This window comes from Streptomyces jeddahensis, from assembly GCF_001642995.1.
In the GTDB taxonomy this organism is placed as follows: Bacteria; Actinomycetota; Actinomycetes; order Streptomycetales; family Streptomycetaceae; genus Streptomyces; species Streptomyces jeddahensis.
On sequence record NZ_LOHS01000076.1, the window covers coordinates 1 to 56,170 of the forward strand.

The 56,170-nt window shown below is 68.4% G+C and carries 55 protein-coding genes, 2 tRNA genes and 2 pseudogenes (1 of these 59 cut by a window edge); 25 read left to right on the forward strand and 34 right to left on the reverse strand.

Features of this window, described 5'->3' with window-relative positions; translation table 11 throughout:
- A pseudogene (locus STSP_RS15125) lies at positions 1–667 on the reverse strand (ArgS-related anticodon-binding protein NrtL); the annotation flags it as partial.
- A 254-nt stretch (positions 668–921) separates the two neighbouring features.
- Positions 922–1,431 (reverse strand): response regulator, encoded by a 510-nt coding sequence (locus STSP_RS37085; RefSeq protein ID WP_232789649.1) that lies wholly within the window; start codon positions 1,429–1,431, stop codon positions 922–924.
- Between the two features lie 275 nt (positions 1,432–1,706).
- On the opposite strand from STSP_RS37085, the gene STSP_RS15135 reads away from it, so the two are divergent.
- Both STSP_RS15135 and STSP_RS37090 read left to right on the forward strand, forming a co-directional pair.
- Positions 1,707–1,778: transfer RNA gene (locus tag STSP_RS15135), tRNA-Arg, on the forward strand.
- A 306-nt stretch (positions 1,779–2,084) separates the two neighbouring features.
- Positions 2,085–2,594: a hypothetical protein gene (locus STSP_RS37090; protein ID WP_232789650.1), complete on the forward strand. Its 510-nt coding sequence runs from the start codon at positions 2,085–2,087 to the stop codon at positions 2,592–2,594.
- A gap of 194 nt (positions 2,595–2,788) precedes the next feature.
- Here the strand turns inward: STSP_RS37090 and STSP_RS15145 are convergent, their stop codons facing one another.
- From STSP_RS15145 to STSP_RS15195, 13 genes are all read right to left on the reverse strand, one after another.
- The gene (locus STSP_RS15145) at positions 2,789–4,162 is read right to left on the reverse strand and encodes a tyrosine-type recombinase/integrase (protein ID WP_067277444.1); all 1,374 of its coding nucleotides are present in this window, start codon (positions 4,160–4,162) and stop codon (positions 2,789–2,791) included.
- Entirely contained in the window at positions 4,159–4,329 is a 171-nt protein-coding gene (locus STSP_RS15150; RefSeq protein ID WP_067277791.1) for a helix-turn-helix transcriptional regulator, read from the reverse strand. The genes STSP_RS15145 and STSP_RS15150 overlap by 4 nt, the downstream gene beginning before the upstream one ends.
- Before the next feature lie 16 nt (positions 4,330–4,345).
- Complete coding sequence (gene repSA / locus STSP_RS15155) at positions 4,346–5,722, reverse strand: replication initiator protein RepSA (RefSeq protein WP_067277446.1); 1,377 nt, start codon at positions 5,720–5,722, stop codon at positions 4,346–4,348.
- Complete coding sequence (locus STSP_RS15160) at positions 5,719–5,964, reverse strand: hypothetical protein (RefSeq protein WP_067277448.1); 246 nt, start codon at positions 5,962–5,964, stop codon at positions 5,719–5,721. Before STSP_RS15160 ends, repSA begins: the two co-directional genes overlap by 4 nt.
- Positions 5,961–6,149, reverse strand: coding sequence for a hypothetical protein (locus STSP_RS15165; protein ID WP_067277451.1), 189 nt, complete (start codon positions 6,147–6,149; stop codon positions 5,961–5,963). Before STSP_RS15165 ends, STSP_RS15160 begins: the two co-directional genes overlap by 4 nt.
- Before the next feature lie 91 nt (positions 6,150–6,240).
- Positions 6,241–6,558 carry a SpdD-like protein gene (locus STSP_RS15170; RefSeq protein WP_067277453.1) on the reverse strand — a complete coding sequence of 106 codons (318 nt, stop codon included), beginning with the start codon at positions 6,556–6,558 and terminating at the stop codon, positions 6,241–6,243.
- A 23-nt stretch (positions 6,559–6,581) separates the two neighbouring features.
- Positions 6,582–6,737, reverse strand: a complete 156-nt coding sequence (locus STSP_RS38420; protein WP_107441302.1) for a hypothetical protein — start codon at positions 6,735–6,737, stop codon at positions 6,582–6,584.
- Positions 6,738–6,749: 12 nt separating this feature from the next.
- Positions 6,750–6,941, reverse strand: a complete 192-nt coding sequence (locus STSP_RS15175; protein WP_067277455.1) for a mobile element transfer protein — start codon at positions 6,939–6,941, stop codon at positions 6,750–6,752.
- Between the two features lie 21 nt (positions 6,942–6,962).
- Positions 6,963–7,619: a DUF2637 domain-containing protein gene (locus STSP_RS15180; protein ID WP_067277458.1), complete on the reverse strand. Its 657-nt coding sequence runs from the start codon at positions 7,617–7,619 to the stop codon at positions 6,963–6,965.
- A 76-nt stretch (positions 7,620–7,695) separates the two neighbouring features.
- Complete coding sequence (locus tag STSP_RS39630; RefSeq protein WP_198547348.1) at positions 7,696–7,869, reverse strand: hypothetical protein; 174 nt, start codon at positions 7,867–7,869, stop codon at positions 7,696–7,698.
- A 2-nt stretch (positions 7,870–7,871) separates the two neighbouring features.
- Complete coding sequence (locus STSP_RS15185) at positions 7,872–8,075, reverse strand: hypothetical protein (protein ID WP_232789651.1); 204 nt, start codon at positions 8,073–8,075, stop codon at positions 7,872–7,874.
- A 78-nt stretch (positions 8,076–8,153) separates the two neighbouring features.
- A complete protein-coding gene (locus tag STSP_RS15190; protein ID WP_067277463.1) occupies positions 8,154–9,509 on the reverse strand; it encodes an FtsK/SpoIIIE domain-containing protein in 1,356 nt (451 codons plus the stop codon).
- A 2-nt stretch (positions 9,510–9,511) separates the two neighbouring features.
- Positions 9,512–9,868, reverse strand: coding sequence for an SCO3933 family regulatory protein (locus STSP_RS15195; protein ID WP_067277465.1), 357 nt, complete (start codon positions 9,866–9,868; stop codon positions 9,512–9,514).
- A gap of 427 nt (positions 9,869–10,295) precedes the next feature.
- Between STSP_RS15195 and STSP_RS15200 the strand changes: the two genes are divergently transcribed.
- The gene (locus STSP_RS15200) at positions 10,296–11,339 is read left to right on the forward strand and encodes a tetratricopeptide repeat protein (RefSeq protein ID WP_067277467.1); all 1,044 of its coding nucleotides are present in this window, start codon (positions 10,296–10,298) and stop codon (positions 11,337–11,339) included.
- Here STSP_RS15200 and STSP_RS15205 read toward each other — a convergent pair.
- The 3 genes and pseudogenes from STSP_RS15205 to STSP_RS41200 form a co-directional block, all read right to left on the reverse strand.
- Positions 11,323–12,117: an NUDIX domain-containing protein gene (locus tag STSP_RS15205; protein WP_078067189.1), complete on the reverse strand. Its 795-nt coding sequence runs from the start codon at positions 12,115–12,117 to the stop codon at positions 11,323–11,325. The two genes, STSP_RS15200 and STSP_RS15205, sit on opposite strands and share 17 nt — an antisense overlap.
- A gap of 95 nt (positions 12,118–12,212) precedes the next feature.
- Positions 12,213–13,112 carry a nuclease-related domain-containing protein gene (locus STSP_RS15210; protein ID WP_067277482.1) on the reverse strand — a complete coding sequence of 300 codons (900 nt, stop codon included), beginning with the start codon at positions 13,110–13,112 and terminating at the stop codon, positions 12,213–12,215.
- Between the two features lie 605 nt (positions 13,113–13,717).
- Positions 13,718–13,849, reverse strand: a pseudogene (locus tag STSP_RS41200) (IS5/IS1182 family transposase); the annotation flags it as partial.
- Positions 13,850–14,005: 156 nt separating this feature from the next.
- Between STSP_RS41200 and STSP_RS15215 the strand changes: the two are divergent.
- The 6 genes from STSP_RS15215 to STSP_RS37100 all read left to right on the forward strand — a co-directional run bounded on the left by STSP_RS15215 (position 14,006) and on the right by STSP_RS37100 (position 21,986).
- On the forward strand, positions 14,006–15,586 hold the full coding sequence (locus tag STSP_RS15215) for a type I restriction-modification system subunit M (protein WP_067277483.1): 1,581 nt from the start codon (positions 14,006–14,008) through the stop codon (positions 15,584–15,586).
- Positions 15,587–15,608: 22 nt separating this feature from the next.
- Positions 15,609–16,382, forward strand: a complete 774-nt coding sequence (locus STSP_RS39165) for a hypothetical protein (protein ID WP_157902838.1) — start codon at positions 15,609–15,611, stop codon at positions 16,380–16,382.
- Positions 16,379–17,560 carry a restriction endonuclease subunit S gene (locus STSP_RS15225; RefSeq protein WP_067277489.1) on the forward strand — a complete coding sequence of 394 codons (1,182 nt, stop codon included), beginning with the start codon at positions 16,379–16,381 and terminating at the stop codon, positions 17,558–17,560. The genes STSP_RS39165 and STSP_RS15225 overlap by 4 nt, the downstream gene beginning before the upstream one ends.
- Positions 17,557–20,673 carry a type I restriction endonuclease subunit R gene (locus tag STSP_RS15230; protein WP_067277492.1) on the forward strand — a complete coding sequence of 1,039 codons (3,117 nt, stop codon included), beginning with the start codon at positions 17,557–17,559 and terminating at the stop codon, positions 20,671–20,673. The genes STSP_RS15225 and STSP_RS15230 overlap by 4 nt, the downstream gene beginning before the upstream one ends.
- A gap of 269 nt (positions 20,674–20,942) precedes the next feature.
- A tRNA-Ser gene (locus STSP_RS39170) sits at positions 20,943–21,001 on the forward strand.
- Positions 21,002–21,455: 454 nt separating this feature from the next.
- The gene (locus tag STSP_RS37100) at positions 21,456–21,986 is read left to right on the forward strand and encodes a GNAT family N-acetyltransferase (RefSeq protein ID WP_078067191.1); all 531 of its coding nucleotides are present in this window, start codon (positions 21,456–21,458) and stop codon (positions 21,984–21,986) included.
- A 195-nt stretch (positions 21,987–22,181) separates the two neighbouring features.
- Here STSP_RS37100 and STSP_RS15240 read toward each other — a convergent pair whose 3' ends face one another.
- A complete protein-coding gene (locus STSP_RS15240; protein WP_067277504.1) occupies positions 22,182–22,685 on the reverse strand; it encodes an NUDIX hydrolase in 504 nt (167 codons plus the stop codon).
- Positions 22,686–22,845: 160 nt separating this feature from the next.
- On the opposite strand from STSP_RS15240, the gene STSP_RS15245 reads away from it, so the two are divergent.
- The 3 genes from STSP_RS15245 (at position 22,846) to STSP_RS15255 (ending at position 24,756) form a co-directional block, all read left to right on the forward strand.
- Complete coding sequence (locus STSP_RS15245; protein ID WP_067277507.1) at positions 22,846–23,433, forward strand: hypothetical protein; 588 nt, start codon at positions 22,846–22,848, stop codon at positions 23,431–23,433.
- A 79-nt stretch (positions 23,434–23,512) separates the two neighbouring features.
- Positions 23,513–24,361 (forward strand): IS5 family transposase, encoded by an 849-nt coding sequence (locus tag STSP_RS15250; RefSeq protein ID WP_067277510.1) that lies wholly within the window; start codon positions 23,513–23,515, stop codon positions 24,359–24,361.
- Positions 24,358–24,756, forward strand: coding sequence for a hypothetical protein (locus STSP_RS15255; protein ID WP_067277511.1), 399 nt, complete (start codon positions 24,358–24,360; stop codon positions 24,754–24,756). Before STSP_RS15250 ends, STSP_RS15255 begins: the two co-directional genes overlap by 4 nt.
- Before the next feature lie 36 nt (positions 24,757–24,792).
- Here the strand turns inward: STSP_RS15255 and STSP_RS15260 are convergent, their stop codons facing one another.
- Entirely contained in the window at positions 24,793–25,881 is a 1,089-nt protein-coding gene (locus STSP_RS15260) for an alcohol dehydrogenase catalytic domain-containing protein (protein WP_198547349.1), read from the reverse strand.
- 101 nt (positions 25,882–25,982) lie between these two features.
- On the opposite strand from STSP_RS15260, the gene STSP_RS15265 reads away from it, so the two are divergent.
- Both STSP_RS15265 and STSP_RS15270 read left to right on the forward strand, forming a co-directional pair.
- On the forward strand, positions 25,983–26,876 hold the full coding sequence (locus STSP_RS15265) for a LysR family transcriptional regulator (protein WP_067277513.1): 894 nt from the start codon (positions 25,983–25,985) through the stop codon (positions 26,874–26,876).
- A 502-nt stretch (positions 26,877–27,378) separates the two neighbouring features.
- Positions 27,379–28,218, forward strand: a complete 840-nt coding sequence (locus tag STSP_RS15270) for an IS5 family transposase (protein WP_067277516.1) — start codon at positions 27,379–27,381, stop codon at positions 28,216–28,218.
- 141 nt (positions 28,219–28,359) lie between these two features.
- Here STSP_RS15270 and STSP_RS15275 read toward each other — a convergent pair whose 3' ends face one another.
- From STSP_RS15275 to STSP_RS15280, 4 genes are all read right to left on the reverse strand, one after another.
- Entirely contained in the window at positions 28,360–28,656 is a 297-nt protein-coding gene (locus tag STSP_RS15275; RefSeq protein ID WP_067277519.1) for a GYD domain-containing protein, read from the reverse strand.
- 293 nt (positions 28,657–28,949) lie between these two features.
- Complete coding sequence (locus STSP_RS41205) at positions 28,950–29,024, reverse strand: 50S ribosomal protein bL37 (protein ID WP_099504217.1); 75 nt, start codon at positions 29,022–29,024, stop codon at positions 28,950–28,952.
- 317 nt (positions 29,025–29,341) lie between these two features.
- A complete protein-coding gene (locus STSP_RS39175) occupies positions 29,342–29,506 on the reverse strand; it encodes a hypothetical protein (protein WP_157902839.1) in 165 nt (54 codons plus the stop codon).
- Positions 29,506–30,189, reverse strand: coding sequence for a glycoside hydrolase family 11 protein (locus tag STSP_RS15280; RefSeq protein ID WP_408646294.1), 684 nt, complete (start codon positions 30,187–30,189; stop codon positions 29,506–29,508). Before STSP_RS15280 ends, STSP_RS39175 begins: the two co-directional genes overlap by 1 nt.
- Positions 30,190–30,867: 678 nt before the next feature.
- On the opposite strand from STSP_RS15280, the gene STSP_RS15285 reads away from it, so the two are divergent.
- On the forward strand, positions 30,868–31,116 hold the full coding sequence (locus tag STSP_RS15285; protein ID WP_067277799.1) for an SCO4226 family nickel-binding protein: 249 nt from the start codon (positions 30,868–30,870) through the stop codon (positions 31,114–31,116).
- 199 nt (positions 31,117–31,315) lie between these two features.
- Positions 31,316–31,786, forward strand: coding sequence for a GNAT family N-acetyltransferase (locus STSP_RS15290; RefSeq protein WP_232789652.1), 471 nt, complete (start codon positions 31,316–31,318; stop codon positions 31,784–31,786).
- Positions 31,787–31,860: 74 nt separating this feature from the next.
- Here the strand turns inward: STSP_RS15290 and STSP_RS15295 are convergent, their stop codons facing one another.
- Entirely contained in the window at positions 31,861–34,737 is a 2,877-nt protein-coding gene (locus STSP_RS15295) for a SpoIIE family protein phosphatase (RefSeq protein WP_067277526.1), read from the reverse strand.
- Between the two features lie 362 nt (positions 34,738–35,099).
- Between STSP_RS15295 and STSP_RS15300 the strand changes: the two genes are divergently transcribed.
- Positions 35,100–36,086, forward strand: a complete 987-nt coding sequence (locus STSP_RS15300; protein ID WP_067277527.1) for a serine hydrolase — start codon at positions 35,100–35,102, stop codon at positions 36,084–36,086.
- Between the two features lie 59 nt (positions 36,087–36,145).
- Positions 36,146–36,349 (forward strand): hypothetical protein, encoded by a 204-nt coding sequence (locus STSP_RS39180; RefSeq protein ID WP_157902840.1) that lies wholly within the window; start codon positions 36,146–36,148, stop codon positions 36,347–36,349.
- Between the two features lie 81 nt (positions 36,350–36,430).
- On the opposite strand, the gene STSP_RS15305 is transcribed toward STSP_RS39180, so the two are convergent.
- The 4 genes from STSP_RS15305 to STSP_RS15320 form a co-directional block, all read right to left on the reverse strand.
- Positions 36,431–38,101, reverse strand: coding sequence for a (2,3-dihydroxybenzoyl)adenylate synthase (locus STSP_RS15305; protein ID WP_067277528.1), 1,671 nt, complete (start codon positions 38,099–38,101; stop codon positions 36,431–36,433).
- Complete coding sequence (locus STSP_RS15310; protein WP_232789653.1) at positions 38,088–40,220, reverse strand: acetate--CoA ligase family protein; 2,133 nt, start codon at positions 40,218–40,220, stop codon at positions 38,088–38,090. The genes STSP_RS15305 and STSP_RS15310 overlap by 14 nt, the downstream gene beginning before the upstream one ends.
- Positions 40,217–41,785, reverse strand: coding sequence for an FAD-dependent monooxygenase (locus STSP_RS15315; RefSeq protein WP_232789654.1), 1,569 nt, complete (start codon positions 41,783–41,785; stop codon positions 40,217–40,219). The genes STSP_RS15310 and STSP_RS15315 overlap by 4 nt, the downstream gene beginning before the upstream one ends.
- A 111-nt stretch (positions 41,786–41,896) precedes the next feature.
- Positions 41,897–43,270 (reverse strand): MFS transporter, encoded by a 1,374-nt coding sequence (locus STSP_RS15320; RefSeq protein WP_078067192.1) that lies wholly within the window; start codon positions 43,268–43,270, stop codon positions 41,897–41,899.
- A gap of 171 nt (positions 43,271–43,441) precedes the next feature.
- Here STSP_RS15320 and STSP_RS15325 point away from each other — a divergent pair, with 171 nt between their 5' ends.
- A complete protein-coding gene (locus tag STSP_RS15325) occupies positions 43,442–44,254 on the forward strand; it encodes a PaaX family transcriptional regulator (protein WP_067277806.1) in 813 nt (270 codons plus the stop codon).
- Between the two features lie 141 nt (positions 44,255–44,395).
- Complete coding sequence (locus STSP_RS15330) at positions 44,396–46,132, forward strand: alginate lyase family protein (protein ID WP_408646295.1); 1,737 nt, start codon at positions 44,396–44,398, stop codon at positions 46,130–46,132.
- On the opposite strand, the gene STSP_RS15335 is transcribed toward STSP_RS15330, so the two are convergent.
- From STSP_RS15335 to STSP_RS15345, 3 genes are all read right to left on the reverse strand, one after another.
- Positions 46,015–47,115 (reverse strand): helix-turn-helix domain-containing protein, encoded by a 1,101-nt coding sequence (locus tag STSP_RS15335; protein WP_067277530.1) that lies wholly within the window; start codon positions 47,113–47,115, stop codon positions 46,015–46,017. The genes STSP_RS15330 and STSP_RS15335 overlap by 118 nt on opposite strands.
- 211 nt (positions 47,116–47,326) lie before the next feature.
- Complete coding sequence (locus tag STSP_RS15340) at positions 47,327–48,355, reverse strand: alpha/beta hydrolase (RefSeq protein ID WP_078067193.1); 1,029 nt, start codon at positions 48,353–48,355, stop codon at positions 47,327–47,329.
- A gap of 147 nt (positions 48,356–48,502) precedes the next feature.
- Positions 48,503–49,735 (reverse strand): FAD-dependent oxidoreductase, encoded by a 1,233-nt coding sequence (locus STSP_RS15345; protein WP_067277532.1) that lies wholly within the window; start codon positions 49,733–49,735, stop codon positions 48,503–48,505.
- Between the two features lie 234 nt (positions 49,736–49,969).
- Between STSP_RS15345 and STSP_RS15350 the strand changes: the two genes are divergently transcribed.
- Positions 49,970–51,256 (forward strand): cytochrome P450 family protein, encoded by a 1,287-nt coding sequence (locus STSP_RS15350; RefSeq protein ID WP_078067213.1) that lies wholly within the window; start codon positions 49,970–49,972, stop codon positions 51,254–51,256.
- Between the two features lie 96 nt (positions 51,257–51,352).
- On the opposite strand, the gene STSP_RS15355 is transcribed toward STSP_RS15350, so the two are convergent.
- Entirely contained in the window at positions 51,353–52,252 is a 900-nt protein-coding gene (locus STSP_RS15355; RefSeq protein WP_067277534.1) for a polysaccharide pyruvyl transferase family protein, read from the reverse strand.
- 302 nt (positions 52,253–52,554) lie between these two features.
- Between STSP_RS15355 and STSP_RS15360 the strand changes: the two genes are divergently transcribed.
- The 4 genes from STSP_RS15360 to STSP_RS15370 all read left to right on the forward strand — a co-directional run bounded on the left by STSP_RS15360 (position 52,555) and on the right by STSP_RS15370 (position 56,122).
- Positions 52,555–53,466 carry a glycosyltransferase gene (locus STSP_RS15360; RefSeq protein ID WP_067277535.1) on the forward strand — a complete coding sequence of 304 codons (912 nt, stop codon included), beginning with the start codon at positions 52,555–52,557 and terminating at the stop codon, positions 53,464–53,466.
- Positions 53,463–54,359: a glycosyltransferase family 2 protein gene (locus STSP_RS15365; RefSeq protein WP_067277537.1), complete on the forward strand. Its 897-nt coding sequence runs from the start codon at positions 53,463–53,465 to the stop codon at positions 54,357–54,359. Before STSP_RS15360 ends, STSP_RS15365 begins: the two co-directional genes overlap by 4 nt.
- Before the next feature lie 216 nt (positions 54,360–54,575).
- A complete protein-coding gene (locus tag STSP_RS39635) occupies positions 54,576–54,746 on the forward strand; it encodes a hypothetical protein (RefSeq protein WP_198547350.1) in 171 nt (56 codons plus the stop codon).
- Between the two features lie 137 nt (positions 54,747–54,883).
- A complete protein-coding gene (locus STSP_RS15370) occupies positions 54,884–56,122 on the forward strand; it encodes an ABC transporter substrate-binding protein (RefSeq protein WP_067277538.1) in 1,239 nt (412 codons plus the stop codon).
- Between the two features lie 27 nt (positions 56,123–56,149).
- Here the strand turns inward: STSP_RS15370 and STSP_RS15375 are convergent, their stop codons facing one another.
- On the reverse strand, positions 56,150–56,170 hold the 3' portion of the coding sequence (locus STSP_RS15375) for an ABC transporter ATP-binding protein (protein ID WP_067277539.1). The gene runs 729 nt beyond the window's last position; the window shows 21 of its 750 coding nt (coding positions 730–750); its start codon lies off the right edge, out of view; it ends in the stop codon at positions 56,150–56,152.

Consider the following 56,170-nt stretch of genomic DNA (forward strand, 5'->3'; position numbering starts at 1 on the left):
GCGGCGTCGACGGCGGCGGCGCGGGGACGGGATGGAGACGTACGACATCGGCACCGGCACCGGCACCGGCGTAGGTGACGGGATGGAGACTCATGGCAGCGGTACCGGCACCGGTACCGGCATAGGTATCGGCATCGGCGTGGCCATCGACTGGGCCGGGTGGGTCTGCCGTTCGGCGGCCGGGCGGGACGTGGACGACGCCGACGTGACCACCGAGGGCGGCGACGATGCGGGAGACGGCGTCGGCGACAACTTCGGCTCGCAGCTCGTGCGCGGGAATGCGTACGTCGATGCGCTCCCCGCCGAGGGCGGCGCTGTGCCCGTACCGGAGCCCTTGGGTGAGGACGTCACGTACGAGCGCGGCGTCGGCTCCGTCGAGGGTGAAGTTGAGGAACCCGGGCCCGGTGATCTCGACACCGGCGATCCCGGGCGCGCCGTGCAGCCGGTCCCGCAGAATCCGCTCCCGCAGGATCTCGGCGACCTGGCGCGGCGCCGCGCCGGCGGCACCGGCGAGCTGCAGGGCGACGTTACTGGCGTAGTCCCCGCGCCCGCCCGGCCTGGGCCGTTCGATCACGACCCGTGCGGGCACGGCCACGCTCAGCTCCCCGTCATCCACAGCACGACGCACTGCGCGCAGCACGGTACGGGACAGCTCGACGGGGGTCACGGGGACAAGCGTATGGGAGGAGGGGGGTGGGTAGGCGAGTTGGTTTCGGAGGTTCCGGATGGTGGACCGTGGCCGGAGAGCCGATCCGGGAGGGATTCGGGATCCGGGATCCGAGTCGAGCGCCGGTGCGCCTAGAAGGCGGGGCGCCGGTGTGCCCAGTCAGCCGGGCACTGCTGCGCCCAGAAGGGCGAGGGAGGCCGGGCACCGGTGTGCCCAGAAGGGCGAGGGAGGCCGGGCCCCGGTGTGCCAGAAGGCTAGGCGCCGCTGTGCCCTGCACGCTGGGCTTCAGCGCCGACACTGGATCCGGCCTCGACCTCCGCGTCCACCTCCGCCTCCGCCTCCGTATCCACATCCGTGCCGGACTCGGCTTCGGAGCCGCGGCCACCACGCCACTCCCGCTCCCGCTCCCGCTCCCGCTCCATCAACTGCCGGACGGTCTGTACGAGTTCGGCGGGCTCGAAGGGCTTGGCGAGGAAGGCGTCCACGCCGATATCGAGCCCGTTCTCCACCTCGTATTGCGTACAGGCACTGACGATCACAAGGGGCAGATCGCGCGTATGAGGCTCGGCACGCAGCCGCGCGGCGGTGCGCAGTCCATCGAGGCGAGGCATGACGACATCCAGCGTGACGACGTCGGGGCGGACCTGCTGGACGACGTCGAGACACTCGGCACCGTCGGCCGCGGTCACGACCTCGAAGCCCTCCAGCTCGAGGTTGACCCTGATCAACTGCCGGATGACCTTGTTGTCATCGACAACAAGCACCCGACCCGACGCGCCTGGCACACATCGAGGGTAGGTCCGCCCACACCACCGCGTCCGGGTTTTCCCGACTTCCGCCCCTTGCGGGGAAAGGGCCGTACGTGTGGCCGTCAACACTGTGTGTGACGAATCCATGACGCACCAGGACGAACCGCGAATCCACCGCGCCACGCGTGCGCCCCCCGCGCCCGCTCCACACTCGAAGGAAATACCTGTTCATGAGGACCCCCCGAGAACTGGTAGGGTTCTACCCGTCGCTGCCACACAGCGACCGACACGCCCCCGTAGCTCAGGGGATAGAGCAACGGCCTCCGGAGCCGTGTGCGCAGGTTCGAATCCTGCCGGGGGCACCCTGTATGAGGTGCCCAAAGACCCCGTCACCAGCGGAAACGCTGAGGCCGGGGTCTTCGTGTATGTGCAGGCGTATGCCGCTCGGAGCGGCCGTATGTCGGCGTCCGTGGACGAGCTGTGGACGGGATCTTGGAGCATTCCCGCAGGTGGACTCCTTAGAGTCGAGCAGAGCTGCTGCTCAATCTCATCGTCCCGCTCTTGGACCCTATGCCGTGGGTGGGGAGCATGAAAATGACTGAGGGCTGTGGCGCCGTCTTCAGTCGCTGCCTGCGGCGGACAGAGAAACAGACGAGTTGGGGGATCTCGTGGATGTGACCACGCTTGCCGTCGCACTCATTAGCGTCGGAGGAACACTGGGCGGGACCCTGGGTGGAGCAGTTCTCAGCCAGCGCGCCAGCCGGGCCCAAGCGGCGGAGCAAAACCAGCGTGCCGACCGTCAACGAGAGCAGGAACGCGATGAGCAAGCGCTGCAGGCCAAGCGTGATCTCTATGCCCGTCTGAACACCGCAGCTCGCGCTTACCGGGTCGCCGCCCGAGACGCCGTCCAAGCAGCCGAACGCGGTGAAAGCGTCGACCCGGCACCCCTCGACGCCGCCAAGGAGGCCTGGGCCGACCAGTACTCCCAGGGGCAGATGGCACTCGCGAAGGACATCCTGCAAATAGCCTCGGCGCTCAACAGGTCACTCGGAGTCGGGTACTCAGTCGTCAAGCAGTTGCCGAGCAGTTCCGACTTCAGCGACGCGTACTCGCGGGCAAAGGCATGGTTCAGCGGCCCGCTGTCCGATGGCGTGTACCTGCTGCGCTCTGCGACATGACCTCGGCGTCGAGGTCGAGCCCCATTTCGAGCAAACCCGTATGCAGATGCTCGCCGAACTCGACAGCGCGCGGATCAACCTGGAGCGCCTACTCGCCGCAGAACGATCCCAGGCCGCCGGATCTATTTGACGGGCAGCACAAACGACGAGGCCCCTGGACGCCATGCCAGGGGCCTCGGATGTGGGCAGTGGTGTCACTCGTACTCGCGTAGCAGGTCCTCGATGCGGCGGTTGGCGACCTCTTGGCGCCCGTCGAGACACTTCGCGTAGCGGGTCAGTAGGACCTCGACGCTGTTGCCGGCACGTTCGGCTACCTCGGTCGGATCGACACCCGCGTTGAGCCAGGTCGAGAGCGCCGAGTGCCGAAGGTCGTACGGCCGACTTGCGAGCGGCGAGGCAGCCGCGGCCGGCGGCAGCGCGAGGACCCGGGCCTCCTGCCACACGCGGTAGTAGGTCGAGGACGGGACCACGGCGCCTTTCTCGGTGAAGAAGAGCCGGCCGTCGTCGGCCGTGCCGAAGGTGTCGAGGTGTTCCCGGAACGCGGCGACGAGCTGGGGCGGAATGGGCACGCGCCGGACGTCCTCGCTCGGCCGGTTCTTGAGCCCCCGGTCATCGTGGGTCTCCCCCGAGTCGGTCCACTGCTTGCCAGCCGAGGGCCGGGTCCTGTGGAGCAGAGCCGAGCCCCACCCCGTCTTGGGGAGGACAAGGTCAGTCTCCGCCAGGCCGACCGCTTCAGCGGGCCGGAGGCCACCGAAGTACATCGCGGCGAACAGGCCGACCAGGCGCCGGCCACGAGCCCGCCGGTAGCCTCCGACGTAAGAGACGGCAGCCAGTAGGTTCCGGGCCTGCTCAGGGTTCGCCACGACGCGCGGGTCCACCTGATTGGAGACCTTGGGTTTCTGCCACCGGACAGCCGAAATGGGATTCTCGCGGAACTCCCCAAGGTCAACCGCATAGTTCGCAGCATTGACGAGTGTGCGTCGCTTACGCCGCACGGTTTCCGCAGCCGCCGCCGTGCCGTCGAGCTTGAGTTTCAACGAGTCGAGCACGGCGCGGGCCGTGGCCGGCTCCGCCAGGTCGGCGAGCGGACGGGAAGCCTTGGCGACCCAATGCAGCGTATTCCGGGCCTCGTCCGGCACTTCCCGATGGTCGGGGCCGGGGAGGACGAAAGCCCAGTTCCGCAGGGCTTTACGGATCACGTCATCAGACGGCCGTCCCGGACGCTCGTCGAGGAGCGCCACCGTAACGCTGGTCAGTGATTCGTTGATCGCATCCCGCGTATTGGGGGCAGCGTGCGGCCATTTCATAGCGAGGTACTTCAGTGCGAAGTCGTACCACGAAAGCGTGGCTTTCTGCTGCTCCATCGAACCCGGGAGTCCCGACTCCGTGTCGAACTCTTCGCCCTCGCGCATGGCCCGCATGAGCTTGGCGCGGTAGTGCTCGGCGAGCGCCTTGGTCCGGAAGGTCTCGGAGAAGACGTTCCCGGCCACATACCAGCGGACGCCATAAGAGGGCGTCTTGGTGTCCCTCTTACGGACACCCCAGACCTTCACGTCGAGCGACTTCACGCAGCCGCCTCCAACTGCCGCAGCCACGTCCGGAAGTCGCTCCGCCACACCCGCAGTTCACCATTCGGGAGCTTGAACGCGGCAGGTCCCTGCCCCAGCTCGCGCCATCGATAGAACGTACGCCGGGAAACGCCGCCGAGCTCGGCGAGGATCTGCGGCACGGTCATCAGCTCGTCATTCACGTCAGTCTCCTCCCAGGGCGGCGAGTTCTTCGCGGGCGGTCTCTCGGTTGGTCTGAATGTCGCGAGCGATGGACGCCGCGAGGGCAGATTCGCCGGGCGTATGGCCGTGTCCGGCGTACTGCCAGTCGGCGAGTACGAGCACGGTGTCCGGCTCGCGGTCGACGAGGCCGAGGGCTTCGCGCTCCTGCTCGGCGCGAAAGTCTGCGCGGGCCTGCCGAAGGGCGCCGAGCGTGGTCGAGTAGCGGCGGGACTTGGACGAGAAGTGGCCACGGAAGCCGAGCATGTGCGCCCAGGCCCACAGACGGCGGTCCGGGTAGAGCGGATCAAGGGTTTTGCAGGCTTCGATGAGGCGCCGGGCGTGGTCGGGGACGCCGTGGCGGTCGAGTTCGGCGAGTTCGCCGATGCGCCGGTCTAATGTGCCGGTGTTCTCAGCGGCCTTGGTCGCGTACTTGGCGACGTACGAGGCCACGGCCTGTTCGGTGATGTCGGAGCCGTCCCCGAAAGCCTTCACCGGCCGGACGTCGAGCTGCCGGCCCCAGCGGAAGGTACGGGCCGGTTGATCGCCGGATGCCGGGACGCTCACGCTGCTGTACGAGTGCGCAGCGGCAGCGCGGATGGCGTCGGTAAGGAGCGCGACCGAGGCCCACGACGGTGGTGGGGACTCGGGTCCCTCCGGACCGTCGAGGCGGATCACGGCGTGGAAGTGGATGGCGCCCCGCTTCTGGAACTCGGCGACCTTTCCGTAGGAGATTCGGCATGTCTCGGCGAGTTCGCGTTGTGTCAGCCCGGCGCGGGCGCAGATCTCGCGGCGAAGCCGATTGACGAAGCGGTGCCACAGGTCGCTCGCATGGTTGTTGAACAGGACAGCGCCCGCGTAGTCGTAGGAGGCAGGGTCGAGGGCGGTGCCGAGGGCCGAGTCATCTGTGGCGTGACGGGCACCACAGCGGCACGTGCCGTTGTCGGGCCGGTTGTGGACGGGGCCGAACGAGGGTGCGGTGAGGGTGGCGAAGACCCGCGGGTGGTCGCGGACGGTGTTCGGGATGTCCTTGTCCGGATCTCCGGCTAGGCCCGCGCGGATCAGGTGGTAGGTGTCTCCGGCGTATGTCCAGGCGCAGGCGGGGCAGCGCGAGGCACGTCGGTTGCCGCAGGCAACACGGAGGCGCCCCCCAGGCTCGGACGCGGTGGTGTAGTGGTGCAGGGTCTCACCGGTCACCTTGTCCTTATGGAGCGTCCAGCCCATGAGGTGGATGGGGTTGGCGCAGCCGCCGGTGCGGCGGATCTGGTCTTGCCAGCGGTCGAAGCCCGGAGACCCGGCCACCCGGAGGAGGTCCCCCAGGCTGATCGGGTCCAGGCCAGCGAAGGTCGCGGAGTCGGTCATGCAATCACCTCTGGCAGAGCTGTCATGCTGTCCAGCTCGCCGGCGGCCTCACTGGCGGCAGTGGCGAGGGCGCGCAGGACTTCAGCGGTGCCCGGGATGGCGATGAGCGCGATCTCTACCGAGCCGCCGCCGATGCGCAGGGTCACGAAGCGGCCCCCGCTGTCGGCGCCCATGTCCGGGAAGCAAGCGACGCGGGTGCGGGTGTCGGGTTCAAGGTGCGCGGTGATCGTGAGGTCGTTCATGCCCGGCCCCCGGTGAGGGTGGCCGTGCGGGCAGGGAGGGTGCCGGTGCCGTGGCAGTCGCGGCAATGGACCGTGATGGTGCGCAGGTGGCCGCGGGAGTCGCGGCCGCCGAGGGAGATGGCGGCCGAGGCGAAGCCGTCGCAGGCCGGGCAGATGCGGGGCGTGGGTCGGGTGCGGTCGGTCATGATGGTGCTTCCTTCCGGATCTGTGGTTCGGACAGGGGCACGGCTCCCGGAGCGGACGACACTTGGCGGTAGAGGCCGCTCCGGGGGCCGGTCAGCGGCGCTTCGCCTCGGAGGCGAGCAGCGAGCGGACGACGAGCGCGCACACGGCGACCGATGCCGCGGTGACGGCTACCGCCAGGAGCATCGAGACCAGGACGGCGCCGACGACCAGGACCACGGCGGTGCCGCCGCCGATGACGGCGACCAGGGCGCCGGGGGTCAGCTGGATCGTGGGCCGGGACGGCGCGGGCACGACCGGAGCGGGCGCCGCGGTCGGGGTCTGCTCGACAGCCGCAGTCGGTTCGACCAGGGCGGGCGGGGTGACGAGGCCAGTCGGCGTGGGGTTGGTCGGGATCTTCGGGCGGAGCATGGCGGTTCTCCCTTCACAGTCGGTTACTTGACGGCGGTGTCGATGACAGGCGCGAGCAGGCTGTCGGCGAGGAGGTAGCCGCCGAGCAGGAGCACGGCGACGAGCCACCAGGGCGGGCGGATGAGCTTGATGCCGAGGTAGCCGACGACGAGCAAGGCGAGCCAGAGCGGGACGTCCATGGCGGTGGCCTCCTAGAGGGCCTTGCAGCGGTGGGTACGGGCGGCAAGCTGGGCGGCGGAGGAGCTGGAGAAGTCGGCGGACCAGCCGCAGCGGTCAGCGGTGCACACGGCGGCATGCTTGGTGCGGCCGTTGCGGTCACGGTGGGTGCCGATCTGCACCGGGCCGATCCGCATCACGGAGTGGAAGAAGTCACGGGCAGGCATGAGGGGGGTTCTCCTCTCAGGTCAGGTGAGTTGGGCAGCGATGGCGTCCGCGAGGTGAGGCGGGACACCGAGTCGAGCGCGCAGGGTGTCGACGTCGATCCGAGAGCCGGTGCGGGCGTGGTGGTCGTCGGCGACCTTGCGGGCATGGGCGACCAGCGCGGCTGGGACGGGAGGCAATGGAGTCGGGTCGGCGGCTGGAAGGGCCGGGGCTTGGTCGCCAGAGGCCACCGGCGCGGCCGGCTCCGAGGCGGGGTTCTGCTCGACGTGTTCAGGTGCGGGAACAGGAGCTGCGGGCTCCGGCGGAACCGGCACCCCGTCCCTGGCTGTGTGGGCAAGGAGGGTGCCGCCGAGGAAGGCGAGGGCGGGCCATCCGGCGACGCCGAAGCGCAGCCAGGCCGGAGGGTGGGCGAGGTCGAGGAATCCGGCGGTGGCGACGTTGGCGCCGAGCGAGGCGAACAGGGCGATCAGGAACCAGCACCAGGCCAGCCGGGACGGGCCATCGCTGCGGAGCCGACGCCAGGCGGCCACCAAGAGCAGGTCGACGCTAATAGGGTAGGCCCAGGCCTTCCAGCCGGATTGCCCGGCCGCGGCGGCGAGGTCGTGCAGGTGGGCGAAGGACAGGGCACCGGCAATCACGGCCTGTACGAGGACGGCGTCCGGGCGGATCGAGCGGTTCATGGTCTTCACCTCCTTTGCGGGGTGGAGGCCGGGACGGGGCGGGACGTGAACGCCGGCCGCCCGGTCCCGGCGGTTTTCAGTCAGTGGGGGCGTCGCCGGTGCCGAAGCAGGTCAGGCACAGGCCGTTTTGCTGGCCGACGACGCGGTGCTTACGGCCGACGCGGACCAAGACGGCGACCTCTCCGGTGCCCTTGCAGACCGGGCACTTCTTGGCAGGCCGCTTGCGGGCCGTGCTCTTGCGAGCGGCCATGGTCACCACCCCGGGCCGGGGTAGTCGGGGCCGTCGGTGGGGTCGTAGCCGGGCGGCACCGGGGGGAGGAATCCGCAGGGCAAGGACGAGGCCAGGGCCGGCGCCATCACAGCTACGAACTCTTCATCCGTTCGGGGCAGGTGCGCGTACAGGGCCAGGGCGCTGAGCAGGTGCACTGTGCGTTCGAAGTCTTCGTGGGCGTCCAAGGGGTCACCGCCTGTTTCGGGCATGGGTGGGGTAAGGACCTGGCGCGATGCGGTCACGCCGACCGAGGTGCGGGAAGGTCAGGCCGTGGCGGGCGCGGCCTTGGAGAGCGACAAGGCGGCGGAGGCCAGCGGGGCAACGGCGGGCCGGAAGGCTGCGAGTTCGGGCAGGTCCGGGGTGCGATCTGCGTTCCGATTGCAGATGTTCACGGCCTGGCGCAGCGAAGTGTGCGGAGCGCGGATGCGAGCCCATCCGCCGGTGGAGTCGCCGGCAACAGCGACGCCGGGGGTGTCAGTGGAGATCTGGATGGCGGCGAGGACGGCGTCCGGGGAGATGTCGCCGAAGGCCATGTTGGCACTGGTTTCGTCGTTGACGCGGTGGGCAGTACGGCCGGTCAGCTGGGCGCGGAGCATCGTGATGCCCTTGCCGAGTTCGGAGCCGAAGCGCTGCCCGCAGATCTCCAGGTAGATCCCTGCGGCGCGTCCGAGCTGGGCGAGTCGGACGAGGGCAGTGATGATCCGGTCCCTGCGCTTCTCCTCATCCTTGGTCGCGAACAGGGCGAGTTCGGCGACTTCGTCGACCAGGACCACGACTGGGGTCGGGCGTATGTCGTCGGGCAGGTCCCAGATGTCGGCGGCGATCTCCGCGTCAGGGACGTTCACGGTGATGCGCTGTTCGGCCCGTATGAGCTGGTAGACGTCCTCCATATGTGCCACGAGCGCTTCGAGCAGTTCGAGCGCGGTATCTGGGTTGTCGGCGAGTGCGGAGAACCGGCGAGCCAACGGGAACAGCTCAACACCTTGCTTGCAGTCGATCCCGACCAGCGCGACATCCTGCCCGGCGAGCCCGGCGACCAAGTTGCGCTGATAGACGGACTTGCCTGACTCCGTGGCACCCAGCGTCAGGCCGTGCGGGACGGCGCGGTAATCGCGGTAGTGCACGGCACCGTCCTCACGCAGGGCGACCGGGACCCGCATCGGGGCACTGTCGACCTTGGTCGGCATCTGCACCCGCTCGAGCACGTCGTAACCAGTCATCCGCAACTCAACGACGCCCGAGCGCAGTTCGCGGGAGGTGACGCCGTACATCGCGAACGAGTGGCGTAGCCGGTCCGTGGCTGCAGCGACGTCGAACGCGTCCTGTCCGGGGCGGAGCTTGAGCCGTAAGACAAGACCGGTCCGGGTGGGCCGCATGCGCAGGATGCGGGGGGCCTGAGACTCGGGCGCCGGGCGATTGGTCATCCGGGCGAGCGAGAGGCGCCACCGCGAGGGCGGGACCGTCAGCCCACAGGCGTCCATGACCGACGCGTACCGGAAAGCGACCCGCAGCGCGGCGAAGGTGACCCCGAAGGTCATCCAGTACCAGGCGGGGCGCCGCCACCGCAGGAGAACCGCGGTGACGACGACCAGCAGCAGGGCGACCGTGGACCAGGTCATGGTCAGGCCGCCTTGGACTGCGAGGCACTGGCCACGAGCGAAGTGACGGCGACCGCGCGGAAGGCGATGCCGTGCCGCTTCTGCCCGTTGAACTCGTTCTCCCACGGGCGGGCGATGAGGCCGGTGAGGGCGACCGGGGTGCCCATCGTCAGCTCACCAGAAATACCCGGCTCGGGGACGGTCACGGACAGGATCTCGACCTCGTCGTTGGCCGCGAACATCACGTCCACGGTCATCAGCGTGGCGCCGGTCTCGGCGTCGGTGGCGATCTCACCGGAACGACGGTCCTTGACCTTGGGCTGCGGGGACTTGGCCACCATCACGGAGGCGGCGGAGGTGTCGACGGGAATCTGACGCATGATGGAACTCCCTTTCAGAGGGGCGGGAGCGGCGTACTTGCTTGGCGGTGGGTCGCCGCTCCTGTGCATTGACGTTGGCCCGTGGCAGACGCCTACGGCCACTCGCGTTCCCAACTGGTGCGCACCAGTAGACTGCATCTGGTGCGCACCAGATGTCAAGCGTTGTCGCCGTCCGGCCTGACCAACTCGCCTTCCTGCGACGCTTCTAGAAAACCGTTCAGCCCAACGACCCGGTAGCCAACAGGGGTTAACAGAGATTGGGTTAACCCCTGACGACCTGCGTCGATGTGCGGCATGCTGCTGTTACGGCTGAGGATTCACATGCAGGGCGGTGCACGTGACGAACGGACTCCGGGCGGCGAGGAACGCACGCGAGTGGTCGCAAGAGCGGTTAGTCCGCGAAATCGAGCGCTATGCGCGACAACACATGCTCACGGTCGCGTCCACAGCCAGCCTGCACGTCTACGTCTCAGAGTGGGAGAATGGCAAACGCCAGCTCTCTGAGCGGTACGCCAAGATCCTTCGGCCGCTGCTCGGCATCACCGATGACGAGCTATACGGCAGGCACAACACCCCAGCAGCGTCCATCGAAGTGGACGGGTACGACGAGCTAATGAGCCGCATCGATGCGGCTCGGAGCGTCAGCCTCACCATGGTGAAGACATTCATGGACCAGACCGAACTGCTACGGACCATGGATCGGCAGATGGGGGCGGCGAGTCTCGTCGATCAGATGACCGGTCACCTGTCGACCCTGGAGGACGCGCTCACCTTCGCCGTACTCCCCGAGACCCGTCGCCCCGTGGCCCGCGCTCTAGCCGGGGCCGCGACGTGTGCAGCCTGGCAAGCGCTCGATGTCGGGGCCGTCGAACGAGCCTGGCGCCACTACGAGCTAGGCAAGCATGCCGCCAAGGAAGCCGACGAGCCGATGTATCTCGCGCACGCCACAGCGGAGCAGGCGTACGTACTCTGCGACGCAGGTCGCCCAGCCATCGCCGTCGAGTTGATCCGGGATGCTCAGCGCGCCGGCGGCAACGTGATGTCGCCCAGACTCAAGGCGTGGTTGTACGCGGCCGAGGCCGAGATCTGCGCCAAGGCCGGAATGCCCGACGACTGCCGTCGGGCACTGGACAACGCCATGCGTTGCCTGCCTCCGGGCGAGGAGGCCCGCGACCCGGACATGCTGAGCATCTTCCTGAACGAAGGGCACCTCAGCCGCTGGCGCGGGAACGCCCTCGCGCTGATCGGTGACGATGAAGCGGTGGAAAGCCTGTACGACGCACTGGACTCAGTGGACCCTACGTTCATCCGAGCTTCCGCAGGACTGCGCTGTGATCTTGCTCAGGCTCACTTGGCCCGCGGCGAATACGACAAGGCCCACGATCACCTTCGGCAAGCGCGCTTGCTGGCGAACCGCACCGGATCCGTGCGCCATCGTCGTCGAATCGAGCAGCTCACGCAGCGCTTGTAGGCGACTTCCTGGCAGCCCGTGAGGCCAGCACGTGTAGGAGTGCGACGAGCGTCCCGGAGCCCATCAGCTCACCCCTGGCCATGAGTTCGGGGATGTCAGCAAGCGGTACCCAGGCGACGTGGCCGGACTCTTCAAGGTCAGTCGGCTCTCCGACGTGCTTCGCACCACGGCCTACGTAGATCTCGTGCGGTGAGTCGACCATGCCCACCATGGGTTGATAGGTGACCACATGCTCCAGTGCATCCGGCCGCCAGCCAGTCTCTTCCTCCACCTCGCGGAGGGCAGTCACGGCAGGATCCTCGCCGGCATCCACGATGCCGCCGGGTAGCTCCCAGCCAAAGGACTGAGGGACGAAGCGGTACCGCCAGAGCATCAGCACTCGGTCTTGGTCGTCTAGGACGGCGGCAATCGCGACATGGTGGAGCCGTACTACGTGATGCTCGAACCGCTCGACGCCAGGCGGCTCAACGTCGACGAGTTCGAGCTTCACCCAGCGGTTGTCATAGAGAGTGCGCTCACCGTGAACCTGCCACGGCTCCAAGTCAGCCGGCGCTTGGACGGTCACAGCACGATCCGGCACCCGGTAAGAGCTACGCCCATGCACCTCGATGGTGCCCTCAGCCACGAGCTTCGCCAGGACCTGACGTAGCTGCGTACGACCGATGTCGAGTTCCTCGGACAGCGTTCGTTCAGAAGGGATCTTGGCCCCCGGCGGATACGTACCCGTCGAGATCCATTCGCGAATCGTGCGGTACACCCGCTCCGACTTCGGTCCCATCCCTTGAGCACACTCCCCGCGGTTTTGTGTCGGCCGCCACAAGCCTAGCCGCCGAGTCCGACGGCCGACAGAGACGATCAGTCCCGGGTGACCTCTCACGCCCCGAGCCACGCCCGCCGATGCCTGGCAACGGCGTACACGACCTCAACCTGATCAGGGGTGAGTACGCCAGTCAGTGGGCCAAGTGCCGACACTTCTCGCTCCCGATACGCCCGCACGGCGAGTTGCGACGTGGCCTTGACCAGGTCCGTGACACCGACGAATACCAGCGTGGGCACCACGGTCACCGCGAATCCGCAGAACCGCTCCAGCACGCGCTGCACCCGCCGGGCTTCCGCCCTACTGCTAGCCGGGTAAGGCTGCGGCGGGCCGTGGTTGACCTTGACCATGTCGTCACCGACCCACACCGGCTTACCGTTGTGATGCTTCGTATTGATCGAGAAAACCCCACCGGGGCCGATCAGCAGGTGGTCGATGTCCACGGCGTTCGGCAGCGGGATCCCGTGCAACACGCGCCAGCCGAACGATGAGAGCCGCTTGAGTTCGCGCCCGACGCGACGCTCCCCGGTGAGTCCTGCGAACCACGCATCCCAGTCTGACGAGCGACGCAGCAGACGAGCCCAGCCGCGTTGCATGGGTGTCGGTCCCTTTGCCGCGATCAGTGCCAGCAGCGCGGCACCGGGGCGATTCAGCTCGAGATCATCCGCCGAGGTCAACGCCGGCAGTGTCGGCCGCTGCTCTGCAGTGGATCGGAAGTTGGACGCACTGCCCTGCGGGTGTCCGGGTGACGGTGGCTTCGTGGAGAGGAGGGGCACCGCCTTGCGTGCCAGGTGGGGCCGGAGCGCATCCAGCGCAGCGCGCCGATACTGCTCCTTTTCGACCGTGACCTTTCCCGTGCGGCAGTCGACCCACGCGACAGCAGTGCCGTCCGGCAGATTCACGTAGAGCCGATCCTGACCATGCCGCTTCCATGGGCTCACTGACAGCTCGCTCATGCCCGCCCCCAAGATGAGTGTCGTCCCCACTGACATGGCAGCAGTCGACCTACGGCCCCACAAGAGCGCCTTGCGGACAGAGTTTCCCTACTTCATCAAGCCCCGGCTGCGCTCCGCTCCGCCGGGCGCGCTTCCCGGCTCCGCTGCGGGCGACGCTCCTGCCTTCGGCCCGCTCCGCCCGCGCTGCGCCGACGCGCGCCAGACATGTGGGTAGAGCCAGTGGCTATGAGGCGATCACCGCAGAGCGCGGCCCATGGTCAGGGCAATGCCTCCGGCGGGGGATCGGCCGGCACCGGGATGGAGGGGGCGCCATTCCCGGCTGCGGGTCCGTAGGGGTGTGCGTGGGGAGCTCCCATCCCGACCACCGTCGACCCAGGCAAAGCCGAGCAGACGCGGCCCATGGCGTCCAGGTCGTTCGTGCAGTGGCGCGCTCCACCTGGACGCCATGAACCACGCCCGCTCCACGATGTGTGGGTCGACGGCGGACGGGATGGGAGCTGGGGAAAGTGGAGGGTTGAGCCAAACGTCATCACGGCGCCGCTCAGGGAGTGAAGAACACAGAGATGTGCCGATAGGCCCGGGAAGGCTCGCATGCCCACAGCAACAAGCCGCAGGCTCCACGGCCGACCCCGGCGGACCGGATCGGCCCCCTCGCGCCGCAGCGCGGTGACGAGCTTGGCGAACTGCCGTGGGCTCAGCCCGGTGAACGGGGCTATCCAGGACGGCTCCGACCACACCGGACCTCCAGGCCGCGTAACCGATCCTGTCACCCAGAACTGCAGGTCACCCCATCATGATCGGACTACAGCCGCCGTGACTGTGTCGCCGGTACCCTAGGTGCGCACTTCGAGGCAACGTGATCGCGCCGTGGCGCGGAGGAGAATAGCTGCAACATGGCACCGACCACCAAAGAAGGCCAGCGGGCAGAGCTGCACAAGACGATCTGGCGTATCGCGAACGACCTGCGCGGCAGCGTCGACGGCTGGGACTTCAAGAGCTACGTGCTTGGCATGCTCTTCTACCGCTTCATCTCCGAGAACCTGACGGCATACATCAACCGCGGCGAACATGAGGCTGGAGATGAGTCGTTCGACTACAGGGTGCTTCCCGACTCGCAGGCCGAGTTCGCTCGTGACGAGGTGGTGGCAGAGAAGGGCTTCTACATCCTACCGTCGGAGTTGTTCGCCAACGTCCGCGAGCGTGCCGCGCGGGACGAGAACCTCAACGAGACGCTCGCTCGGGTCTTCAAGAACATTGAGGGCTCGGCGCTGGGAACCGACAGCGAGGACGATCTGAAGGGACTGTTTGACGATCTTGACGTTAATAGCAACAAGCTCGGAGGGACGGTCGCCAAGCGCAACCAAAAGCTCGTGAAGCTGCTCGACGCCATCGGCGATCTGCCGCTGGGGCGGTTCGAGGACAACTCGATCGACCTGTTCGGCGATGCCTACGAATACCTGATGCAGATGTACGCGGCCAACGCGGGCAAGTCCGGTGGCGAGTATTACACGCCGCAGGAGGTCTCTGAACTGCTGGCGCGCATCACAGTCGTCGGCAAGAAGCAGGTTAACAAGGTCTACGACCCCGCGGTCGGGTCGGGCTCGCTGCTGCTGAAGTTCGACAAGGTGCTCGGCAAGAACAATGTCCGCCAAGGTTTCTACGGTCAGGAGATCAACCTGACTACGTACAACCTAGCCCGGATCAACATGTTCCTACACGACGTGAACTACTCAAACTTCAACCTCGCGCACGGCGACACTCTTATCGACCCGGCGCATTGGGACGATGAACCATTCGAGGCGATCGTCTCCAACCCACCGTACTCGATCAAGTGGGAAGGTGACGCGAACCCGCTGCTGATCAACGATGAGCGGTTTGCGCCGGCGGGCGTGTTGGCGCCGAAGTCGAAGGCCGACCTGGCCTTCACGATGCACATGCTCAGCTGGCTCGCCGTCGACGGCACGGCCGCAATCGTCGAATTCCCGGGGGTGCTATACCGCGGGGGTGCAGAAAAGAAGATCCGCAAGTACCTGATCGACAACAACTACGTCGACGCGGTCATCCAATTGCCTGCCGACCTGTTCTTCGGCACCACGATCGCCACATGCATCCTCGTGCTGAAGAAGTCGAAAAAAACCAACGACGTGCTCTTTATCGACGCCTCGGCCGAGTTCAAACGTGTCGGCAACAAGAACAAGCTGTTCGAAGCGCACCAGGCTAGGATCCTCAAGGCGTTCACCACACGCGAGCCGGAAAAGCACTTTGCCGCGCTCGTCAGCAACGAGGACATCTCGGCGAACGACTACAACATCGCTGTGTCCTCTTACGTGGAGTCGGAGGACACGCGCGAGGACGTCGACATCGTCGAGCTGAACGCCGAGATCGCCCGCATCGTGGCGCGGCAGGCGGAGCTGCGCACGTCGATCGACGCCATCGTTTCCGAGCTGGAAGCAGGTGGAAATGCGCTTGTCTAAACTCCTCTCCGACGCTCCTGCTGTGGCAACCATGCAAGTGGATGGTTTTCTCGACGGGCACACACTGAAGTGGGGAAAGCACAAGAGAATCAAAGTAGGGAAGGTCCTCCGCAATTTCCATTGCCGCGCCTGTGAAGCTCAGCGAACCTTCGTGTCTGGAGATGAGCTATCGTGTTTAGGTCTCGGCGACAATCAAATCAGTATCGATGCCACACTGCAATGTGTCGAGTGTCGGTCATCCGTGGAAATATGGTTCCTCATCGGCAGCAATAGTGATATTTCTGGTGTCGCACCGGAAGTGCGCATCGAGCGCTATACAGAGAACCTTCGCGACCGCGCTGACCGAGTTGACGGCCATCGTGGACCGTTCTCGGATCTGGTCAAGCGAGCGCAGCTCGCGTATGAGAACCAGCTCGGTGCCGGATCGATCGTCTATCTGCGTAAGATCTTCGAGCTCGTCACGTTCGAAGTAGCCGATATCGCCAAGATTGAGACAAAGAATCACAACGGACGGAACATCCCCTTCTCCGTGGTACTGGAGAAGGTGAATGCAGTTCGCAACATCATTCCGCGACGTTTCTCAAGTGACGGCTATCAGCTATTTCGCGAGCTCAGCGAAATCATTCATGGCGAGTCAAGCGAAGAAGAGGCGCTCCAGAAATACAAGCCCTGCCTCCAATTGGTCCTAGGTGTTGTTGACGAAGTGAGTCGTGACAACGAATACGCGCGAGCGATCGAAGAGCTGGGCTGGAACATCGAGAACATTGGTGAGATCACAAGAGGAGGTGTCGCGTGAGCCGTATCGACGAAATGCTTCAGGAGCTGTGCCCGGACGGGGTCCCCACGATGGCTCTCGGAGAGTTGCTCGACTACGAGCAGCCAGGAAAGTACCTGGTCTCCTCGACCGAATATCACAATGACCACAAGACGCCGGTACTAACGGCAGGCCAGACTTTCATCCTTGGCTACACAAACGAAGTGGACGGCATCTATTCGGCTTCGGCTGAGCATCCCGTGCTGATCTTTGACGACTTCACGACGGCGTTCCGATGGGTTGACTTCCCGTTTAAAGCGAAGTCTTCAGCGATGAAGATGCTGACCATTAAACCTAATGTTCCTGCACTCCTTCGCTACGTCTACTTCGCGATGCAGTGCATTGGGTATGAGCCTCAAGATCACGCCCGGCACTGGATTGCGAAGTACTCACATTTCCGTATCCCCGTCCCGCCTCTCGAAGCTCAGCGGGAGACCGTTAGAATACTGGATCAGCTCATTCAGCTGGAGGTAGAGCTGAAGGCTGAGTTGGTGGCAGAGCTGGAGGCGCGCCATCGCCAGTATGCTTTCTACAGAGACAAGATGGTGAGCGAGGCTGTGGGGGCGGAGCATCTCCGTCTAGGTGACGTTGGCACCTTTGCTCGTGGACGTCGTTTTACCAAGAACGACGTGGTCGACTATGGAATTCCAAGTATCCACTACGGTGAGATTTATACCGAATATGGTACCTCAACCGACGAGGCCGTTAGGCATGTTCGCGTGGAACTTCGCGATCAACTCCGATATGCGGAACCCGGGAGCGTGGTATTCGCTGGTGTTGGTGAGACGGTTGAAGACGTGGGTAAAGCTGTTGCGTGGCTAGGGAACGAACCAGTGGCGACGCACGACGACACATTTGTGTTTACCTCTCCACTGAACCCTAAGTATGTCGCTTATGCGGTGCAGACAAAGGACTTTCAGCGCCAGAAGGAACGCCATGTGTCGCGAGCCAAGGTGAAGAGGCTCTCATCAACTGGGCTCGCCGATATTAAGATTCCAGTTCCGAATCTGGCCGTGCAGGAGAGGATCGTCGAGGCGCTCGACAATTTTGAGGCTCTCGTCAATGACATTAATTCCGAGCTACCTGCTGAGATCACACTCCGCCGCAAACAGTACGAGCACTACCGTGATCGCCTCTTGACGTTCAAGGAGGCGACATGAGGGAAGCGCAGGCGCGCAAGTACGACCCGATCGCCGTCTCGGCTGAAAGTACCGTCATTGCTGAATACGTCCCCGATGCCTCGGGAGCCGCGGCATACCAATCGGAGGCGGCGCTTGAGCGGGAGATGATCCGTCTGCTGGAGTCGCAGGCATATGAGTACCTCCCGATCACATCGGAGGTGCAGCTTGTCGCTAACCTGCGGATCCAGCTTGAGGCGCTGAACCACGTGTCGTTCTCGGATTCCGAGTGGGAGTCGTTCTTCTCTACCAGGATTGCCGGACAGAACGAGGGCATCGTCGAGAAGACGGTGCGGGTCCAGGAAGACCACGTTCAGATTCTGAAGCGTGACGATGGTTCGACGAAGAACATCACTCTCATCGACAAGAAGAACGTCCACAACAATCGTCTGCAGGTCATTAACCAGTACGAGGTTGACCGGGGCGAGGGCGGTGCGAGCTTCGCGAACCGGTACGACGTGACGGTGCTAGTCAACGGTCTACCGATGGTGCATGTCGAGCTCAAGCGTCGTGGGGTGGACATCCGTGAGGCGTTCAACCAGATCAACCGGTACCAGCGCGATAGCTTCTGGGCAGGCTCTGGGTTGTTCGAGTATGTGCAGTTGTTCGTGATCAGCAACGGCACGCTGACGAAGTACTACTCCAACAGCACCCGCTCGAAGCACTTGAAGGACAACCAGAAGGCTGCCGGCGCGGGCAAGGGCAAGAAGTCAAGCAACTCGTTCGAGTTCACGTCGTGGTGGGCGGACGCGCAGAACAAGCCGATCGCGGAGCTGACCGCGTTCGTCAAGACGTTCTTCGCCAAGCACTCGCTGTTGAACGTGCTGACGAAGTACTGCGTGCTGACAGCCGACCGTGACCTGCTAGTGATGCGGCCGTACCAGATCGTGGCGACGGAGCGGATCTTGCGGAAGATCGAGTGCTCGACGAACCGCAAGACGCTTGGCACCGTCGAGGCGGGCGGGTACGTCTGGCACACGACCGGGTCGGGCAAGACGCTGACGTCGTTCAAGGCTGCGCAGCTGGCATCGAAGCTACCCGATGTCGCGAAAGTGTTGTTCGTCGTCGACCGCAAGGACCTCGACTACCAGACGATGCGCGAGTACGACCGCTTCGAGAAAGGCGCCGCCAACTCGAACGCGTCCACGGCAATCTTGAAGAAGCAGCTGGAGGATCCGAATGCAAGCGTCATCATCACGACGATCCAGAAGCTGTCGACGTTCATCAAGGCGAACCGGGGACACGAGGTGTTCTCGGGCCACTGCGTGATCATCTTCGACGAGTGTCACCGGTCGCAGTTCGGCGACATGCACACCGACATCACGCGAGCCTTCAAGCGGTACAACCTGTTCGGTTTCACCGGTACCCCGATCTTCCCGGTCAACTCCTCGAGCGGCGGGAACCCGCTGCTGAAGACCACTGAGCAGGCTTTCGGCGACAAGCTGCACACGTACACGATCATAGACGCGATCACGGACAGGAATGTCCTGCCGTTCCGAATCGACTACATCAACACGATCAAGGTCGGCAACCCAGACGATAAGCAGGTCTCGGCGATCGACCGGGAGCGCGCTCTGTTGGATGTGCGCCGACTCCGCGACATCACGACGTATATCCTGGAGCACTTCGATCAGAAGACGAAGCGGCAGACGAGCTATGAGCACGCGGTTGTCGCCAATGTAGCGGAATCGACCCGGACGAGGCGTCAGGTAGAGGCGCTTCGTGAGAAGAAGCGAGTCCGCGGCTTCAACGCCCTGCTCGCCACCGCCTCAATCGAGGCAGCGCAGCGCTATTACTCGCAGTTCAAGCATCAGCAGGAGGCGCTCACCCCGGATCAGCGACTGAAGGTGGGCATCATCTTCTCCTACGGCGCGAACGAGGCCACCGATGACGGGATTCTTGACGACGAGGCGTTTGACACTGACGCCCTGAGCGGAGACGCGCGCACGTTCCTGGAAGATGCGATCCGGGACTACAACGCGATGTTCGGCACCAGCTACGACACCAGCGCCGACAAGTTCCAGAACTATTACAGGGACCTGTCACAGCGAATGAAGAACCGCGAGATCGACTTGGTCATCGTGGTGAACATGTTCCTCACCGGCTTCGACGCGACCACGCTCAACACGCTGTTCGTCGACAAGCATCTGAAGATGCATGGTTTGATCCAGGCATACTCGCGCACCAATCGGATCCTCAACTCCGTCAAACGCCACGGGAATATCGTCGTCTTCCGTGACCTTGAAGAGGAGACGAACGCGGCGCTTGAGCTGTTCGGGAACAAGGACGCCAAGGGCATCGTCATCGTGCCGTCCTACAGCGAGTACTACAGCGAGTACGTGGAGAAGGTCACCGAGCTGCTACAGTCCTTCCCGCTTGGCACCCCTATCATCGGGGAGCAGGCCCAGAAGGACTTCATCAACCTTTTCGGTGCCGTACTGCGGCTGCACAACATCCTGACCGAGTTTGACGACTTCGCCGGCCAGGACCTGTTGACAGATCGCCAGCACCAGGACTACCGCAGTGTCTACCTCAACTTGTACGCCGAGTTCCGTGCGGAGACCGCCGCGGAGAAGGAACGCATAAACGAGGATGTCGTCTTCGAGATCGAACTGGTCAAGCAGGTCGAGATCAACGTCGACTATATCTTGATGCTCGTTGAGAAGATGCGGGCCGAGCGTGGGGACGGTGAGGACAAGGAGATTCGTGCCCAGATCTCGCGTGCGGTCGACGCTAGCCCGAGCCTGCGGAGCAAGCGCGACCTTGTTGAAGACTTCGTGAACTCGCTGTCTGTGCACGGCGCTGTCGATGAACAGTGGCAGGCGTACGTGGAGGCGAAGCGAGATGCTGAACTCGCGGCGATCATCGAGGAGCAAAAACTCAAGGCCGATCAGACCCGGGCCTTCATCACGGCCGCGTTCCGTGACGGGCAGATCCGTACGACTGGTACGGAGATTACGAAGATCCTGCCCCCCGTCTCTCGTTTCAGTCGCGATGGCGGCCACAGCGACAAGAAAAAGCGTGTGATCGAAACATTGACACAGTTCTTCGAGCGGTTCTTTGGGCTGGGCGCTGGTGGAAACGACTACCAGTAACGGCTCTTTTCTCTTTGTTGAGCAGGAGCAGCAAAGCCGCGACAAGTTCATGTCCTCTGGCCAGAACGTCGCGATCCAAGCAAACCGTTGGTTTCTACCTCTTCAGACGCTGTGAAGAGAACCGTCGCCAGCCGACCGAACGGTAGACCCAACACATGACCGCTGACAGTTGATCTTGTCGTCAAACTCGTCCGCAGCCAGAGATCGTGGACTATCTGTGGACGAGTTCCGACCCACGGCGCTGTGGTAGAGCGCTGACCTGTGCATACGCCAGGGACCGAAGCGCCCTCCGGAGCCGTGTGCGCAGGTTCGAATCCTGCCGGGGGCACTCCGCAGAGACCAGCGTGATCAAGCCGCTGACCTGCAAGAGTGCCAAGCAAAGAGAGTCGGACCCAGTCTCACTGAGTCCGACCCTTTGTCGTTGTCTGGCACTGCTCGCGAGTGAGTGGCGAGTGAGCCGCTGTGCGGCCTCGCGATCACGGGACATTCCTTGGGCCCTGCAACTCTCCCGGGCCATGGCGCGGTGGAGCTTTCCCTGCATCATCAAGGTCCGCGCGCGGCGGGCGCGCGCCGCCTCTGCGGTGCGCTGCGTGCATGCGGGCGGACGTAGGCAAACCCTGTGTGACTGGGGCGGTCGGCTCCACGGCATTAGGGCCTGTTGCAAAAGTGGATCAAGGTCGTGGATGATCACGTCCCGCGCGGTGTGACGGCGAACAGCCGTGGGTCCGGACCAGCGCAAAAATTGTGATCACGGGGGACGAACGAGTGCTAGCGTCGCCCGCATGCCTGAACTGATCGCGCCCACAGGCCGGCTGCAATCCTCATGGCTCGCAGCGCGTGACGAATGGCCTCCAGGTGCCCACCAGGACGGGACAGGCCTGCGTCTCGCGCCTGATGCCGACCTCGACAGCCCCGAGGTTTTCTCGGAGTGGGTCAAACGACTGCAACAGCAGTCGGACAGGTCGGTCGCCGTGGGAGAAGAGCGCGTCCATGCCACCCATTGGTGGATCGTCGAGGGCGACAGCTATCTGGGAGCCATTGATCTGCGGCACTACCTGAACGCCTTTCTGCTCGACGTCGGCGGGCACATCGGCTACAGCATCCGGCCCTCCTTCCGTAGACGCGGCTTGGCAACGTGGGCTCTCGGGGCGGTTCTACCCGAGGCCCGTGCACTCGGCCTGGATCGAGTCCTCGTCACTTGCGACGACGACAACATCGGGTCGGCACGCAGCATCGAACGCAACGGTGGAGTCCTGGAAGATGTCCGCACAACCAACGCGGGCATTAAGCGCCGTTACTGGATCACTCCGTAGGCAGTGGTGCGACTTGATTGCCCGCGCCCACCAACACGCCGCCGGATCCCCACGCCCACAACGCATGGCTCAGCTCCCGCGGAGGGCGGCCACCGACCGGGGCGGCCGCCGGTGTGGAGGCGTCGGCAGACTTTCGCAACAGGCCCTAGTACTCCGGCCGTAGTTTGTGATCTTCATGTGGCCCGCTGCCTAGCGTCACCAGCGTGCGACGAGCGTCTCGACCTTGCCCCGGTTGCGGTACAGCCAGGTGGTCCCCGGCGCGGCTCCCCCGGTCAGATACCCAACAATGGGCTCCCGCTGGGTCGCGCTGTCCAGCTCACCGAGCAGCTTCAGGGCATCGGACAGGGTGAAGAAGGCTGCCTGTTTGATGTCGTCGTCCCCCGGCGCGACGCTCCCCGACCACTCGTCGATCTCGAAAGCAACGGCCAGCGCCGACGGGTACTGCTCAGAGTCGATATGCATGAGGAATGCGGTCCGCACCGGGTCGCCTATCAGCAGCCCGGTCTCCTCCTGTATTTCGCGCCGGAGGGCTTCGTGCATGAGCTCGCCGTCTTCGACCCCGCCGCCGGGCAGTGACCAGAGAATCTCGCCGTTGGCACCGAGGCTCTCCTGCACGAGCAGAATCTCGTTGCCTCTGCGGATGATGCCGATGACGAGCTGCACCCGGGGTACCGCGGTCTTCAGTTCCTCTACCGTCATGCCGCAGACCGTACGTGATGGACGGTCAATCGGTACCGCCAGCTGGCCACCTGCCCGATCCGCGGGCCAGCGTAATGGGCCATGATCACTCGCGCCAAAGCCAGCCCAAAGCCGTTCCGCCGACCTGAACCGTGCGACCACGCCCTACCGTTGCGACACCATGACCAGCATGGACCTTGAGGGGATAGGCGCGCTGTCCGCGGCCGCAGTGGCGCTCATTGGGATTCCGGCCAGCATACTCATCGGCCGTTGGCAGACGAAGGCCGCCTTGCGCACGTCGGAGGCCACCAGCGAGGCGGGGTTGGCTCAGGCAGCGTCCGCATACCGCGCGGCGTTGGACGCTGTTCGCGCCGAGGCGAACGCTGCTCACCTGCAGTGGCGTCGTGGAATCCAACGGGAGGCGTACGCCTCATTCCTCCTTGCCGCGAATCGCGTAAAGGAGGTGGGTGAGCGATTCGTCATGGACAACGAGGAAGACCTATCAGGGGAGAGCATCAGGGCCGGGAAGGCCGCTATTGACGATGCTCTCGCGACCCTTAAGGCAGCTCAAACGATCATCGAGCTAGAGGGGCCTGATGACGTAGCCGCCCCTGCTGCGGGAATGACTGACGCCGCTCAGGTGATGGCGTATTACCTCGGCAAGCGGGCCACTTATGAGCGAGCGTGGGGCAAACTTGGCCGACTAATGAGTGACCAATCGCCAAGCGTTAGCGCTTCTGCTGTAAGAGGGCGGTTCGTGACTCTTTAAGTGGTTCTGTGGTCGCCTGATGGTGTGGGTGTGGACGGAATCCACTGGTCGGCCGCCTGCGGTCTGTTGGGGTGGCGGGGTGAGTGAACGCAAGCCGTATCCGAGTGACTTATCGGACGAGCAGTGGTCGTGGATTGAGCCGGTGATCACCGCGTGGAAGGACCGGCACCGTTCGGTCAGTGGCCATCAGGGCGCCTACGAGTTGCGGGAGATCGTTAACGCGATCCTCTATCAGGGGCGGACCGGCTGCCAGTGGGCCTATCTCCCGCACGATCTTCCCCAGAAGAGTGCGACGTACTACTACTTCGACACCTGGCGGGATGACGGAACCGACCAGGTCATCCATGAACTCCTGCGCTGCCAGGTCCGCGAGCGGGCCCGCCGATCAGAGGACCCGACGCTGGTGGTGCTGGACACCCAGAGTGTCCATGCGGCCGCCGGGGTCCCCGCCGCCACGACCGGCCGGGATCCCGCCAAGCGGGTGCCGGGCCGCAAGCGCGGACTGGCCGTGGACGTCCTCGGCCTGGTCATCGCGGTCGTCGTCCTCGCCGCGAACACGCACGACAACACCGTGGGCATCATCCTGCTTGACCAGGTCGCCGAGCACGCCGGCGACACCGTCCGCAAGGCGCTGGTTGACCAGGGCTTCAAGAACCAGGTGGTCCTGCACGGCGCCAACCTGGGCATCGACGTCGAGATCGTCGAACGCAACCCTCAGGACAAGGGGTTCGTGCCGCAGCCGAAGCGGTGGAGGGTCGAGCAGACCTACGGGATCTTGATAATGCACCGGCGTCTGGTCCGTGACTATGAGCACCGCCCATCGTCGTCCGCCTCTCGCGTCTATTGGTCGATGTCCCACGTCATGATCCGCCGCCTCGCCGGCGCGAACGCTCCCACCTGGCGCGAACCGCAGGCGGTGACCCCATGAACATTGAGCCCCTGCTCGACGCGCTGGACATCCAGGAGGACGCCGCCCGGGCCCAGGCCAACGACCTCCGCACACAGATCGCCGAACTACAGACCCGGCTGCGGGAGGCCGAGACGCACCTCGAGCACCTCGCGATCACTCGGAAGACCGTCACTGGCCTTGCCGACCGACTTCCGGCCGTCCCACCGGACCTGCCCGAGCACCCTGACTACCCTCGCATCCTCGCCGTCTTCAACGAGGCGACCGGACCGCTGCGAGCCAAGGACGTCTGCGAAGCCCTCGACCACAAACTGCTGCCGAAGAACGTTGAAGGCACCCGAGCCAAGTTGAAACGCCTGGTCAAACTCGGCATCCTCACCGAGGTCGAAACTGGCAGCTTCGCCAGGAAGCAGTAACCGGCCGAGCCCCGTGGTGGGGATCAGTGGGCTTTGTCAGCCAGCCGATGGGGTGAGGCTGGTGCGGTCGAACGGGCCACCGTGCGCGGCGGCGTACGTGATGGCGTCGTTGACGGCATTGAGGTCGAATGGCCGGACCCGTTCGGGGGCGAGATCCAAAGCGCCCGAGGCGAGGAGCCGGATGATGCCGACATTGGCTGTGCGCGGGTACATCCACTGCCCGCGCACGGTGATCGAGTTGCGCATGATCCATGGGTACGGGAGTGCGAGGTCGTCGCCACCGAGCATGCCGACGCCGCCCATGAGAACGACCCGGCCGTACTCGCGCACGGTCATGGCCGCCGCACGCGAGGCCGAGCTGGGTGCGCTCGGCGGGAGCAGATCGATCACCATGTCGATCGGGCCGTCGGCCGCCGCGGACATCGCCGCGCGGTCGGTGGCCTCGTCCCCGGTCAGCGGGACCGGGCGCAGACGCGGGCCGAACCGGTCGGCGAGGAGGTCGAGCGCGGCCTTGTTGCGGCCGGGGGCGACCACGCGGCCCGCGCCCATCGCGAACGCGACCGCGACCGCGCTGCTGCCGAGGTTGCCGGTGGCCCCGCTGACGAGCAGGGTCTCGCCGGCCGCGAGCCCGCCTGCCAGCAGCCCGCCATAGGAGATGGTATGCACGGTGAGCGCGGCCCAGCGGGCCGGATCCTCCCCGGCCGCGGCGGGCAGCGGAAAGACGTTCTCCGTCGGGACCCGCATGAGCTCGGCGAACGCGCCGTCGTGCAGGTACTCGGCGAGCCGCGCGCCGCCCTCGCCGCGCGAACTCCAGCCCTGGAGCGTGATGTCGGGCGTCAGGGCGTCGTCCCGCGAGCGCACCGTCGAGTCGCACCACACCAGGTCGCCGACGCGCAACCGGGTGGCGTCCGGGCCGACGTGGAGGATCCGCCCCACTCCACCGACACCGGGCACGACAGGAGGGACAAGGGGGTACTTCCGCTTGCCGCTGAAGACTTCGGCCGCGTAGGGCGCCACGTTGGCGGCGAGGACCTCGACCACCACCTCACCGCCCCCGGCATCGGGGTCGGGCACCTCCCGCACCGTGAGCGGGGCGCCGAACTGCGTCAGAACTGCTGCTCGCACGTGATGACCTCCGTGTTCGTCCGTGCTCGTGGGACCGACACTAGGAGCGGGATGAGCATGCAGGAAGCGATGATCTGGCATCTGTGATATGCGTTTGACGCATGGACATCTCCAGCGCAGGACTGCGGGTCCTGCGGCAGATCGCCGAGTCCGGCAGCTTCACCGCGGCAGCTGCCCGCCTCGGCTACACGCAGTCGGCCGTCTCACGCCAGGCCGCCGCTCTCGAACACAGCACCGGCGCCACCCTGTTCGAACGCCGCCCGGACGGGGTGCGGCTCACTCCCGCCGGCTTGACCCTGCTGCGGCACGCCCACACGGTCCTCGCCTCGCTCGCAGCGGCCGAGCGTGAGCTCACCGGCACCGTCCCGCGGACCGAACTGGTGCGGCTCGGGGTAGTCCTGAGCGCGGGCTCGGCGATCCTGCCCGCCGCACTCGCACACCTCGCGGAGGCCGACCCGCAGATCACGGTCACCACCCGCGAGGGCGCCACGCCCACCCTCATCCGGGCGCTGCGCGCGGGCTCACTCGACCTCGCCGTGCTGACATCCCGACCACCCCACCGTCCCTTCGACAGCGAGTTGCCGCGCCTGCACCTGGAGGCCGTCGCGGACACCGAACTGGCCGTGGCGGTGCCATCGACCGGAGAGTTCGCCGGACGCACCACGGCGCACGTCGACGAACTGGTCGACGCCGCATGGATCGCCACCCCGTCGTCGAACTCCGAGCCGCTGCTCGGCGTCTGGCCCGGCCTGCCCGGACGGCCGCGCGTCGTCCACTCCGCGCGCGACTGGCTGACGAAGCTCCAACTGGTCGCCGGCGGCTTCGGCGTGACCACGGTGCCGTCCCGGCTCTCACCAGTGCTGCCACCCGGGGTGAGCCTGCTGCGCGTCGACGGCGCACCCCCCGAGATCCGCCGGGTGCTCGTGGCACGCCTCTCCGGCCACCCCACCCCGGCGATCACCGCCGTCACCCAAGCGATCACGTCGACCGCCTGAACCGCCACCAAGGCCGCACACAATCGCGTGTACCCCTATCCCCCTCACGAGTGGGGGCACCGCGGTCACCGTCGGCCTGTTCTTCGCGGTACTGGCGATCGGCTTCGCCGTCGTCACGGCCCTGCACGTACTCTTCACGCCCCGCGGCCGCGAATAACGGCCGCCGGCAGCCGGCCTTCCGCGGAGGCAAGCGGGCTCGTTTCCGGTGGACACGCCCAACGTGGCACTGGTCGGGGTTTCGTTTCCGATCCCCACCAAAACCCTCTCAAACCACCCTCTAAATGGGCATTTAGAGATGGTCTATGTCGGTAAGCAACTTTCATCGCCGTCAGGCTTGAGGTATTTACCCCATACGCGCACCCTCGCGTCCATCGAGCTGCGGACTTGGCCGCCCGTTTGCTCCGGTTCTCGTGCACGAAGTCCGTCTGGTTTGAAGATCAGGCAGAAACGCCCAGCAGTAGCGGAACAGCACCGTCCGCCGCATCCATGATCACGCTACGGCGTGAGCCAGCGGAAGCCGTACCCCAGCGACCTGTCCGACGCCCGATGGGCCTTAATCGAGCCGACGTTGACGGCCTGGAGAAAGGCTCGGCTCGACCGCAGGCCCACCGGGCAGCCGGCCAAGGTCGAGCTGCGCGACGTATTCAACGCACTCCTCTACATCAACCGCACCGGAATCCCCTGGAAATACCTCCCGCACGACTTCCCCAACCACGGCACCGTCTACGCCTACTACGCCGCCTGGCGCGACGAGGGAATCCTCACCCAGCTCAACTTCGACCTGACCGGCCTGGCCCGCGTGAAGGAAGGACGCAAGCCCGAACCGACCGCTTCCGTGATCGACACCCAGAGCGTGAAGACCTCCACCAATGTGCCCCTGACCAGCCAGGGAACCGACGCTGCCAAGAAGATCGTCGGCAGGAAACGGGGCATCCTCACCGACACGATCGGACTCATCCTCGCCGTGACTGTCACCGCCGCGAGCCTGTCCGAGAACGCCGTCGGAATCCAGCTCCTCGACCAGGCCAAGAAGACCTACCCGACCATCTCCAAGAGCTGGGTCGACACCGGCTTCAAAAACGCCGTCATCGAGCACGGCGCCAGCCTCGGAATCGACGTCGAAGTCGTCAACAGAAACCCAGGAGTTCGCGGCTTCCACGTTGTCAAAAGGCGCTGGGTTGCCGAACGAAGTATTGGTTGGATCATGCTGCACCGGCGCCTCGCCCGCGACTACGAGACTCTGCCCGCCAGCTCCGAGGCCATGATCCACGTCGCCTCGATCGACAACCTCACCAAGCGCATAACGGACGAGACGACACCCACCTGGCGAGGAACTTACTAGGAGATAAAGGGCAATCCACCTAGATCAAACGCCCTCTAAAGCGGGTGTCGCAGGTTCGAATCCTGCCGGAGGCACCAGCGGAGAGGCCTCAGACCGACCGTGGTCCGGGTCGGTCCTTTGACATTCAGGCCTGACACGTCCTCAGCCAGCAGCCTTGGCGATGATGCGGTCCATCTCCTCTCGGCCGAAGGCCCGCAGAGTCGTGGTACGGACGTTGCCCACCCCGCCGAGCTGCAGGAGTGCCGCGGTGGCGGTTTCGTCGTCGGGCGCCTCGACGACGGCCACGAGGTCGTACGGACCGACGGTCCAGTAGATGTTCAGGAGCTTCGCCCCGAGCTTCTGTGCCGCTGCGGTGAAAGCCTCGGCGCGCTTCGCGGTGTCCTTGTAGTTTCGGATCCCTTGATCAGTCCAGTTCAGCAACGTGACATACGTCGGCATGGCCTTTCACCTTCATGAGAAAACACATCGCGGAACCAGCGAGATGCCCTTCGCATAACAGCCACGCTGACCTGCGAAGACACCAGGTGGTCAACCGAGGTGACCGCCTTGCTGGTAATTCGCATTGAGGGGGGCAGGCTGACATCCACGCCTGACATCAACGACGGCAGACATGACCGGATCGCAAAGGTTCTCGACGGAGTAGGTGCGGCCCTGCAGCTGTAGCCATTAAGGGCCGCGACCATCGTCGGATCGAACCCCTAATGCGGTGGTCAACGCCAGTGTCGATCGGCTCAGGCGTTGGGACGCTTGCCGTGGTTGGCCTTCTTCTTCTTACGGCCGCGTCGCTTGTTGCCTCGCTTGGCCATGGCACACATCTCCCTAATCGGGACTTTTCATGTCTTCGCCAGTCTAGATTCGGCCCGGGGTGTGCGCATCAGTGCTGCCGCAGCCGCAGTTGCTTGGCCCGTCATTCATCGCGCGGCTCCGGACGGACGCATGCCACAGTCGTGCCACAACGGGCGGTCCGTGTGTTGGGCTCCGCGACGCAGTCACGCGCCGTGCTGTACAACAGCCTCCGCGACCGACCATGACCGACGCCGCGCGGGGCGACCTGTCCGCAGCAGTGTGGCGCGGGGGCCATGGGCCGCCGCGCCACAGGTGGGGTGTTTCGGGTGCTCGGGGGTCAGCTCGCGCTGCAGGAGGCCGTCGGCCTGGGCCAGGTGCCGCTGGGCTGGTTCGTCGCACCCCAATGGTTGCCGTTGGGGGTGGTGGCGAGTACCTGACGGCTGGGCCGGGTGGCGTTGGTGGTCCAGGTCGAGGCGATCTCCTCGGGGGCGAGCCCGTTCATCAGCTGACGGTCAGGTCCGAGCTCCCGCTGCTCTGGTAGCCCTCTGTTGCGAGGATCATGTAGTAGTTGAAGCTGCCCAGCCGCATTCCGTAACGGGACCACGCGTCGAAGTGGTTGCCGGTAGTGATGGTTCCGCCCGTCCTCCTCGACTGCCGGACGCTCCAGTACTGATTGAAGGTCTTGGTGCCTTCGACGGAGGGGGCGTTGTATCGCGTCGTCTGGTAGACGTCGTACGTACCGCCGTCGCTGTTGACTGTGCCCTTGTACGTGCCCGTGGGCCGGTAAGTGCCCCAGTTGTCGACGATGTAGTACTCCACGAGCGGGTTTGACGTCCACCCGTAGAGGCACAGGTACGCGTTGCCGGACGGATTGAAGCTGCCCCAGTAGTTCACGGTCCTGCGGCTGCCGTTGCTCCAGCCCTTACCGCAGACGAAGTTCCCGGTGTTCCTCCATGAAGTGCTGTAACTGCCGCCGGACTTCAGGGTCATGGAGACCGTGCCCGGCGCATCGGTCCAGAACGAGTAGTAGTAGCCGTTGTTGGTGCCGGTCTGGTTGGTGGTGATGGTCGTGTCGGCGTGGGCGGTGCCGGGCAGCAGCAGTCCGGAAGTGACTGCCAGGGCGCCGGCACCGGCACCGCCGATGAAGCCCCTTCGGCTGAGCGGGCGGGCGGGGGGGTTGTCCATGTTCATGCTTCCTCCTAGTGAACGCGGCGGCGAGGCCATGCCAGGCAGCGCGATACGGCCGGCGGGCCTGTCGGTGGCCATGGCGACGCCAGGCTGAGCGTCGGCGTCGTGCAACGCGGCGGAGCGTGGCCGGTCGTGTGCGGGTGGACGACCGGTGGACCAGGTCGCGGCTCGAGACCCGGATCGACAGCGGCTCGAGGCCTGTCGATGACATGACAGGTTGCTCAGGACCCGTAAGGCTGTCAACAGTTTCCGCAATAATTGCGAAAGCCTGGTCTCAGCCAGGGAGTTCTCGAGTAGGAATCGACGCAGGTCAGCGACCTGTCGATCTGATTCAATTCGGATTGATCGATGAAGTTCGGTGACCCAACGACCTAGACCCAAGCCAAAGCTTCGAAAATTTTCGGAGTCTGTCCGGCTCATGCTTGGCGACGAGTACCGCCCGTCTCACAGCCGAGAGTGCGCGCAGGCCTGATGCCGCCACCGACCCCGGTGCCGAATTCGACACTTTGGCGCACGGAGACTTGTCAGGGACATGAGCGGCTTCTACAGTCCCACCGGTGAATGGGAGCGCTCCCGCCCATCCAAGCAACGGACTGTGACGCTTCGTCGTTCATGAGGTGGGTGTCCGATGCCGGGTGCAGCATGGAAGTACCGGCGATCAGGAGGTGCGTGGTCATGCCTGAGTTCATGGACGTTCACCACGGGTTGAAGGGGATCACGGGCGAGCAACTGCAGGAAGCGCACCGCGCGGACCTGGCCATCGAGGCCGAGGAGCGGGTGCACTTCAAGCAGGCCTGGGCAGACCCTCAGTCCGGCGAGGTCTACTGCCTGTCGGAGGCGCCGTCGGCGGAGGCGGTGCAGCGCATTCACGACCGCGCCGGCCACCCGGCGGACGAGATCCACCCGGTGCCGCTCACGGCCTGACACCGTGCCCGGCGCTGAGATGCGCGCACAGTTCCGCGTACGCCGAAGGGGCCCTGCACGTGCGGAGGGCCCTTCGGTCGCGGGGACACGAATAGGCGCCGTCACCAGCCCATAGTTCTTTCAGGGGAATGCCGCCCCGGTGGCGGCTCTCCCCCGGCGGCCGGATCGCGCGGCTGCCGCATGCAGGAAGGGGTGTGGCATGAGGTCCCCAGGCGTGCACCTACGGGAGATCACCGACGACAACCGGGATGCCGTTCGTGCTCTCCGTGTCCGACGTGACCAGAAGCAGTTCGTCGCGTCCGTGTCCAAGTCGCTCAAGGAGGCGGCGAAGACGCCGGAGGCCAATCCGTGGTACCGCGCCGTCTACCGAGGCGACGAACCGGTCGGCTTCGTCATGCTGTCGTGGAAACCGCCGGCTGGTCCTTACAAAGGGCGGCACTTCCTCTGGCGCCTCCTCGTCGACAAGCGGTACCAGAAGCGAGGGATCGGCCGCGAGGCGCTCACGCAGATCGCCGACCTGGTGCGCGCGGACGGCGCCACCGAGCTGCTGACCAGCTACGAACCCGGCGACGGCGAACCGTGGCCCTTCTACCAGAAGTTCGGGTTCGAGCCCACCGGGGAGATCGACGACGGCGAGATCGTTCTGCGGCTCACCTTCCCCACTCCGTGAGCTCCTTTTAGTAATCCAGCATCCGCGCCATAACGCCACAACTCGCGCTGCGCAGCACCCCCGCTATGCCGCCGCTATGCCGCCACGACCTGCCAGAACTCCCCGTCCGCGCCGGCGCCCGCAGGCTCCCGGGGCAGGAGATCCGAGGCGCCGTTGAGTGGCTGCTCCGTCCAGATGCACTTGCCGGCCGCCGTGTAGCGCGTGCCCCAGCGCTGGGAGAGTGCCGCGACGAGTTGCAGACCGCGGCCGCCCTCGTCCGTCTCGGATGCGCGGCGCATGCGCGGTGTCGTCAGGCTTCCGTCGGAAACCTCGCAGATCAGGCTGGCGCTGCGCAGCAGCCGCACGTGCACCGGGCCCCTCGCGTGACGTACGACGTTTCCGACCAGCTCGCTGACGATCAGTTCCGTCGTCATCGTCAGGTCGTCCAGGTCCCAGACGGACAGTTGCTCCCGGATGTGCTCGCGGGCCTGTCCGGCCGCCCGGGGGTCCTCGGGGAGCTGCCAGGAGGCGATCCGGTCGGCTGCGAGCGCGTGGACGCGGCCGACGAGGAGTGCGGCGTCGTCATTGGCGGGGAGCTGCTCGGCGGGCAGCAGCCCGGTGGTGAGCGTGTCGCAGAGCCGTTCCAGATCCCCGCGGTCGGCCGTGCGCAGGAGCCGCTCGAGTTCGGCCATGCCCTGGTCGACGTCGCGGCCGACGGACTCGACCAGGCCGTCGGTGTACAGCACGAGAAGCCCCTCGTCGGGCAACTCCAGCTCGACCGTTTCAAACGGTGGCTGCGCCGCGCCGAGTGGCGGGTCTGGGGACAGGTCCGGGAAGTACACGGTGCCGTCGGGATGCACCACGGCGGGTGGCGGCTGGCCGGCTCGGGCGATGGTGCAGATCCGGGTGGTGGAGTCGTAGAGCGCGAACAGGCAGGTGGCGTACGAGTCCTCTCCCAGGCCGCCGACGATGTCGCTGAGGTGGCTCATGATCTCGTCGGGGGGCAGTTCCAGGTCCGCCAGGGTTTTGACGGCCGTGCGCAGGCGCCCCATGGTGGCCGCCTCGGACAGGCCGTGGCCCATCACGTCGCCGACGACGAGCGCGACCCGGCCGGCGGACAGCGGGATGACGTCGTACCAGTCGCCGCCCACGTCCATGCCGTGTCCGGCGGGCAGGAAGCGCGCGGCGACCGTGCAGGACGGCACGTCGGGCAGCCGCTGGGGCAGCAGTCCGCGTTGCAGTTCCTGGGAGCGCGTGTGCTCGGCGTCGTAGAGCCGGGCGCGTTCCAGGGCGTGCGCGACGAGGGCGCTGATGGCGGTGAGCAGGGTCTGCTCCTCGTGCGTGAGGCGGCGCGGCCGGTCGAAGGAGAGCGTGCAGACGGCGAACGTGCGCCCGGAGACGGTCAGCGGCAGGAACGCCCAGGCCTGTTTGCCGGCCAGGCGCGGCCGGTGTGCATGGTGCGGGTAGCGCTCCGCGTACTGCTCAGCCGAGGAGATGAACAACGGCTCGCCCGTCAGGACCGCGTCGCCGATCGGGTCGCCCACCGTGACCTGGCGGCCGTTGATCTCGTCGAGAAGCGCCTGCGGGTAGCCGCAGGCTCCGACGACGTTGGCCCGGTTGCCCTCGATGGCGACTACGCCCAGGCCGGTCGCACCGAACGGCGGGAGCACCCGTTGGGCCACGGCGTCCACCACATCGTGCGAGGTGGTCGCCCTGGCGAGCGCCGCGGTCAGTTCGGCGATCCGCGCCGAGCGCCCGGAGGCGGCGGCCTGCTCCGCCTCGATCCGCCGCTTCTGGGTGACGTCGGTGAGGTAGAGCGTGAGTCCGTCGGGTCCCGGGACGAGCCGGAGGTGGTGACAGCGCCCGTCCTCCGGTATCCGCACGTCGAAGCCGACGGGCGTGGCCGTGGCGGCGGCCTTCCGGCAACGGGATTCCAGGCCGGAAACCCGCCGTACGGCGGGGAGCTCCCACAGGACGTGTCCGAACAGCTCTTCCTCAGGAGCACTGAGCGTGCGCTCCGCCTCGAGGTTGGCGAAGATGATCCGCCACTCGTCGTCCACCAGGAGGAAGCCGTCGCTCATGTGGCGAAGCGCGCGGCTGAGCGCGTCGCGGGCGGTACGGGACTCGGTGCTGTCCCACCCCATGCCCACCATCCGGATCGCTTCGCCGTCGTCGTACTCCACCACCGAACCGCGCGACTGCGTCCAGCGGTAGCTGCCGTCCGGCCGCAGCACCCGGTACTCGGCCTCGTACACGGTCCCGTCGCGGATCGCCCTCTCGGCAGCGGCCAGCGTCCAGGGCAGGTCGTCGGGGTGGATGACCTTCATCCAGCTCTCGATCCGAGGCACGTAGTGGGCGGGGTCGCTGCCGTACAGGGCGATCGCCGCCTCGTCCAGCAGCAGCTCGCCGGTGCGGATGTTCCAGTCCCAGGTGCCGACCGTGACGGCCTTCAGGGCCTGCCGGAGGCGGCCGCCGACCAGCTCCTCCTGCGGCGGCGGGCCGGGCCGCGGCGCCTGGCCCATCCGCTCCTCGGCCCAGACGACGACGCTCCGCAGGAACTCCCACTGCTCCCCGGTCGGCTCGCCCCCGGCGCCCATCAGCAGGGTGAGGGCGCCGATCGTGCGGTCCCCGCTGGACATCGGCACGGATGCGAGTCCCGAACCCGGCCACGGCCTCGCCGGGGGTCCGGGCGCGTCGGAGGGCTCGGTGGGCACCCACGTGCCCCGGCCCCCGCGCACGGCGGTCGCCGGGACCGTCGGGCCCTCCTGGTCGACGATCTCCCAGGGGCGGGTGAGCGCCGGGGGCAGGCCCGTCGACGACACAAGGCGAAGGGCTGACATCGGACCGCGCAGATGGATGGCGCCGCCCAGTGCATCCAGCTCGGCCACCGTGTGCTGGAGAGCCAACCGGAAGATCTCGCTCTCGGTGATCCCCCTGTCGGTGCTCGCGAGCATGGACAGCCGCACGTGCATAGGTCAACGGTACTGCGGGGTTCGTACGCGAGGGGGTGTGATGCGGTCCCTGGACTGCGCGGCCGCCTTTGAATCCCGAGGCCCCGATCGAGGGACACATTTTCACCTCATCGGCTGCTGAAAGGGACTACCGGAGGAATACCGGTAGCCCTACCGACTGACCCGACAAGCCAGGCTGATCTAGAGCTTGTAGCGTCTGTCCACAGGCGCCGGGCCACACTGAATCCCTCACGAAACCGACGCTGCCAAACATCAAAACATTGCTACGGATCACATCGGGCCGGGCCTGCTGCCGTGTCCGCACCGGCGGGCCGGGAAATACAGCCGGAAAATAAAGCCGGAAAACGCAGAAAGGGAGAGAATTGGCGCTCAGCAAGATGGCTTCGAAGGTGACTTCAGGCGTGGTCGTGGTCGCGGTGTCCACTTCGGCCGTCGCTCCGGCTTCCACGGGGACCATAGCCCATGAGATACGAGGCTTGAAATTCGCGTCCCAGCGGCTCAAGGGTGGGCTCATTGAATGCGCGTCCGAAAAGACCGGGCTGGCGGGTCTTCTCACCCGCGACATAGCGAAGTCGCTGGAAAAACGCGCCAGTCACGCCTCGGTGGTGCTGTATGACCGCATCACGCACACGTCCTGCAGATATGGCGCGTACAAACACTACGACTCTGCCAGCACGATCAAGCCGATAATACTGGGGGCGCTGCTCCTGAAAGAAGGTGTCCGGCTGTCCGGGGATGAGCGGGACCTGGCCCGGCAGATGATCGTGAGCTCGGACAACGACGCGATGTACGCCCTGTGGGAAAGCGTCGGCCGCAAGAATATCCAGCGTTTTCTGGACAGGGCCGGAATGACGAACACCGTCCTCGACGAAGCAGGCTTCATGGGCCTGACGCAGATCACCGCAAGAGACCAGGCCAAACTGCTTGAACTGCTCACCGGTGACGACGATTCCGTCCTGAACGCCGAAGAGCGCGCCTACATCCTGCGCCTCATGCGTGATGTGCAGAAGGATCAGCGGTGGGGAACTCCCGCCGGGGCTCCGCGGGGCGCCGCCGTACAGGTCAAGAACGGGTGGCTGCAGCGTTCCGAGACCGGGGTCGAGGACCCCTGGGACCGCGGCGACTGGAAGGTCAACAGCATGAGTGCGTTCACCGGCCATGGGTACGACTACGGTCTGGTGATCCTCACCGAGAACAACAGGGTTCCCGAGGGCGAGTCGCCGCTGGCCGGCTGGAACTACGGCACGGATACGGTCGAGCGTGTGGCGAAGGCCATCCACCATGACCTGTACCCGGACCGGACTCCCCCGGCCACCGGCTCCCGGCCGCCTGTGAAAGTGGCGCAGTAGGCAGCACGCCGTAGGTTGCGGCACTCACGGTGACCTCGTCGCCATCGGTCTTCTCGACGGTGACCCGTTTACCCCCGCTCGACAGTGACCGGCACGCGGTGGTGACGCAGGACGGCCGCATCGCGCTCACCGCCCACGAGTTCGACGGCCGCCTCGGCTGGCGTGTCCCCGCCGGACGAGCCCGCGTACAGCAGGATGTCGCCCGGCTCGACGATCCCCCGCCCGTGCAGGCCACGAGCAGGGAGTGGACCATCCGCACGTAGCCGCCCCAGCTGTGGCCGACCACGGTGACGTCGGTGAGGCCGGCGCGCTCGACGTACTCGACGAGCCTGAGGTATTGCGAGCTATTCGGAGCCGAGGCGGCGCGTGATGTCCGCGCGCAGCGCCTTCTTGTCGATCTTTCCGACCTTGGTGGCTACCAGTTCGGGGACCAGCACCAGCCGGTCCGGGAACTTGAAGCGCGCCACGCCCACGCGCTCCATCACCTCGTGCACGTCGGCGAGGGTGACGGTGCGGCCGGGTTCCGGTACGACGTACAGGCAGACGCGCTCGCCGAGTTCGGCGTCCGGCATCGCCACCGCGGCGGCGCGGGCGACCCCGGGGACCTGGTACGCGAGGTTCTCGATCTCCTCGGCGGAGATGTTCTCGCCGCCCCGGATGATCATGTCCTTGTCGCGGCCCTCGACGACGAGGTTGCCGTCGGGCCGCAGCCGCACGATGTCGCCGGTGCGGTACCAGCCGTCCTCGGTGAACGCGCGGGCGTTCTGCTCCTCGGCCCGGTAGTAGCCGCGCGGGGTGTAAGGACCACGGGTGAGCAGCACGCCCGATGTCCCCTCGGGCACCGGCTCGCCCAGCTCGTCGACGACGAGGAGCTCGTCGTCCTCGCACATGGGGCGCCCCTGCGTCGTACAGATGACGTCCTCGGGGTCGTCCAGGCGCGTGTAGTTGAGCAGCCCCTCCGCCATGCCGAACACCTGCTGGAGCGTGCAGCCGAGCTCCGGGCGCACCCGGCGGGCGACATGGTCGGCCAGGCGTGAGCCGCCGACTTGCAGGACGCGCAGCGAGCCGAGATCGGCGCCCGGGTGGCCTTGCCGGTGCTCCAGCCAGCGCTGGGCGATGGCCGGGACCACGGCGGTCGCGGTGACGCCATCGCGTTCCATGAGCGCGAACGCCTTGTCGGGGCTCGGGGAGCCGAGGACGGTACGGCCGCCGCACAGGAGCGCGCCGAGCATTCCCGGGCAGGCGAGCGGGAAGTTGTGCCCGAGGGGCAGTGCGGCGAAGTACACCGTGTCCGGGCCGAAGCCGCAGACCTCGGCGCTGCGGCGGGCGTTGTAGAGGTAGTCGTCGTGGGTGCGGGCGATCAGCTTGGGCAGCCCGGTGGTGCCGCCGGAGAGCAGGAAGACCGCGATCGCGCGGCTGTCGGGCCGGTAGGCGTCCACGGCGGCCCGCGCGGCCTCGGCCTCTGCCGGTCCCCCTTCCGGTGGCGCGCAAAGTTCCCGCAGGTCGACGGCCCCGTCGCCGATCTTGTCACCGAGGACGAGGAGATGGCGGACCGCGGGGTACTCGTCGGCGACGGCGGCCCCCATCCCCTGGTGGTCGAAGTCCTTCAGCACGTCCGGGACCGCGATCCCCACCGCCTCGGAGTGCCCGACGAGATGGGAGATCTCGTGCCGGCGGTGACCGGGCAGGGCCATCACCGGGATGACGCCGAGCCTCAGACACGCGTACGTCAGGACCACGAACTCCAGGGTGTTGGGCAGCTGCACCACGAGCCGGTCGTCCGGGCGCAGGCCGAGCTCGGCGAGGCGCAGCGCGGTGGCGTCGGCACGCTCCGCAAGTTGACGGTGTGTCAGTGCCCGGTCTCCGTCGACGAGGGCGACGGCGTCGGGCGTGGCGTCCGCGACGGCCAGCAGCGCGTCACCGAGGGCTTCCCCGGTCCAGTAGCCCTTCTCGGTGTAGAGCCTGGCGTACGCGTCGGGCCAGGGCACAGCGCCGTTGCTGCTAGGCCTGGGCATGGTCGGTCTCCTTGTCGTTCTGCTCGGTGCCCGCGATGACGGCGCCGGTGTGCACGATGACGGCGTCCAGGGCGATCAGGCCGTCGGGGGTCAGCCGCAGCGGGTTGATCTCGATCTCGGCGACGTCCGGCGGACTCGCCGCGAGGGCGTCGGCGAGCGCGGCGGCGACCCGTCCGAACTCGGCGCGGTCGAGCACCGGCCCGCCGCGCCAGCCGTCGAGCAGCGCTCGGGCGGCGAGCTCGTCGGGCATGGCCGCGGCCTCGGCCGCGGACAGCGGTGCCAGCCGGATCGCCACGTCGGCGAGCGCCTCCGCCGCCGTCCCGCCGAGCCCCGCCAGTACGACGGGCCCGAACACGGGGTCGCGGCGGGCGCCGAGTACGAGGTCGACGCCGGGCGGGGCCATGGCCTCGACGAGGTAGCGGCGGCCGCCCGATCCAGCGATCTCTATGGCGTCGATCGCGTCCAGGGCCGCCTCCAGCTCCGCGGGGGTGCGGATGCCGAGCCGGACCCCGCCGATCTCCGTCTTGTGGAGGATCGCCGCGTCGAGCACCTTCACGGCGACCGAGTACCCGCCGGCAGTCAGCCGTTCGAACGCGCGGTGTGCTTCCTCGCGGGTGGCGCAGGCGGCGCGCTCGGGGGTACGGATGCCCAGGGCGCCCAGGAACGTCTTGGCGCCGTCCTCGTCGAGCGGGCCCCCGGACACCCCCGTGGTTCCAAGAGCCGCGGCCTCTCCCGCCATGGCCGCCCGCGCCCGCTGCCGCGCGTCGGCGACCAGCGCCCGTACCGCGTTGGCGGCCGACGTGGGCCCCGTGAGCGCGGGGATGCCGGCCTTGTGCAGCCGTGCCCGCTGCTCGGCGACGTCCTCGTGCGGGCCGCCGACGACGATCACCGCGGGCGAGTCGGCGCCGAGGCCCGCGTCCTGGGCGGCGGACGGCACGTCGACGCTGTCGGGCTCGGTCAGCGCGTACACGGCCAGCAGATCCACCGCGGGGTCGGCCGTCGTCGCGCCGAGCACGCGGGCGAAGGTCTCGCCGGGCCGGCCCGTGTCGACGGGGTTGCGCTGGTACGTCAGCGGCGGGAGCAGCCCGCCGAGCGTCTCCTGGGTGGCCTCGGTCAGCTCCGGCATGCGTATGCCGTCCGCCCCGGTCCGGTCCACGAGCAGCAGGCCGGGGCCGGCCTGGGCGGTCACGATGCCGAGGCCCGGGTCGGCGTGCGCGGGCAGCCGTACGCGCGACAGGGCGGTGATCGCGTCGACCAGTTCCCGCTCGTCGTCGACGACCACGGCCCCGGCCTGCCGCAGGGCGGCCCGTGCCGTACGCCATGAGGTGGCCAGTGCACCCGTGTGCGAACGCGCGAACTCACCGACGTCCGACCGCCCGACGACCAGCGCCACCACCGGCTTGACGGCGGCGAGCCCCCGTACGGCGGCCACCAGGCGCGGCCCGTCCGGCACCGTCTCCAAGTGCAGGGCCACCGCGGCTGTACCCGCGTCCGTGGCCAGGTGCTCCAGCACGTCGGCCGCCGTGACATCGAGGCCCGCGCCGATCCCCACGCCCAGGCTGATGCCGTTCCCGGCGTCCGCCAGATCGAAGGCGAGCGCGTGGTTGACGCCACCGCTGGCCGCGACCACCGCGATGTCCCCGGCGGGAAGGCGGGCCGCGGCCGGTACGAAGCTGGCCGTGAGCCCGAGTTGAGGGGCGAAGAATCCCGAGGTGTTGGGCCCGAGCAGGCGGATCCCGGTCCGCTCGGCGACGTGGCGCAGCGCGTCCGCGTACTGCTCGCCCTCCGGGCCCGCCTCACCGAAGCCGCCCGCGCAGACCAGCGCGGCTCGGCAGCCGGCGGCGGCCGCCTCGGCCAGAGCGTCGGCGCACCCGGCGGCCGGTACGCAGAGGACGGCCAGGTCGAGTGGCCCGTCGGTGTGCGCGGCGGCCTCGGCGACCGAGGCGTACACGCCCTCGGCCGGCTCCGGGCGGCGCGCGTTCACGAGGGCTCGCGCGCCCGGGAAGGCGGCCAGCGAACGGGCCATGGCGGCGCCGAGCTTGCCGCTCTGGCGGGAGGCGCCGATCACGACCACGCCCGCGGGCGCGAACATCGGCGTCAGATTCGTGGTCGTGGTCACGCCCGGCCCTCCCCTTCGCCCAGAGAGCCGAGCTCGCCCGCACCAGCGACGTCGCTCAGCGAGCCGACGAGATCGGCACGGCCCGACAGCAGCAGCGTCTCGGCGCGGTCGTCGTCCATGCCGTCCTCCACGATCAGGGCGAGCGCCCCGTGGACCAGCCGGGCCTGCTCCGCGAGGAGGGAGCGGGTGAGCGGGGTGCCGGCGTGGATGGCGACCAGCGCTGGGGCGCCCGCCGCCCCTTCGACGGACCGGGCCAGTCGCTCGTACGTCCCCGGCAGCCCCGCCTCCTCGTCAGGCGCGGCGAGCCACAGGCAGCCCGAATCCTCGCCCCTGAGCCTCTCGATCTCCGCCGCGCTGAGCCGCCGCCCGGCGAACTCCCGCTCGCCCAGCCGCAGCGGCGTCTCCAGCGGAGCGCGCCCGTCGTGTCCGGCGCGCCAGTCGCGCTCGACGCGCCCGATGAACTCCGGGTCGCGGCGGGCGATCCGCTCCTTGCCGATGCTGCGCGACATGAAGTGGAAGGCGAACTGCGTGGGCTCGAACGCGTCGTGGTAGCGGCCGAAGTGCTCCCACCACGACAGGCTGGGGCGGGCGGAGCCCTGGATCTTCTCGACCGAGGGCCGCCGCGCAGCCTCGTAGGCCTCGAGCGCTGACGGCAGGTCGTCGCGGTGTTCCAGCAGGCTGCCGGCGAGCGCGACGGCGTCCTCCATGGCCATCTTCGTGCCGGAGCCGACGGAGAAGTGCGCGGTGTGCGCGGCGTCGCCGAGCAGGGCGATGTTGCCGCTGGTCCAGCGGCGGGGGCGCCAGGTGCGGAAGTTGCCCCAGCGGGAGTTGTTGACGAGCAGCTCGTGTCCGTCGATCTGCTCGGCGAAGAGCTTCTCCAGGTACCGGCGGGACTTCTCGTCGCTCGGGCCCGGCGGCTGCGCGGTGTCGAACTCGTCGAGACCGGCCGCCCGCCACGACTGCTCGTCCGTCTCCACGATGAAGGTGCTGACGTCGTCGCTGATCGGGTAGCCGTGCACTGCGAACGTCCCGTGCGGGCCGTGCTCGTGCACGAAGGTCAGGCCGTCGAAGAGATACGTCGTCCCGAACCAGATGAACTTGGCGGTCGCGACCTCGACCTCGGGCACGAGGACGTCGGCGAGGCGGCTGCGGAAGCCCGAGTTCGCCCCGTCGGCGGCGACGATGAGGTCGTAGTCGGCCAACTGCGCCGGGTCGGTGGGCATGTCGGCGCTGAACCGCAGGTCGACGCCGACCTCCTCCGCCCGCCGGTGCAGCAGCTGCAGCAGGGTCTTGCGGGTGATGGCGGCCATACCGTTGCCGCCGCAGCGGATCCGCTGCCCCTTCAGCCGGATCTCGATGTCGTCCCAGTGCCGTCCGTAGTCCGCGAGGCCGGTCCGCAGCACCGGGTCGGCCTCGTGGATTCCGGCCAGCGTCGCGTCGGAGAACACCACGCCGAAGCCGAATGTGTCCTCTGCCCGGTTCCGCTCGAAGACGGTGACGTCGACCGACGGATCGGCATGCTTGACGAGCGTCGCGAAGAACAGCCCGCCGGGGCCGCCTCCCACGCAAGCGATCCGAGAAACCATGATGTTCTGCCTCCGCATCGGGTACGGCTCCGGGCCGGTCGCTGGACCGCCCACCCGGAGCCCAAGTGTGTGTCGATCAATTCACGAGCGTCAATGATTTGTCGCGGTAAGGCTCTTCGGCTGCCCGGGGAGTCGCCCCACGAGTCCCCCTCCTGGGAGCAGCAGCACCAGCGCGGTGGCAACGGCGGCGGGCACGGCGAAGGCGTAGAAGTTCCACGCGGTACTCACCTCGGCGTCCAGCAGGAAGCCGCCGAACAGCGGGCCGGTGATGGCGCCGAGCCGGCCGAGGCCCAGCGTGCACCCGAGGGCGGTGGCCCGGACCTCCACGGGGAAGTGCTGGGCCACATAGCCCAGGACCATGATCTGCGCGCCGATGGTGCCGAAGCCGGCCACCGCGACCAAGGCGTACAACAGCGGCGCGGCCGTCGCGAAAGCGAGCAGGGTGATGGAGACCGCGGCGGCCAGGAAGACGGCCATCGTGACCGGCTTCATGCCGAACCGGTCGCCCAGCGGGGAGATGAGGAGCGAGCCGACGACCGCCCCGAGATTCATCACCAGCAGGAACAGCAGGGAACTGGACAGCGGGTAGCCGGCCGCGCGCATGATCTGCGGGAGCCAGGTGTTCAGGCCGTACACCAGCAGCAGTCCGAAGAAGCTGACCGTGGCGAAGAGCAGGGCGGGACCGAGGTGCTCTCTGCCGGCCAGCTGCAGGAGCCCGGACCGCTTCGGCTGTCCGTCGCGCCCCGCGGCGGATCCGCCGTCCGGTCCAGCACCGGGCGCCGGCACCTCGATGCCGAGCCGCGCCGCCGTACGGGCCGCCTCCTCATGCCGTCCCTTCGCGGTCAGGAACGCCAGCGACTCCGGAACGTACCGGGCAAGGAGTGGTACGAGCAGGAGCGGGGCGGCCCCCATCGCGTACATGAACCGGAACCCGAGTGCGGGCATCAGCGTCATGGCGAGCACGGCCGCGAGGATTCCGCCGACCGCGTACCCGGAGAACATCATCGCGTTGTTGAGGCTGCGCCGTCTGGGGTCCGCGTACTCGGCGGTCAGTGCGACGGCGGTCGGCATGACCCCGCCGAGGCCGATGCCGCCAAGGAGTCGGAAGATCCCGAACCAGGTCGCGTCCGGCGCCAGCGCGCATCCGATCATCGCGGCGGAGAACCAGGCGACCCCGGTCAGCAGCACCTTGCGCCGCCCGACGGCATCGGTCAGGGCTCCGGCGATCAGTGCGCCGACGAGCATGCCGACGAGCGCGTAGCTGCCGATCGCGCCGGCCATGGCGGGCGTCAGCGCCCAGGGGGCGTACTGCAACAGCGCCGGGACGGTGGCGCCGTAGACGATCAGGTCGTATCCGTCGAAGACGATCACCGCGAAGCACAGGCCGGTCACGAGGAACTCGGCACGGCGGTTGCGTGGGACGGGCGCGGGGCGCACAGCGGGTGGGGCGGTCTCTGGCGTCATTGCCGACTCCTGGAGCTCGGCCGGCCTGGATGGCCGGGAAGACGTCCGCAGTATGTGTCGTTTGAAACTCGACCGTCAATGAGATGACACGCAATATTTCCAGGATTCGCAGGGCTTCTGGCTGAGCCGTCTCGTGCTCGCGACGGCCGCCCGTATGACATAGTCGTGTTCGTGAAGCCTCGCTCGATCGTCTTCGACCTGTTCGGCGACTACGTCCGCTACCGCGACGGCGCCGCCCGGCTGCGCACGCTCTCCACGCTCATGGGCTGCTTCGGCGTCGGCGAGAGCACCGTGCGCGTGGTGCTCGCCAGGCTGAAGAAGGAGGGCTGGTTCGACGCGCGACGCGAAGGCCGCGAGACGCTCTACGCGCTCAACGCCCGCAGCCTCCAGCTGCTCGACGAGGGCCGCTCACGCATCTTCGAGCCGGTACGGACCGACTGGGACCGCCACTGGTACATGGTCATCTACTCGGTGCCGGAGACCGAGCGCGGCGTGCGCGACCGCATCCGCAAGGAGCTGGCGTGGCTGGGCTTCGGCCCGCTCGCGCCCTCCACCTACGTGTCCCCGCACGACCGGCTCCAGCAGGTGCGGGAGAAGTTCGCCGACGAGCCCGCCGTACGCCTCGACACCCTGCGCTGCCAGTCCGCCGGGCTCCCCGTCGACCGCGAGATGGCCGCCCGCAGCTGGGACCTGGACGCGCTCAACGAGGACTACCGCGAGCTGCTGCGCACCTACCGCGGCCGGATGCCGTCCTACCGGGCCGGGCGTCTGACACCCGAGGAAGCGCTGATCGAACGCATGCGGCTCACCTACGACTACCGCAAGTTCCCCTTCCGGGACCCCGATCTGCCGACCGAGCTGCTCCCCGCGGGCTGGGTGGGCCGCGACGCGCACGAGATGTTCATCGAGGCCCACGAACTCCTCGGTCCCCCGGCGGACGCGTTCTACGACGAGGTGGCGGGGGTCCGGCCGGCGCATCGCTGACCCGGGGCACCGATATCTCGGCCGGCGCATCGCTGACCCGAACCACTGCCGACCAGTTCGGTTTTCTGTTATCGGCCGGGCCCGGCCGCGCCTCCTGTGCGTACGCGTCCGTAGTCACCCGACCGTTAAGGAACCAAGCACGTGACAGCACAGATCAGTCGCCGGGGCATGCTGAAGATCGCCGGTGCGGCCGCGGGTGCCGCCGGGATCGGTGCGGCCGCCGTGACGGCTGCGGCACCGGCGTCGGCGGCCGGCGGGACCTTCGCGCACCCCGGGCTGCTGCACACGAAGGCCGACCTCGACCGCATGGCGGCCAAGGTGAAGCCCGGCGCCCAGCCGTACACGGCCGGGTTCGCGAGACTGACCGCCAACCGGCATGCGCAGAGCGGCTGGCAGGCCAATCCCCAGGCGACCGTCTACCGCGGCTCGGGCACGCCCGAGAACTACCGGATCCTGTACAACGACATCCACGCCGCGTACCAGAACGCGCTGCGCTGGCACGTCACCGGCGACGCCGCGCACGCCGACACCGCCCGCGACATCCTCAACGCCTGGTCGGCCCTGCTGACCCGGCTCGACGGCTCCGCGGACCGGTCCCTGGCGGCGGGCCTCTACGGCTACCAGTTCGCCAACGCCGCCGAGCTCATCCGCGACTACGACGGCTTCGACCTGGCCCGCTTCCAGAAGATGATGCTCGACGTCTTCTCCCCGCTGAGCGAGGACTTCCTCGTCAACCACAACGGCGCCTACGTCACGAACTACTGGGCCAACTGGGACCTGACCGCCATGGCCTGCGTCCTCGCCATCGGCATCCTGTGCGACGACCGCGCCCAGGTCGAGCGCGCGGTCGAGTACTTCAAGCACGGCGAGGGCATGGGCTCCATCAAGAACGCCATCCCCGTCGTCCACTCCGACGGCCTCGCCGAATGGGCCGAGGCCGGCCGGGACCAGGGCCACGCGCTGCTCGGCGTCGGGCTGATGGGCACCTTCTGCGAGATGGCCTGGAACCAGGGCATCGACCTGTACGGCTACGACGACAGCCGCTTCTTCAAGGGCGCCCAGTACGTGGCGAAGTGGAGCATGGGCGGGGACGTGCCCTTCACCCCCTTCACCCGGAAGAAGGGCGCGATCAACGGATGGTCGGGATCGGAGACCACCTCCGGCGTTGCGACCGTCGACCCGGCCATGGTCCGGCCGATCTGGGCCATGATCGCCAACCACTACACCAAGCGCCGCGGTCTCTCCGCGCCGTACCTCACGCAGATCGCGGCCAAGGCCGCGCCCGAGGGCGGCGGCGGTGACTACGGGCCCAACAGCGGCGGCTACGACCAGCTCGGCTTCGGCACGCTGGCCTTCACCCGGCCCAAGGCGGCCGTCGGAAAGGCGACCGCGTCGCCCTCCGCCGCCGCCCCGGCCTCGCCGTCCGCGTCCTCTTCGGCCTCCACCGCCTCGTCCGGCTCCGGTGTCGGGTCCGGGTCCGGGTCGGCCACGCCGTCCTCGTCCGCCAGTCCGCTCGGCGGGCAGAGCGGCGGCCTGGCCTCCACCGGGTCCTCCGACGTCGCGGCGTGGACGGCTGCCACCGGGATCACCGCCGTCGCCGGTGGGCTTCTGCTGCTCCGGCGCCGGGGGCAGGCCCGCCGTGCCGCGGGCGGCGATGGGCTGCGACGGGTGGCCGACGGGCGGCCGGTCCTGGGCCGCCCTGGCCGCCGGGCCTGGCCGCCCCGGCCGCCCTGGCCGCCCTGGCCGCGTCTGCCCGACCGTCATGCCGGGGGTGCCGCCTGTCCCGCGACGCCGGTGTCTCCGGTTCGCGGACCCGGAAGCGGGGTGCGCTGCAACTTCCGTACGGCCAGGGCAAGTTGGAGACGCAGTCGGCCCTGAGGTGAGTGCACCTCCCAGCCGAGGACGTGCTCGGCCTGCGCCAGGCGCTCCTGCAGCGTCGAGTGGTGCACCGTCAGTTCGGCGGCGGCGGCCCGCAGGCTCGGTGCGGCGGCCACGGCGTGGAGTGTCGCTGCCGCCCAGGGTGCCTCGGCGATCGCGCGTTCCACGGCGAGTACGTCGGGGACCGGCGGCGTGTCCGGGCCCACGGCGGCGGCGAGCAGCGTCAGGGCGCCCAGCTCCTCGGCGTACACCGTGCGCGGCCCGGGATCCTGTGCCGTGCCCTCGGCGGTGAACCGGAGCGCGGTCCGGGCGGCCGCCCACGACTGCGGCAGCTCCCCCGCTGCCACGGCCGGTCCCACACCGGCGCGACGCACCACGGGTACGGGTTGTCCGTCGGGCACGAGCTCCGCGCCGCCCCCGTGGAGCGCCACCGCTCGCATCGGCTGCCCTTCCTTCAGGCCCAGTCGGGCCGCGGCATGCGCCCGTGCGGCCGACGGCGCGGACGCGTCCAGCACCACCTCGACCAGGGCGGGATCGCGCGCGGGTACGGCCGCGGGCGCCCATCCCCGCGTCCGGTCCATGACCGCCCGTACGGCGTGTGCGGCCCGTTCCAGGATCATGGCGTGCACGCCGTCGGGCGGGCCGGGTCGCTCCAGCCAGAGACCGGCCGGGGCCTCCGGAGCCGGGACGGCGGCCGGGGAGGCGGTGGCCGGGGAGTCGACGGGTTCCAGCGGCACCCAGGGCCACGCAGGGTCGACGGGACCGGCGGAGGCGCAGCGCCGACCGTCCGGCTCGACCCGGACGCGTACGCCGCGCCGCTCGTCGACCAGCCGAGCCGGGCAGCCGGACAGGACGGCGGCGCCGCGCACGAGGGCCTCGAGACCGACCCGGCCCTCCATCAGGCGGTCGAAGTACGAGATGACCTGCAGGGCGGCGCCTGCGGTCGGGTCGAGCGCCGCCAGTCGGCCTGCCAGCTCTTTCATGGGGACCATCCTGCGGCTGCGGGTCTGGGCTGCCAAGCGCCGGGATTCCGGGCGCTTGGCAGGCCGGGGGCCCGCACCCGGCGCCTCGCAGGCGGAGTGGCCCGTACAAGCGGGGCATCCCGCCGTCGTGGGCTGTGCCCACCCGTTCCACCCCAGCGGAACGACTGCCCACAGCGGGACAACGATTGCCCACAGCGCTTCAGCCAGGCCGTCAGGCTCCCAGTAGCCGTCGCAGCCAGCGCAGCCTGGTCGCTCGGCATTCCTGGGAGATCGGGACCTGGGGGGCGAAGCCGTCGAAGCCGTGGAAGCCGCCCGGCCAGACGTGGAGTTCGGCGCGGCCGCCCGCCTGCCACAGGCGGCCCGCGTAGGCGATGTCCTCGTCGCGGAACGTCTCGGCCGAGCCCACGTCGATGAGGGCCGGGGGCAGGCCGGACAGGTCGGTCGCGCGGGCGGGGGCGGCGTACGGCGAGACGTCCGGGCCGCCGCGCGCCTCGCCGAGCAGTGCGCCCCAGCCCGACTCGTTGGCCGTGCGATCCCAGACGCCGCGGCCGGCCATCTGGCGGGCGGACACCGAGTCGTTGCGGTCGTCCAGCATCGGGCACATCAGCATCTGGCCGATCAGCTCCGGACCGCCGCGGTCGCGGGCCAGCAGGGCGAGCGCCGCGGCGAGTCCGCCGCCGGCGCTGGCCCCGGCGACCAGCATGCGGTCGGGGTCGATGCCGAGCTCCTTGGCGTTCCCGGCCGTCCACACCAGGCCCGCGTAGCAGTCCTCGATCCCTGCCGGGTACGGGTGCTCGGGGGCGAGCCGGTACTCCACCGACACCACGACCAGGCCCAGCTCCTCGGCCCAGTCGAGCGCCTCGGTCACGCCCAGCCGGTTGTTGCCGAGGATCATGCCGCCGCCGTGGATGTGGTAGACGGCCGGCAGCGGTCCGCTCGCATCCGTGGGCCTGCAGATCAGCAGCGAGACGTCCGGCGCTCCGTCGGGCCCCGGCACCTCCCGCTCCTCGACCTGGAAGGCTCCGTTCCGCTGCAGCTCCTCGTCCGAAACCTGGAACGCGACCGAGCCCTCGCGCATCGCGGGGATCATCTCGGGCGTGAAACCGGGCGGGATCTGCTCGCCGATCAGCTCCAGTGCGGCGGCCAGCTCGGGGTCGAAGGGCGGCGGCGGGTACACCGGCCCGGCGTCCGCCGGTGATGCGTCGAGAGGTGCTGCGGAGGCCGTCGGCTCAGCGGTCATGGGAACTCCTCGCGTCACGGCCACGGCGGTGTGGCCAGGGCGTTCATGATGCACGGCGAGGAAACGGCCTGCGTACGCGCCGTTCGGCGGGAATCCCCCGCCGAACGGCGGGGGACCCCTTTTCCGTCGGCTCAGGCTCGCCTCCGCTCACCGCAGCGCCGCGGCCGGCGGCCTCTCCCGTACGGCACCGTAGGCAAGGAAGTACGCCGGCACCCGGTTCAGCCACCGCGAGGTGGTGAGCAGCTCGGTCAGGCGCTGGGCCCGCCTGGGGTTCCCGAAGGGCGGGCGGCCCGCGAGCAGCGGTTCGATGACGCGCGCGTGGGCGGCCCGCTGCAGGGCCTGTGTCACGGCCGTGGTCGGCCAGCGGCGGCGCTGCACGGCGCGTACGTCGTGCAGGCCGACCGTGCCCGCGCGCAGCGGCTCAACCAGATACCGTGCGGCGGCCACGGCGTCCTCGACGGCGAGGTTGATGCCGATGCCGAAGACCGGCGACATCGCGTGCGCCGCGTCGCCGATGCACAGCAGTCCCGGCCGGTGCCAGCGCCTGAGCCGGTCGAGGCGTACGTCGAGGAGCTTCACGTCGTCCCAGGACCGCAGTGCGTCCACGCGGTCCGCGACCCAGGGGACGGCGGCCGTGAACTCGGCCATGAACGTCTCGAGGCCGGCCGCGCGGCGCGCGGCGTCGGTCCCCTTCGCGATCAGCGCGCCGCACTGCCAGTAGTCCCCGCGGTCGATCATGGGGGCGAGGAAGCGGTCGCCGACGCCTCCCACGAGCCCGCGCGGGTCGTCGTCCCGCCGCGGCAGCCGGAACCACCAGGCGTCCATGGGGCAGGCGAACTGCCGCAGTCCCAGTTCGGGCAGTGAGCGGGCCAGCGAGCCCCGGCCGTCGCAGGCGACGGTGAGGGAGGCGCGCAGCACGCCGGTACGGCCGTCGGCCGTGCGGTACCGCACCCCGGTGACCCGGCCGCCCTCCTCCAGGAACTCCGTCGCCTCGGTGTCCATCCGCAGCGAGAAGGAGGGCTCGCGGCGGGCCTCGTCCGCGAGCAGGTCGAGGAGGTCCCACTGCGGCACCATCGCGATGTAGTTGTACGGGCCCGGCAGCGCGCCGATGTCGCCGACGGTGACCAGCGAGCGGTCCTGGCCGATCGGCAGCTGGATCGTGGTCACGCGCCGCTGCGGCAGGCGGCTGAACCGTTCGGCCAGGCCCAGCTCATCCAGCAGGCCCAGCGTCGACGGATGGACGGTGTCGCCGCGGAAGTCGCGCAGGAAGTCGCCGTGCTTCTCCAGGACGGTGACCTCCACGCCGGCGCGGGCCAGCAGCAGCCCGAGGACCATTCCGGCGGGGCCTCCGCCCACCACGCAGCACGCGGTCCGCTCCATCGCGCCCCTCCCTTCCCTTTCGGCGACAATCACAGAGCCGGTCATGTCAGGACAGGATCGACCACAAAGGGCATATACCCTCAAGATCTGCTGAATGCGCCAAAGGCGCGAGACGCACGGTCGAGACACACGGTCGAGACGCACCGTCGAGACGCATCGTTCGCGACGCAGTCGGGACGCACGGCCCGGATGCACCGTCGCGACGCACTTCGGGAGGCCACGATGAGCAGCACGATGAGCCAGCAGCCGGTCCTTCTGCCGTATGCCGACCCGGCCTTCGTGGCGGACCCCTTCCCGCTGTACCGGCAGCTGCGCGAGGAGGGACCGGTCCGGCGCGCGGTCATCGCAGGCGGCCTGGAGGCCTGGCTGGTCACGCGGTACGAGGACGGCCTCGCGGCCCTGTCCGACCCGCGGCTGAGCAGCGACGCCCGCGACGCGTCCGACCCCCGGCTCCTGCAGCAGCTGCCCGCGTCGCAGCGCGAGTCCATGCTGCGCACCATGCTCCGCGCCGACCCGCCCGACCACACCCGGCTGCGCCGCCTGGTCTCGAAGGCGTTCACCGCGCGCAGGGTGGCCGAGCTGCGGCCCCGTATCCAGGACATCGCCGACCGGCTGCTCGACGCGGTCGTGCCGTCCGGCCGCGCCGACCTCGTCGCGGACTTCGCGCTGCCGCTCCCCGTCACCGTGATCAGCGAGCTGCTCGGGGTGCCGGTGACGGACCGGCACGACTTCCAGCGGTGGACCGACGACATGATCCTCCGGGGTGCGGAGCCGCCGGACCCGGCCGTGGTGGACGCGGCATGGCAGCAGATGCGCTCGTACCTGACCGGACTTCTGGCGGCCAAGCGGTCCCGGCCCGGAGACGACCTGCTCAGCGCGCTGATCACCGCCCGGGACGAGGAACAGCGGCTCGACGAGGACGAGCTGATCGCCATGTCGTTCCTGCTCCTTGTGGCCGGCTACATCACCACGGTCAACCTGATCAGCGGTGGCATCGCCGCGCTGCTCGCCCACCCCGACCAGCTGCAGCTGCTGCGGGACGACCCGGAGCTGCTGCCGGACGCGATCGAGGAGTTCCTCCGCTACGACGGTCCCGTCAACCCGGGCATCGCCCGCTTCGCGCGCGAGGACGTCGAGATCGCGGGCGTGACGATCCCGCGCGGCGCGACCGTGCTCATCGCCTCCGCCATCGCCGACCGCGACCCGGCGCGCTTCCCCGACCCCGACCGCCTGGACATCACCCGCCAGGACAACGCGCATCTGGCCTTCGGACACGGCATCCACTACTGCCTGGGCGCGCCGCTGGCCCGGCTGGAGGGCCAGGTCGCCATCGGCACCGCCCTGCGCCGCCTCCCTGGGCTCGCCCTCGCCGTACCGCCGGGCGAACTGCGGTGGAAGCCGAGTGGCCTGCGCGGCCCGGAGCGGCTGCCCGTCACGTTCACGCCCAGCCGGCCGCGTCCGGGCGGCGCTCCCGGCGCGGGCGTCACTTCCGACGGTCCGGGCGTCACCGACGGTCCGTGAGTCCGTGGGGGCGGCCGGGGCCCCCACCGCCTTCGACGGTCCGTGAGGGCGGCCGGGGCCCCACCGCCTTCGAGGGCGGCCGGGCCCCACCGCCTTTCACCACCCGGCCGCCGACAGCACCGCGAGCAGTTCGTCCGTGAGCCGGGTGTCCGGTTCGGTCGTGAAGCGGCGCCGGCAGTCCTCGGCGTACGTCCTGCCCTCGGTCAGGCACCAGGTCCACCACCGGTCGAGCTCCGCCGGGACCGCGCCTTCGGCGGGCAGCACGGCTGGCCACCGGCAGGCTCGCGCCTGCGCCGTGACCTTGGCGCCGCCGTGTACGGGGTCGACTGCGAGTGCGGGCGTTCCGGCCTGCAGCGCCAGCACCATGCCGTGCAGCCGGTCGGTGACCACCACGTCGAGCCGGGCGAAGACGGCGACGAGCTGTTCCGGAGTCGCGAAAGAGCGGAAGTCGTCCCGGGCCAGCCGGGTGTCCAGGGGCAAGTACGCGGCGTCCTTGCCCGCCAGCCACCTGCCGAGCGCGTCCGCCACCTCCGCGTGCCTGCGGCGGGCGCCGTACTCGTGCTGGCCGTGCGTCAGGATGACGCCGGCGACCGGCGGGCGGCCCGTGACCGTCGCGGAGGCGCCCAGGTCCACGGCAGGCGGCCCGCCCGCGCCGCAGCGCGCGAGGACATGGTGGAAGCCGGTGGCCGCGGGCGCCCGCGGATCGACGACGCTCGTGCCCACGGCCACGCGCAGGCAGTGGCCGAAGCGCCGGTGCAGGTCCTCGATCTGCGGCCCGTACAAGGGGCCGCAGACGAAGACGAGCACGCGGTACGCGCCGGGATCGACGTCCTCCAAGTGCAGCGCCTCCGGCCGGAAGCCGCGGCTCCACACCGTGTCGTACGGCACCCGCGCCTTGTCGAGCGTCTCCTGGACGCGGCGCAGCGCCAGTTCGTCGCCGGCGGTGACCTCTCCGTCGAAGAAGCTGAACCAGCCCGTGAGCAGGACGGGGTTCATGTCTGCCTGTACTCCTGTACTGCTGCCCGTGCTCTTGCCTGTACTCCGCGACGCCCGGGGTGACGGTCATGCATGGGGTGGTGGAAGGGGGGAACTCTGTGACGGCACGACGACGGCACGACGACGGCACGACGACGGCACGACGACGGCACACCGAGGTGCGCAGCCGTTGGTCCGGTACCGGCGAGCGAGTAGGCAGCGAGCGCCGCGCCACACCTCGGAACCGGAAGCACGCCGAGCACGCCTGAACGGAGAACCGCGATGACGGGACCCTGCGCCGGATCCTCCGGAGGTGTCGCACCGTGACCGCCGAGGCCGCCCGTACCACCGTCGTCGTGATCACCCGCAACCGGCGCGACCAGGTGCTGCACACCCTCGAGCGCCTCGCCCGGCTGCCGGAGCGCCCGCCCGTGATCGTGACCGACAACGCCTCGGCGGACGGCACCGCGGACGCCGTGGCCCGGCTCCACCCCGGCGTACGCGTCCTGCGCCCCGGGCGGAACCTGGGCGCGCTCGGCCGCAATACCGGCGTACGGCACGCCCGTACCCCGTATGTGGCGTTCAGCGACGACGACTCCTGGTGGGAGCCCGGCGCGCTGGCGGCGGCCGAGGAGCTGCTGGACGCCCACCCGCGGCTCGGGCTGATCGCGGCCCGGATCCGCGTCGGCCCCGACGGCGTGTCCGACCCTCTGAACGAGATACTGGCCCGCTCCCCGCTCGGCCGGGCCCCCGATCTGCCGGGGCCCCGGGTCCTGGGATTCCTGGCCTGCGCGGCGGTCGCGCGACGCGACGCGTTCCTTGATGCGGGCGGCTACCACCCGGTGCTGTTCTTCGGGGGCGAGGAGACGCTGCTCGCGTACGACCTGGCCGCGCGCGGGTGGGGGGTGTGCCACTGCCCCGACGTGGTCGCCGTGCACCGGCCCATCGGCGGCGTGCGGGCCGGGCGGCCCGCCGTCCAGCGCCGCAACGCCGTGCTGACCGCGTGGCTGCGCCGCCCGTTGCCCGTCGCGCTGCGGCACACGCGCGTGCTCGCCGCCGAGGCGCGGACGGATCCGGAGGCCCGTAAGGCGCTGCGGGAGGTGTTCGAGCGGCTTCCGGCCGCGCTGCGCGCCCGCCGGCCGCTTCCGGCCGCGGTGGAGGCCGCGGCCCGCCGCCTCGACGGCCCCGGCCTGCGAGGTCCACGAGGTCCCGGCCGCCCCGGAGGCGTACGGTGACCGACCCCCGTGTCACGGTCGTGGTGATCACCCACAACCGCCGCGACGAGCTCCTGCGCACCCTGGACGAGCTGGCGCGGCTGCCGGAGCGGCCGCCCGTGATCGTGACCGACAACGCGTCGGCGGACGGCACGGCGGAGGCCGTGACCCGGCTCCATCCGCGGGTCACGCTGCTGACGCCGGGCCGGAACCTGGGTGCCGCGGGACGCAATCCCGCGGTACGGCTGGCCCGTACGCCGTACGTGGCCTTCTGCGACGACGACTCCTGGTGGGAGCCGGGCTCCCTCGGTCGCGCCGCCGATCTGCTCGACCGGCACGCCCGCCTGGCCGCGGTCACGGCACGGATCGTCGTCGAGCCCGGCGGGAGGGAGGACCCGATCGTGGCCGAGCTGCGGGACTCGCCGATCCGGGGCCCGGCGTGGCTGCCCGGACCCGCACTGGGGTCATTCCTGGCAGCGGCGACCGTCCTGCGCAGGGATGCGTTCCTGGCCGCGGGCGGCTTCAGTGAACGGCTGTGGCTGGGCGGCGAGGAGGAGCTGCTCGCGACGGATCTGGCCACGGAGGGGTGGTGGCTGGCGTACGTGCCGGAGCTGACCGCCCATCACGCGCCATCGCGCGCGCGTGACTCCACGCTGCGCCGCGTCCACGGGCTGCGCAACACCCTGTGGTTCTGCTGGCTGCGCCGTCCGGCGGGCCGCGCGCTGCGCAGGACCCTGTTCCTGGCCCGCACCGTCCCGCACGACCGGGCGTCGCTGCGGGCCTTCGCGGAGGCGGCCGCGGGGGTGCCGTGGGTGCTGCGGGAACGCCGCGTGGTGCCGTCGGCGGTGGAGGCGCGACTGCGGCTGCTGGACGAGACACAGCGGCGGTCTACAGCGCGGCGGTATGTGGGGTGACGTGGCGGAACGTGTCCCGCACCTGACGGTCCCCGTTCAGGCGCGGGACAACGGTTGACGGCACCCGCCGTCGTGGGTTGTGCCCACCCTCCCCCAGCTACCGCTGGGAGGTGCCCCCAGCCCTGCGGAACGATTGCCCACAACAGTACGGTGGCTCGTCTCGCCGTGGCGGGCGAAAGGTTGGAGCATGGGGGTGAACGAGCGAAGGAGGCCGCCATGAAGTCCGGAGCCTCGGAGTACGACAGCTGGCTGTATTCGCACACCCCGTCGCAGGCCGAGGGCGAGCGCGACGAACCGGCCGAGCGCAGTGCCATGGAGCAGCACCCGGACGTGCCCAGGACCGAGCCGTCCCAGGCGGAGGGCGAGCGGGGGAACGAAACCAAGTAGGGACCGGCGCGGGGAAGTCGGAGGCGCCCGCCGAACACCGTGCGGGCGCCCCCGGCAACGTCCTACGCTCGTAACAGAAGGCGGGCGGAAGGCCGGCCTCTCGGAGCGTCGCCTGCCTCTGGCGAGAGGAGGCGGTCATGAAAGCCCGCTCCGCGATCTTCAGTGTGGCTGCTCTCGTGCTCGGGCTCTGGGGCGGGACGGGAGGTCTCCCTCCTGCTCAGGGCGGTGACGGCGAGCTGAAGTTCGGCTATGTGCTGCCGGAGACCGGACAGCTGGCCTTCCTCGGTCCGCCGCAGATCGAGTCGGTCAAGTTCGCGATCCGGACGATCAACGACGCCGGCGGTGTCCTCGGCAGGCCGGTCCCGGCCGTGGTCTCCGGCGACGAGGCCGGTCAGGAGGCCGTCGCCGCCCAGTCCGCCGACCGGGTCCTGGCCTCTGGTGTGGACGCGGTCATCGGTGCCGCGGCGTCCGGCATGTCGCTCGCGTTCATCGACCGGGTCACCGGCGCAGGCGTGGTCCAGTGCTCCGGGTCGAACACGGCCCCCACGTTCACCGACTACGACGACGGCGGGTACTACTTCCGTACCGCGCCCAGCGACGCGCTGCAGGGACCCGTCCTGGCGAAGACCGTCCTCGAGGACGGCCACGACCGGGTGGCGCTGCTCGCGCGGGCCGACGACTACGGGCGCGGCCTGCTCGAGTCCACCAGGAAGGCGCTGGAGGCGGGCGGTGCGACCGTGCCGGTGGCCGAGACGTACGACCCGAAGGCGACGAACTTCGACCAGGCCGTGCAGCGGGTGCGGAACACCGGTCCGGACGCGGTCGTCGTGATCTCCTTCGAGGAGGGCGCTCAGATCCTGCAGGGGCTCATCGAGGCGGGTCTGGGGCCCGACCGCGTCGGCGTGTACGGCGCCGACGGGCTGCGCAGCGAGGAACTGCCGTCCCTGGTCGCCCCGCGCGATCCCGCCCGGCTCGCCGGGATGAAGGGGACCGCGCCCGCGTCGGCGGCCAACGAGGAGTACGTGAGGCAGCTGAAGAGGTTCGCGCCGGAGCTGAAGGAGCTGCAGTTCGCGCCGCAGGTCTTCGACTGCGTGACGACCATCGCGCTCGCCGCCGAGAAGGCGGGGACGGACGACCCGGGCGTCTTCGCCAAGGAGATCGTCGGGATCACCAGGGACGGCGACAAGTGCACCACGTTCGCCGCCTGCAAGGCGCTGATCCAGGCAGGCAGGGACGTCGACTACGACGGGGTGAGCGGCCCGCTGGACTTCACCGACGCCGGCGAACCGGGTCAGGCCACGATCGAGGTGTACACGTACGACGACAAGGGGCAGCTGCGTACCGTCCGGACCGAGGTCAGCAGCTTCCGGCAGTGAGCATCAAGAACCCCCGGTAGGCAGCGTTCAGCGGGCGCGGGCCAGGGT

What these genes read in the sequence shown, in the direction of transcription:
- STSP_RS15215 (WP_067277483.1), top strand. Translation starts at nt 14,006, where the DNA reads ATGGCACCGACCACCAAAGAAGGCCAGCGGGCAGAGCTGCACAAGACG.
- STSP_RS15255 (WP_067277511.1), top strand. Translation starts at nt 24,358, where the DNA reads ATGAACATTGAGCCCCTGCTCGACGCGCTGGACATCCAGGAGGACGCC.
- STSP_RS15340 (WP_078067193.1), bottom strand. Translation starts at nt 48,355, where the DNA reads ATGACCGCTGAGCCGACGGCCTCCGCAGCACCTCTCGACGCATCACCG.
- STSP_RS39630 (WP_198547348.1), bottom strand. Translation starts at nt 7,869, where the DNA reads ATGGCCGCTCGCAAGAGCACGGCCCGCAAGCGGCCTGCCAAGAAGTGC.
- STSP_RS15230 (WP_067277492.1), top strand. Translation starts at nt 17,557, where the DNA reads ATGAGGGAAGCGCAGGCGCGCAAGTACGACCCGATCGCCGTCTCGGCT.
- STSP_RS15370 (WP_067277538.1), top strand. Translation starts at nt 54,884, where the DNA reads ATGAAAGCCCGCTCCGCGATCTTCAGTGTGGCTGCTCTCGTGCTCGGG.
- repSA (WP_067277446.1), bottom strand. Translation starts at nt 5,722, where the DNA reads ATGACCGACTCCGCGACCTTCGCTGGCCTGGACCCGATCAGCCTGGGG.
- STSP_RS15165 (WP_067277451.1), bottom strand. Translation starts at nt 6,149, where the DNA reads ATGACCGACCGCACCCGACCCACGCCCCGCATCTGCCCGGCCTGCGAC.
- STSP_RS15355 (WP_067277534.1), bottom strand. Translation starts at nt 52,252, where the DNA reads ATGAACCCCGTCCTGCTCACGGGCTGGTTCAGCTTCTTCGACGGAGAG.
- STSP_RS39635 (WP_198547350.1), top strand. Translation starts at nt 54,576, where the DNA reads ATGAAGTCCGGAGCCTCGGAGTACGACAGCTGGCTGTATTCGCACACC.
- STSP_RS15180 (WP_067277458.1), bottom strand. Translation starts at nt 7,619, where the DNA reads ATGAACCGCTCGATCCGCCCGGACGCCGTCCTCGTACAGGCCGTGATT.
- STSP_RS15195 (WP_067277465.1), bottom strand. Translation starts at nt 9,868, where the DNA reads ATGCGTCAGATTCCCGTCGACACCTCCGCCGCCTCCGTGATGGTGGCC.
- STSP_RS15350 (WP_078067213.1), top strand. Translation starts at nt 49,970, where the DNA reads ATGAGCCAGCAGCCGGTCCTTCTGCCGTATGCCGACCCGGCCTTCGTG.
- STSP_RS15205 (WP_078067189.1), bottom strand. Translation starts at nt 12,117, where the DNA reads ATGGGACCGAAGTCGGAGCGGGTGTACCGCACGATTCGCGAATGGATC.
- STSP_RS15280 (WP_408646294.1), bottom strand. Translation starts at nt 30,189, where the DNA reads ATGGACAACCCCCCCGCCCGCCCGCTCAGCCGAAGGGGCTTCATCGGC.
- STSP_RS39175 (WP_157902839.1), bottom strand. Translation starts at nt 29,506, where the DNA reads ATGAACGGGCTCGCCCCCGAGGAGATCGCCTCGACCTGGACCACCAAC.
- STSP_RS15200 (WP_067277467.1), top strand. Translation starts at nt 10,296, where the DNA reads ATGCTCACGGTCGCGTCCACAGCCAGCCTGCACGTCTACGTCTCAGAG.
- STSP_RS38420 (WP_107441302.1), bottom strand. Translation starts at nt 6,737, where the DNA reads ATGGACGTCCCGCTCTGGCTCGCCTTGCTCGTCGTCGGCTACCTCGGC.
- STSP_RS15210 (WP_067277482.1), bottom strand. Translation starts at nt 13,112, where the DNA reads ATGAGCGAGCTGTCAGTGAGCCCATGGAAGCGGCATGGTCAGGATCGG.
- STSP_RS15320 (WP_078067192.1), bottom strand. Translation starts at nt 43,270, where the DNA reads ATGACGCCAGAGACCGCCCCACCCGCTGTGCGCCCCGCGCCCGTCCCA.
- STSP_RS15265 (WP_067277513.1), top strand. Translation starts at nt 25,983, where the DNA reads ATGGACATCTCCAGCGCAGGACTGCGGGTCCTGCGGCAGATCGCCGAG.
- STSP_RS15295 (WP_067277526.1), bottom strand. Translation starts at nt 34,737, where the DNA reads ATGCACGTGCGGCTGTCCATGCTCGCGAGCACCGACAGGGGGATCACC.
- STSP_RS15160 (WP_067277448.1), bottom strand. Translation starts at nt 5,964, where the DNA reads ATGAACGACCTCACGATCACCGCGCACCTTGAACCCGACACCCGCACC.
- STSP_RS15290 (WP_232789652.1), top strand. Translation starts at nt 31,316, where the DNA reads ATGAGGTCCCCAGGCGTGCACCTACGGGAGATCACCGACGACAACCGG.
- STSP_RS15305 (WP_067277528.1), bottom strand. Translation starts at nt 38,101, where the DNA reads ATGCCCAGGCCTAGCAGCAACGGCGCTGTGCCCTGGCCCGACGCGTAC.
- STSP_RS15175 (WP_067277455.1), bottom strand. Translation starts at nt 6,941, where the DNA reads ATGCCTGCCCGTGACTTCTTCCACTCCGTGATGCGGATCGGCCCGGTG.
- STSP_RS37100 (WP_078067191.1), top strand. Translation starts at nt 21,456, where the DNA reads ATGCCTGAACTGATCGCGCCCACAGGCCGGCTGCAATCCTCATGGCTC.
- STSP_RS15275 (WP_067277519.1), bottom strand. Translation starts at nt 28,656, where the DNA reads ATGCCGACGTATGTCACGTTGCTGAACTGGACTGATCAAGGGATCCGA.
- STSP_RS15170 (WP_067277453.1), bottom strand. Translation starts at nt 6,558, where the DNA reads ATGCTCCGCCCGAAGATCCCGACCAACCCCACGCCGACTGGCCTCGTC.
- STSP_RS15240 (WP_067277504.1), bottom strand. Translation starts at nt 22,685, where the DNA reads ATGACGGTAGAGGAACTGAAGACCGCGGTACCCCGGGTGCAGCTCGTC.
- STSP_RS15285 (WP_067277799.1), top strand. Translation starts at nt 30,868, where the DNA reads ATGCCTGAGTTCATGGACGTTCACCACGGGTTGAAGGGGATCACGGGC.
- STSP_RS15150 (WP_067277791.1), bottom strand. Translation starts at nt 4,329, where the DNA reads ATGACCGTGCCGCAGATCCTCGCCGAGCTCGGCGGCGTTTCCCGGCGT.
- STSP_RS15335 (WP_067277530.1), bottom strand. Translation starts at nt 47,115, where the DNA reads ATGAAAGAGCTGGCAGGCCGACTGGCGGCGCTCGACCCGACCGCAGGC.
- STSP_RS15190 (WP_067277463.1), bottom strand. Translation starts at nt 9,509, where the DNA reads ATGACCTGGTCCACGGTCGCCCTGCTGCTGGTCGTCGTCACCGCGGTT.
- STSP_RS15245 (WP_067277507.1), top strand. Translation starts at nt 22,846, where the DNA reads ATGACCAGCATGGACCTTGAGGGGATAGGCGCGCTGTCCGCGGCCGCA.
- STSP_RS15345 (WP_067277532.1), bottom strand. Translation starts at nt 49,735, where the DNA reads ATGGAGCGGACCGCGTGCTGCGTGGTGGGCGGAGGCCCCGCCGGAATG.